The organism is Sulfitobacter noctilucae (genome assembly GCF_000622365.1).
GTDB lineage: Bacteria > Pseudomonadota > Alphaproteobacteria > Rhodobacterales > Rhodobacteraceae > Sulfitobacter > Sulfitobacter noctilucae.
Genome location: NZ_JASC01000013.1, coordinates 111,582 through 166,372 on the forward strand (window position 1 = coordinate 111,582; position 54,791 = coordinate 166,372).

A 54,791-nucleotide genomic window follows, 5' to 3' on the forward strand; every position below is an offset into this window, starting at 1 on the left:
GCCAACACCAAACAAATTGCCCCCGACCCGCGCATCACCGAGATATTCACCCCGGCGCATGTCATGACCAGACGTAGATTATCGCGGCCCGTGGGAAAAATTGATCGCCCGATCCACAACTTTTTCTCGCTCGCCGCGCCGACGGCAACCAGCGCCTTGGTAGCAGAGGCAAAACGTCGGCTTATCAAACGTGCATTGGCTGATCATGCGGACCGGCACCTTCCGATTCTTGCGACAGCGTCGGCTCATACCGCAGGCGGGCGCGGCGGTTCGGATCACTATCTTCACATTCCAAAGGGAGAAGTTTTGCGCCGGCATTTGGCGGGTCTCAGCCCCTATGCCAACCAGATCTGCGCCCTTCGGATTACCGGCGCAGAACTGCGCGATTGGCTGGAGAATGCTGCGTCGATCTATTGCGCCCTATCGCCCGACAAGCCTAACCAACCTTTGCTGGAAACCAGACGCCCGTCGTTCGACTTTGATACAATCTTCGGCGTGGACTATACCATTGACCCCACGCGCCCCGAGGGTCAGCGTATCACCTCACTTGCGTACAATGGCACGGCTGTTGCCTCTGATCAGCGTTTCATTTTGGTGACAAAGCAGTTTCGGCTTACGGGGGGCGGTGGCGGGACGGTCTTTCCCCCTAACCGCATGCTCTTAAAAAGCGACGTGCCCCTGTCCGATGCACTGGCCGCGGTCATCGAAGCTGACGCAGGACTGCCGGACAGGTTCGAAATACCATGGCGTTTCTCCGTGCCGCAACCTTTGCAGGTCCGCTTCCAGACCTCTCCATCCGCATTGAGTTTTCTGGACGAGATCGCTCACTTGCAGCCGGAATTTACGGGAACGGACGGGGATGGCTTTGCCCATTTGACACTCAAACTCCATGACTTGCACCCGCTCTGATCCGGTCCTATATGGAGGGTGAGAGGTTGGTGCGGGCGAGCGCCTCGCCAACCTGGTCAGAGCCGGAAGGCAGCAGCCACAACGAGTCCCGCTTGGGTCGTTATCAATCTCTCACCCAAGCGCTTTTGCGAAGCAAAAGCGCGGTGGCCCGGCAGGGGCATCCACGGGATGCGCCCGAGAGGGCAAAGCCCCCAACATGCCCCATTCCCCACAAGTCACGTTACCCACAAGTAATTTAACCTATTGTTAAACAACAACAGTATCCCCCTAGGGCGTCTAGAGTTGCTGCGCGGCAAACGTGTCGCATTCACCCACAGCGCCCGTTTCGAATCCGCGTGCAAACCAACGCTCGCGCTGTGCTGATGTGCCATGCGTGAAGGTATGCGGCTGCGGAACACGGCCGGCCTGCTGTTGCAGATAATCATCTCCGATCTTTCGCGCAGCATTCAGCGCCTCTTCCAGATCACCCTTTTCCATCAACCCTCGCACGTTTGTGGCCCAGATGCCCGACAGGCAATCGGCCATCAACTCCAACCGTACCGTCAGAGCGTTTGCCTCTACCGTGCTGGATTGCTGACGCGCGGCATTGACCTTGGGCAAAATACCAAGCTGGTTCTGCACATGATGCGCAACTTCATGTGCAATCACATAGGCGGCAGCAAAATCGCCTCCTGCGCCCATGCGCTGACTCAGCATGTTGAAGAACTGCGTATCAAGGTATGCTTTGTTGTCAGCGGGACAGTAGAACGGGCCACTAGCGCCCGAGGCACCGCCGCAAGAGCTTTGTGTTACACCGCTGAAGACGACCAACTGCGGCGGCACATACGCGCGGCCCAACTGCTCCTGGAATATCTTGCTCCAGACGTCTTCTGTCGTGGCCAGCACCTGTGCCGAAAATTGCGTCGCACCACTGTCTTCTGCACTGACAGGCGCGCTTTGCTGGGTTTGCGGCGCACCACTTCCCTGCAACAGCGGCGAGACGTCAATACCGGTAAAATATCCAATCGCCAGAACGGCCAGAACACCAACCAAACCAAAGCCACCAGCCTTTCCCGCACGACGCCCACTTCCGCGCCGCACTTCCACATTCCGGCTCCGTCTGATTCCCTTAAGCCGCATGACAGCCCCCTTTGCATAATTTCGCCTATTGTCAGGCCAACCCGCACGCCACACAATAGTTCAATGAGTAGTAGCAATGAATTGGCAAAAGACCGTACCGACTGGGCCGAGGATCGCACGATACTGGCGAACGAACGGACTTTTGCCGGGTGGATGCGAACCGGCATGGCCGCTGTCGCGCTTGCCGTTGGGTTAAGGGCCGTGTTCGGTGAATTCGACCCCACATGGGTCGCAAAATCTATCGCCACAATCTTTATCGTACTGGCGGTTTATATCTTCTGGGCCGCACAAGACGCCGCCTGTATGACGCTCGGCCGCCTCACAGATAATGAAGCACATGCACAGCCTCGCAACCGGATGCGCATCCTGTCGGTGGTCTTTGCCTTTGGCGCTGTGGCAGTCGGCGGCATCCTCTGGGCGCTATAGGGCAGGTTTACGCGCCCCGCCGCTACGCATACCCTTAGACATCTCATCCGAATCCCCGCTGGAGACCGCATGTCCGACACCCCCGCCTACCGCGTCCTTGCCCGCAAATACCGGCCTGAAACCTTTGCCGATCTGGTGGGGCAGGATGCCATGGTGCGCACGCTGAAAAATGCGTTCGAAGCAGACCGCATCGCGCAGGCCTTTGTCATGACCGGCATTCGTGGCACGGGCAAAACCACCACGGCGCGGATCATTGCCAAAGGCATGAACTGTATCGGTCCGGATGGCACGGGCGGGCCCACAACAGAACCTTGCGGCGCGTGCGAACACTGTGTGGCGATCATGGAAGGCCGCCATGTCGACGTGATGGAGATGGACGCCGCCTCCAACACCGGTGTCGCCAACATCCGCGAAATCATCGATTCGGTGCATTACCGCGCGGCATCGGCCCGCTACAAAGTCTATATCATCGACGAAGTGCACATGCTGTCGACCGGTGCCTTCAACGCACTCCTGAAAACGCTGGAAGAGCCGCCCGAGCACGTCAAATTCATCTTCGCCACCACCGAAATCCGCAAGGTTCCTGTGACGGTCCTGTCGCGTTGCCAGCGCTTTGATCTGCGCCGGATCGAGCCCGAGGTGATGATCGCGCTGATGCGCAAGATCGCCAGTGCCGAAGGGGCCGAGATTGCCGAGGACGCGCTGGCGCTGATCACCCGCGCTGCCGAAGGGTCGGCGCGCGACGCCACATCCTTGCTGGATCAGGCGATCAGCCACGGCGCAGGCGAAACCACCGCCGATCAGGTCCGTGCCATGCTGGGGCTGGCAGATCGCGGCCGCGTCCTTGACCTTTTTGACATGATCCTGCGCGGCGATGCCGCCGGTGCGCTGACCGAACTTTCCGGCCAATACGCAGACGGTGCCGACCCGATGGCGGTGCTGCGCGATCTGGCCGAGATCACCCACTGGGTGTCGGTGGTCAAGATCACACCAGATGCCGCCGAAGACCCCACCATATCGCCCGAAGAACGCAGCCGCGGGTTGGAAATGGCCGAAAACCTGCCGATGCGGGTGCTGACCCGCTTGTGGCAGATGCTACTCAAGGCGCTGGACGAAGTTGCCGCGGCTCCCAACGCAATGATGGCCGCCGAGATGGCGATCATCCGCCTGACCCATGTGGCTGACCTGCCCAGCCCCGAAGAACTGGTGCGCAAGCTGAACAACACGACGCCGCCACCTGCGGCTGCATCCCCCTCCGGCGGTGGGTCTTCGGCAGGCCCATCCGGCGGCGCGCAGGCTGTGCAACAGGCGCAAAGCCGCATGGCAAGCGCACCGCAGCAGAACGGGCAGGCCACCGCCCTTGCGCAAGACCCCGACGCTGCCCTGGCGCGCTTTCCCACATTCGAGCATGTGGTCGAACTGATCCGCGCAAACCGCGATGTGAAGCTGCTGGTCGAGGTGGAGACCACCCTGCGCCTTGCCGCCTATCAGCCCGGTCGCATCGAATTCGTGCCCACCGAAAACGCCCCGCGCGATCTGGCACAGCGCCTCGGTCACCGGCTGCAAGGCTGGACCGGCAACCGCTGGGCTGTCACGGTGGTGAACGAAGGCGGGGCGAAAACCATCGCCGAGATTACCGATGCCAAGGCCATCGCACTGGAACAAGAGGCGCGGGATCACCCGCTGATGCAAGCCGTCCTCGCACAATTCCCCAAAGCGCGGATCACCGCAATTCGTACGCCCGAAGACATCGCCGCACAGGCAGTGGAAGAGGCGCTGCCGGAAGTGGAGGACGAATGGGATCCCTTCGAAGAGGAGTGATCCTCGCCACCATTCTGCCCGGCGCTGCCATGGCCGAGGTCTGCGACAAGGTCCGCCCCCTTTGGGGCGGTCCCGCACCCGCCACGCTCTGGGACGAATTCATCGGCTTGGCCGGTACACCCGTGTCCTTGGTTCTGATCCTCGCCTCCGCCCTCGCCTTTCGCTTTCGCAGTCAATGGGGAGGCCTCGCGGTTGTGGTGGGCTGGACGCTCTGGGTATCGATGGTCGCGTTTTACGGCGGCCATGACAGCATCCGCCAACAGGCTATATCCGAAGGATGCATCGGCTCACCCGCCTTGTTCATCGGCGCGGTGGCTGCAATATGTATCGCAATGATTATCTACACCACACCCCGGCAAGACCGGATGTCGTAAACACGAATAAGGAGAGAGCAATGCTCAAAGGACTAGGTGCGCTTGGCGATATGGCCGGCATGATGAAGAAAGCCCAGGAAATGCAGGGCAAGATGGCCCAGATGCAAGAGGAAATGGCCAATATCACGGTTGAAGGCGAAAGCGGTGCCGGACTGGTCAAAGCGACCTGCACCGCCAAGGGCGAATTGAAAGGTCTCGACATTGATCCGTCGATTTTCAACGGCGATGACAAGGAAGTCGTCGAAGACCTCATCCTTGCGGCAATCAAGGATGCACAGGCCAAGGCGACGGAACGCGCACAGGAAGAAATGTCAAAGCTGACCGAAGGCATGGGCCTGCCTGCGGACATGAAGCTGCCCTTCTGAATGCGTCTGCCACTTCAAAAGGCCACGGCGTGAGTTCGACCCGCGAGATCGACGCACTGATCGAGATGATGGCAAAGCTGCCGGGGCTTGGCCCCCGGTCGGCCCGCCGCGCGGTGCTGCATATGATCCGCAAGCGGGCACTATTGCTGACACCGCTTGCCGATCTGATGCAGACGGTCGCGGCCACCGCACGCGAATGCCTGAATTGCGGCAATGTCGGCACCACTGACGTCTGCGACATATGCACCTCTGAAAAACGCGCCAATGGCGAGCTTTGCGTGGTCGAGGATGTGGCAGACCTTTGGGCGATGGAACGGTCCGCGGTGTTTAAAGGTCGCTATCATGTGCTTGGTGGCACGTTGTCGGCGCTCGACGCCATTGGTCCGCAAGAGTTACGCATCCCGCGCCTGATGGATCGGATCAGCACAGAAAACGTCACCGAAGTGATCCTTGCGCTGAACGCAACCATTGATGGCCAGACAACAGCCCATTACATCGCCGATCAGCTGGACGGACAGGTCCGCCTGACATCACTGGCCCAAGGCGTGCCGATCGGCGGAGAGCTGGATTATCTGGACGACGGTACCATCACCGCCGCCATGCGGGCGCGCAAAGCGCTTTAATTTCACTTTGCTGTCTACAAATTAAGTGGCCGCCTGCTCCTCCCAAAGCAGACGGCCTGATCCCCCGCGACGCCAGCCGTTCACTTACGGTCGCATCCAGCGGCGGAATGGTATGCACGTTCAAGGATCTGTAGAGTTTTCCGGAAATCCGGCAACCGCGGTCTGTCTTCCGACTTCATCTCCCGGATCAATTGGCAGTTGAACTATGCGGCCATTTTATAGCATCCGTGATTTATCGCAAGAGACAGATCACGCCTGCGGCACGCCGTCACTCATCTTCCCAATCGCTGCCAATCGGCTCACGGTCGCGCTTGCGCTCTTCCACGATCATGCGCCGTGTCTCCATCTTTTCTTCTGCATCCGCCTCGCCGGGGTCCACCGCATTATCGTTTTCCCCTCCAAGAGCCAAAACGAACCACATCGGAAAATGATCTGATCCGACCTTGCCCAAACGGGTCATTTTAATCAGCCGGAAAGCCGGATCATGAAAAAGATGATCCAGCGGCCAGCGCATCCACGGCATCGTCGCGCTGAACGTGTTGTAAAAACCGCGCCCTACGCGCGGATCCAGCAAGCCGGACAAGCGCTGAAACCGCCGGGTGGTCGTGGACCAGGCCACATCGTTCAAATCCCCCGTGACGATCGACGGCAAGGGGTCCTTGGATGCTTCCAGCCCGATGATGGCAATTTCGCTGTCCCGTCCTTTGGTGTCATGATGTATCGTCGGCGGTTCGGGATGCACAACGTAAAGCCGGAATGCCTTGCCCGAGCGCAGGCGCACCTCGGTCCGGATAGAGGGCACATCCTGCACGATCAATTCGCGCACTTCCGGCCCGATCAAGCGCAACTTTGACATCACGCAGATGCCATAGCCATTGTCCTTGGGCACGTCGATCCAGTGATCGAACATGCCGCCCAAGTCGGCTTTCAGCGCGGCGATCCAATCGTCATCCACTTCGATGGCCATGACAATATCCGGCCCATTGCGTCGCACCATCTGGGTCAACGCGTCGTAGTTTCGGTTGGATTTTTTCACATTCACCGCAAGCATACTGACGTGTTTGTCACTATCTTCAGCCAATGCGCCGGAGGCACGGGTCGATTGCCGCGGCCACACAGGCGTGAACTTTACGATATATATCAATTGCATGCCGGCGAGCAGGGCAAATACCAAACCGCCAAAGCCCCAGAGCCAATCAGGACGTGCGAAATACGCCAGTCCCGCGAGACCCACCGACATCGCGAAAAACTGCTCCTTGGGAAAATCGAGGCTTCGGATAAAACCAACGGGCATTTTCGTGATCGGCAATACAGATGCGATGGTAAGCAGGACCACCATGGTCCAAAGCAGCACATCAAGAAATACGCTCATGGGGTAGGCTTTCCTTTATTCAGGGCCTTAACGCGCAAAAGGGGCGCAGGGTTCACCCCCACACCCCTTTTAACAATGAGTAAACCGCGCCACTCCCGGCGCAGCCTCATGTGATCAGGACGATTTATCATCCTCGTCATTTTCCTTTTCGCCGTCGGGCAAGGAAAAGAAACTGTCCGCGTCAGAATAATCGCTGGTGTCTTTCTCATCCTCTTCGACCATTTCATCGCCTGCAAGCGTGAAAGTCTCCAGACCTTCGATGGCCGTGGGAATTTTGGGCTCAGCCTCCATGCCGAGGCTCTGCTCTGTGCTGACCAACTTGCGGCGCTCATCATCGCTCATCACGTCACCGGCAGCTGCCTTTTTGGCGGCGGCTTTTTGCACGGCAGCGTCCAGTTCGGATTGTTTGCACAGGCCAAGGGCAACTGGGTCAATAGGCTGGATATTCGCGATGTTCCAATGCGTCCGCTCACGGATCGCCTGAATCGTTGGCTTGGTTGTACCCACCAGTTTGCCAATCTGACCATCGGTCAGTTCAGGGTGGAATTTCACCAGCCACAGAATGGATGCAGGCCGGTCCTGCCGCTTGCTGAGCGGCGTATAGCGTGGCCCGCGCCGTTTCTCTTCGCCCTGCGCAGCGGCGTTAAATTTCAGCTCCAGCTTATGCAGCGGGCTGTCTTGCGCTGCATCAATATCGGCCTGCGTCAGCTGGTTGTTGGCAATCGGGTCAAACCCTTTGACGCCCTGCGCGACATCACCATCAGCAATGCCCTGGACTTCCAACTCGTGCATGCCGACAAAATCGGCGATCTGCTTGAAACTGATGGTCGTATTATCGACCAGCCAAACCGCAGTCGCTTTGGCCATAATCGGTTTTGCCATGTTGATCTCTCCTTCAGAACACAACTTTCCCGTCGCCTGAAAAGGGCTGTCTCGGCGGGCCGAAACGGTTTCCATTGTCGGGGAACTTATCGGCCTTATACTGATGCAGAAATGATAAGGAAAGACCCAATGCGCAGGCTCTTCGGAGGCCTTACGGCCGCACTCATCGCCCTGTCCAGCACGTTGCATGCCGAAGGCGACCGCCCGGGCACCTTCGACTATTATGTTCTGGCGCTGAGCTGGTCGCCCAACTGGTGTCTGCGCGAAGGTGATGCCCGCAACTCACCGCAGTGCGATACGGGCACCGGCCACGGCTGGATCATGCACGGCCTCTGGCCTCAGTTTCACCGCGGATATCCATCCTTTTGCCAAACAGCCAAGCGCCCTCCGTCTCGCGGCATGACGGCGCAAATGGCCGATATCATGGGCACCAGCGGGCTGGCCTGGCATCAATGGAAAAAACACGGCACCTGCACAGGACTGTCCGCCACGGACTATTACACTCTGTCGCGCGAAGCCTACGCCCGTGTTGTGCGGCCGGAGATCTTCCGGCAATTGAAGCGTTCAGTCAATCTGCCAGCATCGGTCATCGAGGAAGCTTTTCTAAAGGCCAATCCGTCGATGGAAGCCGACGGCGTGACCATCACCTGCAACAACCGCCAGATACAAGAGGCGCGCATTTGCCTATCCAAAACACTGGAGCCGGTTCCCTGCGGGCAAGATGTTGTACGGGATTGCAGCCTCAAAGACGCGATTTTCAGCCCGATACGCTGAACTCGGACACTTGCACGGGTGGAAAGTGCGGACGGTATATAAGGCCAAAAAGAGAAAGGTCTTATTAACCAAAATCGGGTTTACTTTGTGAGCGGAGCAGGCTGCGGAGCCTATGTTCCGTGCCAAGGAGAGAGAGCCTTTGCGTTCTCGAAGGAAGAGAGGAGATACCAGGTATCCCCTCTCTTTTTGGCCTTATATACCGTCCGCACCATCAACCCGCTCAGGCCTCAGATGCTTCAGCGTTCCCGCCGCTACGGTCGAACAACAAGACGTGTCGCAGGCTTGCCTGCGTCCTTTGGATCAGCCGCCGATGCGCAAGACGATCTTGCCGATGTGGCCGCTGCTTTCCATACGCGTATGGGCATCTGCCGCGTCTTCCATCGCATATTCGCTATCCATAACCGGCGCGATCCGTCCGGCATCCAGCAAGGGCCAAACCGCTTCGCGCAATTCCTGGGCGATGCGGGCCTTTGCTAGATCGCTTTGCGGGCGCAAGGTGGACCCGGTCATCGTCAGCCGCCGGGTCATCAGCGTTGCGAAATTCACCTCTACCTTCGGGCCTTGAAGGAAAGCGATCTGCACCAGTCGGCCGTCTTCCGCGAGGGTCTGAATGTTCCGGGGGATATAGGCCCCCCCCACCATATCGAGGATCAGGTCCGCGCCGCCTTCGGCTTGCAGCACATCGACAAAATCCGAATCGCGGTAGTTGATTGCCGCTTCCGCCCCCAAATCAACGCAGGCCGCGCATTTGGCATCTGTGCCAGCCGTCACGAACACCCGTGCGCCGAACGCATGGCCCAATTGGATCGCGGTTGTTCCGATACCGGACGAACCGCCGTGCACCAAAAACCGCTCGCCTGCTTTCAAACCGCCACGCATGAAGACGTTGGACCAGACGGTAAAGAACGTCTCGGGCAGGCAGGCGGCTTCTTTCATACCCATGCCCTCTGGCACGGGCAAACAATGAGCCGCTGGTGTGGCGACATATTCAGCATAGCCACCGCCCGGCAGCAACGCACAGACCTTGTCACCCACGGCCAGATCAGACACGCCATCGCCAATCGCGACAACCTCGCCCGAAGCCTCAAGACCCGGCAGATCGCTCGCTGTCGGAGGCGGCGCATACATGCCCGCACGCTGGAGCGCATCCGGCCGGTTCACCCCGGCAAAGGCCACCTTGATCACCACCTGTCCGTGCTTTGGCTGTGGCATCGGCCGTTCGGTCAGCTGCAGCACATCCGGACCGCCCGCTTTGGTGATTTCAACAGCTTTCATCGTCTCGCTCATTTTTTTCTCCCATTCGTTATTGCCGTCAGCATAGGTTTCTGGCGCAGCGGATGCACCTTATCCGTCAGCTCTGTCGCGACAGCACGCTGCCGGGGCGCGCGCGCAAAAGACCGGCTGTGATCAATGCTGTCAGAACAACTTTGATCAAGTCACCGGGAATATAAACACCCAGAATGCCGATTGTTTCGAGCAACCCGCGTTGCAACACCAGCATAAAGCCGGCGATGCCAAAAATATAAAGCACGATAATACCACCGACGGCCGCCGCAACAGCTGCCGCAACCCCCACAGGCAAACGGCGCGTTTGCTCCATGATGTAGCCGGTGGTAAAGGCTGCGATAGGAAAGCCCACGATAAAGCCAACGGTCGGGGAGGCAAAAGCGCCCAAACCACCGCGCCCGCCAGCCAAGAGCGGCAGGCCCAGCGCGACAAGCACCACGAACAGCAATGCCGCCAGCCCGCCACGCGTAGCGCCCAGAACCGTACCGCAAAGCATGACACCAAGGCTTTGCGCCGAGATCGGCACGCCAGAGGCCAGCATAAGTGTTGGCATCAGGCCAAGCGCTGCGATCAGTGCAGCGAAGACAGCGATAAGGGCGATTTGGCGTTCCATGGGTCTTCCTTTAATTTTCTCTGGCCGCAGGAGTAGGCGAAGGATCGCGAGGCTTCAACGGCTAACCGTGAAGCGGGTCCCCTAAATGCCGCCGCGCGCGCGCAGGGCTTCGGCCACATGTTCGGCGTCGTCGATGGCGACCACTGCGAAGGGGATCAACACCCGCCAACCCGGCCGCCGCGCAGACCGGGCGTGCCATGCGAGCGTCAAAAGCCGCCCTTTTTCTGCAAGCACCGGGGCAAAACGGATCATCAGTGCTGCGGCCAGTTCGGCCCTGCGCACCGGAAAGCCAAGCCGCGCCAACGGTGCAAGCATCCAGCGCATCACCCCCATCATATCGCTCAGGCGGGTGGTCATTGTCACCAGATTGGCCAGCGCCACTGCCGACAGCATCCGCAACACAAGCGCAAGGCCACCCGCGAGATCCCCGATGACCGCATGCCAGACAATAATAAGCAGAACGAAAGGCCACAGAACCCGCAACCGCGCAGCTCCCGCCTTGGCAAACTGCACCCCCGGCAAGGCATAAAGCACCACCACTCCGCAAAGGATCAATGCTTGCAAGCCCAAAGACTGAACGGCGAAAAGCACAAGCGTCGCCCCGCACAGCAATGCAAGCTTGCGTCCGGCAGGCCAGTGGTGTGCCGCCGTTTCAACCGGCGAGGTGAGAGAGATCATCGCCGTCCCCGATCTGTGCCATCTGCGCTTCAAACGCTGCAAGCACCGGTTGGGCAGCACCATCTTGCACAACGGCACCGGCCTCAAGCCAGATCACCCGCTCATATTCTCGCAGCATCGCGGGGTCATGGGTGATCATCACCAAGGTCACCTCAAGCCCGTCCAGAATACGCTGCAACTGCCGCGTGGTCGGAATATCCAGCCCGGCAAAAGGTTCGTCCAGCACGATCACCGCGGGTGCCATCGCCAGCACCGACATCAGACAGACCAACTGCCGCTGGCCTTGTGACAACTGGTGGATCGCGGCCTTGGCCCAATGGGCCTTGCCAAACCGTACAAGAATGCCTTGCACCCCCGCAGCAACCTGCGCTTTGCCCTGCCCCATCTGCGTCAGGCCAAAGGCGATCTCTTCTTCCACGGTGGGAAATATGATCTGGTGATCCGGGTTCTGGAAAAGAATACCGACACTGCCCAAGGCTTTTTTGCGGTCTTTCGCCACATCCACGCCTGCGATGTGCACCTTGCCCGTGTCCGGTGCGATCAAACCGGACAGCAACCGCGCCATTGTGGTTTTTCCCGACCCGTTCCGCCCGACGATGCCGATACGCCGCGCGTCCGCCTGTAGGGAAAGCGGACCAAGCACCTGCTTGCCATCGGGGGCAAAGCTGACATCATTCAGTGCGATCAAAGGGGGAGGCGAGATGGTCATGCATCATCAGTCATTTGCGGCGATGATTGCTGACTAACAGGTCACCCCCCGATGTAAAGACGCGGGGGGTGGACGGCATCAAGTAGCAGACTAACTCCTCTCTATGCTTTTATTCGCTCTGTCCTTCATCGCCAATGTGTTGATTACGTTCATGCTGGCCTCTGCCATATCGCGCAATCATCCCGGCATGACAGAAGTCTACGGTCCGGACACTCCGGCGCGACGCATTCTGGCATGCGTTTACGCGGCCATTGGATTGGTCAGCCTATATGGTCTGGTACAGATGGGGCTGGGCAATACTGACATCGCCCGCGCCATTGGCTTTACGCTGTTTCCGCTGCAAATTCTGTACAAACTCGCAACGGCACCCGCTCTTTGGACCATGCATCCCGTTGTGCTTGCCAACCTGGGCGTCTCGGCTTTGCTCGCCCTCACCCTGATGCTGGCCCTTTAATCCCGCGGTGCGGTCCACGATCCGGGGAAATCCGTTTTGGGGAACCGTGTGGGGGCCTTGATCTTGCTTGCCAGCCAGTTTGGCCCGGCCATCAGCTTGCTCAGGGCCGGGTTGTCCCTGACCTGCGCCTTTAGCTTTTCGATTTGCATCACGTTATCGATGCGCCTGTCCAGAAAAGCCCAAGTCGCTGCATGGTCTTCACTGTTGTCGCCCAACCAATAGAGAACAGTGGCAGAATAGACCCCGCTAAGCGTGGCGCGCTTGGTGTACCAATTGACGTCATCCGAGGTGTCGCCCAGAGCCTGCCATATCTCGTCAGCCGTACCCCAGATCAGCTTGGCCCCGTCCGGTGCATATTGCGGCAGCGCAAAAAGCGTCGTGCCGCGCCGGACGGCTTCCTTGTCACCCGCCACCTCAAGCCGCAGGCGCACGGCCCGTGCGATCCGGTCACGAAACCGCATCTCTTTCAGGTCTTCAGCCTTGAGCGCAGCCAGCATCTGCGCATCGCCCCTTTTATGATAGGCCACCGCCAGATCGACCGCACCGCGCGGGCATATCGCACGCGCAACGGTCGGCTCTACATCGCTGTCGCGGATGGCCGCATTGAACGTCGCTTCCGACCACCCGTCGAAGGGAACGTTCAGCAAGGCGGCATCAAGTAACTGCGCTTTGGGATCAGACATATTTTGCTCCTGTCGCTACTGTCGAGAGACTCGACAAACTATTCTAACCTTGATATAGGCCGATTTCCTGCAAATCATTGCAACTTTATCCAGAAAGGTGGTGACAACCACATGCAGGTTAGTGTTCGCGACAACAATGTCGATCAGGCCCTTCGGGCTCTGAAGAAAAAGCTCCAGCGCGAAGGCGTTTTCCGTGAAATGAAGCTCAAGCAACATTTCGAGAAGCCGTCCGAGAAAAAAGCGCGCGAGAAAGCAGAAGCGATCCGCCGTGCCCGCAAACTGGCGCGTAAGAAATTGCAGCGCGAAGGCATGATGTAAATCATCCTTTGTGATTGCCGAGACTCAGAACCCCCGCTCCGTCAGGTTGCGGGGGTTTTTCTTTTCTACCATCCATCACAGAGCAGCACGACCATCTGCACATCACAAGCAGTCGGGGTTTAAGCCGCCTTGTGTCTGGCATCAAATCTCCCTGCATAAGGGGTGTGCTGCGGCTTGCGGTGTTGCCCCTACATCCCCGCGATTGAACCAACCCTGCCATCAGGGCAGGCCCCCGCCCGTCCTAAACCGGCAAGGCTGTTGTCTTGCATACTGTCCGCAGGGCAAAGCTTGATTGCATCCCCTGCACACCGGGCAAACGCGCCAGATACTGCCTGTGAATGCGCGCAAAGTCCTCGGTATCTTGCGCCACGACTTTGAGCAGATAGTCCGCCGACCCGGCCATCAGATGACATTCCAGCACATCAGGGATACGCGCCACCGACCGCTCGAAGGCATCCAGTACCTCATCCGCCTGACCGCTCAGTGTGATCTCCACAAAAACTGTTGTGGGCACCCCCAGCTTGCGCGGGTCAACGAGTGCCACATAGCCCCCGATATAGCCGTCCTTCTCCATCCGTTGTACACGGCGGTGGCAGGCCGAGGGCGACAGATGCACATCATCGGACAGTTCCGCATTGGACAGCCTTCCGTTGCGTTGCAGCGCACGTAGTATGCGGCGATCGATTTCATCCAAGCTCATCTGTGCACTCCTATCGCGCCTGCACCAATCTTTGAGCGATATTATTGCGTCAGGCGGGGTCAACACCAATAAAATTCGTCCCGCTTTGCAGGTCAAACGCTTTATGCATCTGCCAAACGTCAACCCAAGGACAACACCATGAAAATAGGCTGCCCAAAAGAGATCAAACCACAGGAATTTCGCGTAGGCGTCACACCCAGCGCGGCACTTGAGGCCGTGAACGCGGGTCATCAGGTGATTATTGAACGGAATGCAGGCATTGGTGCCGGCTTTGACGATGCGCAATATACCGCAGCGGGCGCGACAATCATCGACACCGCCGAAGAAGTCTTTGCCAGCGCGGACATGATCGTCAAGGTCAAGGAACCCCAGCCCGGCGAGCGCAAGATGTTGCGCGAGGGGCAAGTGCTGTTCACCTATCTGCACCTTGCGCCTGACCCCGACCAAACCCGCGACCTGATGCAAAGCGGCTGTACCGCAATTGCCTACGAAACCGTGACCGACCGCATGGGCGGCCTTCCACTGCTGGCCCCCATGTCCGAAGTTGCAGGCCGTTTAGCCCCGCAAGTCGGCGCATGGACCTTGCAAAAAGCGAACGGCGGGCGCGGTGTGCTGATGGGTGGCGTGCCGGGCGTTGGGCCTGCGACTGTGATGGTCATCGGTGGTGGGGTTGTCGGCACCCATGCTGCCCGAATCGCTGCCGGTATGGGCGCAGATGTCACCGTACTTGACCGTTCCTTGCCACGGATGCGCTATCTTGATGACATCTACGGCGGCGTGTTCAAAACTCGTTATGCCTCTGCCGCGAACACCATCGAACTGGCCCGCGAGGCGGATATGATCATCGGTGCCGTTCTGATCCCCGGCGCTGCGGCTCCCAAACTTATCAGCCGCGCGCAGTTAAGCGAACTTAAACCCGGCGCAGTGCTGGTGGACGTCGCCATTGACCAAGGCGGCTGTTTCGAGACGTCTAAAGCCACCACCCATCAGAACCCGATCTATGAAGTGGACGGGATCATGCACTATTGCGTGGCCAATATGCCGGGCGCGGTCGCACGCACGTCAACCATCGCGCTGGGCAACGCCACCATGCCCTTTATGCTCGATCTGGCGAACAAAGGCTGGCGGCAGGCTTGCACAGATGATGCCCATTTGCTGAACGGGCTAAATGTTCATGCAGGTCAAGTGACGTATGACGCCGTCGGCAAGGCGCTTGGCATAGATGTGCTTGCCCCCGAGCAGGCTCTCAAGGCCTGATCCTGAAATGCCGGTGTCGCGCGACCGTGCGGCACCCGATCAGATCACCAGCGCGGCCGACGGCTTGGCCTTATGCTCCGGCTCTACATGGATGGTGACGGTGCAATGGTCGATCCCGTCGCGCAGCGCGGCTTCCACCCGGTCACAGATCACATGCGCGTCGAACACGGTCATGTCCTCCGGCACCACCAGATGAAATTCGATGAACGTCGCCGCTCCAGCATGACGCGCCCTCAGATCATGCGCCTCGATGGCCCCTTTCGCGCTATCCAGCACCAGTGCCCTCATCTTCTCCAGATCCATCTCCGGCACCGATTCGTCCATCAGCCCGCCTACCGATCCGCGAATGACGATCCAGCCGGACCACAACACGTTGACCGCGACCATCGCCGCCAACACCGGATCAAGCCAGAGCCAGCCCGTCAGCACTGCCGCCGCTACGCCGATGGTCACGCCGACCGATGACACCACATCCGACATCAGATGCCGCCCGTCCGCGGCCAAGGCAGGTGACGTATGTTCACGCCCGGCCCGCAGCAGGACAAAGGCCCAGACGCCGTTGATGATCGACGCAATCAGGTTGATCGCCAGCCCCGCAAACGGAGCATCCAGTGGCTGCGGGTTCAGCAGTCCCAGAACCGAGGACCGCATGATCAGCACCGCCGCCAGAACAATCAGAACCCCTTCCAGCACAGCGCTGACATATTCCGCCTTGTGATGCCCGAAGGGGTGTTTGTCGTCCGCAGGGCGGTGCGCCACCCGCAGCGCAACCAACGCAGCCGTAGCCGTCGCCACGTTGACAATGCTTTCCAGCGCATCGGAAAACAGCGCGATTGATCCCGTGACCCACCAGGCTAGCGTTTTTATCGCCAGAACCGTCAGGCCGACGCCGATGCTGGCTTTTGCGATGCGCAGTGCGCTGGTCATGCGGTGGATCCTCGCGTCAGGCGGGGGTCTAGAACGAAAAAAGGCGGGAATAAACCCCGCCTTTCCCCTCGTTTATCTGCTCGATTATTTTTTGAGAGAATCGCGGATTTCCAACAGTACGTCCAGCTCGGATGGGCCAGTCTCCACTTCGGGTGCCACTTCGTCCGGCTTTTCCGCAGCTGCCTTGAGACGGTTCACGAATTTCACCAGCATGAACACGACAAAGGCGATGATCAGGAAGTTGATACAGGCGGTGATAAAGGCTCCGTAAGCAAAGATCGCCGCCCCGCTCTCGCGTGCAGGCTCAAGCCCGACACCAGCAGGCACATCGCCCGACAAAACCAAATACATAGAGGTGAAATCAACACCACCCAGAACCAGACCAATCAGTGGGTTGATCAGGTCACCGACCAGCGACGTCACGATCGCTGTAAACGCCGCACCGATGATGATACCCACAGCAAGGTCCATCACATTGCCCTTGGCAATAAAATCCTTAAATTCTTGAATCATTCTTCTGTCCCTTTGGTTGCGCGTCCAGCTACCATTTTTTTGCGCCAGATCGTCGATGCTAAGCAATTAACACATCGCGACGCATGGTGAAGACTGTTTTTAGGGGGAAAGGAGTCTAAGTTCCGTCATATAACGCAGTAGGAGCAGCAGATGGCCGACTTATCCGCATTCCCGATCACCAACCGGTGGCCCGCGCAGAATTCCGATGTTCTGCAACTCTATTCCTTTCCAACGCCCAATGGCGTGAAGGTATCTATCGCCTTGGAAGAGATGGGCATTCCCTATGAGGCGCACAAAGTCACCCTGTCGGATGCAGATGTGAAAAGCCCGGAATTCCTGTCGCTGAACCCCAACAACAAGATTCCCGCGATCATTGACCCCAATGGGCCGGACGATGCGCCCCTTGGCCTGTTCGAATCCGGTGCGATCCTGATCTATCTCGCTGAGAAATCAGGCAAGTTCATCGGAAGCACCGCGAGCGAGAAAGCCCAGATCATCCAGTGGCTGATGTTCCAGATGGGGGGCTTGGGCCCGATGTTTGGCCAGCTTGGGTTTTTCTACAAATTCGCCGGCTCAAACTGGGAAGACAAGCGCCCGCAAGAACGCTATATCGCCGAGGCCAAGCGGCTTCTGGCCGTGCTGAACCTTGAACTGGCGGGCAAAGACTGGGTCGCGGGGGAATATTCGATCGCGGATATGGCCATCGCCCCCTGGCTTCGCTCGCTCGATTTCTACGGTGCCAAAGAGGCGGTCGGTTGGGAAGACAACCGCAATTTGGTGGACTATCTGGAGCGTTTCACCGCCCGTCCTGCGGTGCAGACCGGTCTGGTCACCCCACCGCGCGACTAAGGCGCACCCTAGCCCGGCAAACTGCCCGTCAAAACATAGCGCAGAATCTGCACCACCTGTGCAGGCTCTGACGCGACGGCCAGCGCGGCGGCATCCACTTCTTTCAGCGCATGGGCATGATCGGGGCCGTGCAGGATGATCAACGACTTGCCAAGGGCCGCCGCATAGCCCGCATCAAAAGCGGCGTTCCACTGTTTGTATTGGTCGCCAAATCGTACGACGACCACATCCGCATCCTCAATCCCCTTGCGTGTGCGGATCGCATTCATCTGCGCCCCTTTGCGGTCATGCCAGAACTTGTCCGGTTCGGCCCCAAGGATGGTCACACCACAATCATCGCTTGCCGCATGATCGGTAACGGGGCTGTTGAACGACACGTCCAACCCTTTGGCCCCTTCCACAATCTGTTCGCGCCAATCGGTATGAATTTCTCCCGACAGATAAACCTTAAGCATGTTCAAACCCTTCTTTTCTATCATCGTCCCGGCACATAGCCCGCTAAACCCGCCGCGCCACGACATAGCGTGACATCGCCGGATAATTGCCCGCCTCGACAATCTCGAATCCCGCCTCGGTGATCATTCGGTCCACATCGGCGTTCGTCAGGCAATGCACCAACGGGGCCTTCCCGATAAGCTGCATCACCGGAATGATGGCGCGGATGGCAAAGCGTTTCAGGCCGATGGACGGCTCCGCTAGACAAGGCGTTTTCGAGATGAAATATCCACCGGGGGCAAGCTGCTTGTGTATCGCGGCAAACAGCGTCTTGGGGTCATCCGTCAGATGGAAGATATTAAACCCCATCACCACATCGAAAGGCGCATCAAGAGCCACAGCTTCCTCGGCCGACATGACCTGAAACGTGGCATTCTCGGACCGTTGATCCGCTGCCTTGTCCTTAGCGATTTCGATCATCGCGGGCGATACATCCGTGCCGGTGATCGACTGCACATTTGCAGCCAGCGCCAAAGCCGTCGATCCGGTCCCGCAGCCGATCTCGAGCACACGGTCTGATGCGTTCAAAAAACTACGCGTGCGGCCCAGCGTGTATTCATAGGCTTCCGTATTACGGATCTTCGCCTGAGCGTATTTCGCAGCGTGCTTGTCCCAGAAACCGGCGGCATCAATCATGGATCGTCTCCTTCTTGTGCCACCGGTGCGGCCCCTATCCCCGCAGGGTACCGCCAGTCGCTTTGGTCACTTTCTCAACCACCTTGGCCCCGACAGCCTCGATGTCCTTGTCTTTCAGCGTCTCGCCCACGGGCTGCATCCGGACTGTAATCGCAAGGGATTTCTTGCCCTCGCCAAGGCTGCCACCGATGAATTCGTCAAAGATGCACACATCTTCGATCAGCGCCTTGTCCGCACCCATCGCGGCATTGACCAGCGTCAGCGCCTCGACCTGTGCATCAACAACAAAGGCGAAGTCCCGCTCGACCGCTTGCAAATCGCTGATCTTGAGTGCCGGGCGTGTGGCCCCCGACTTGCGTGGCAAAGGCACCGCATCCGGCCAGAGGGAAAAAGCCATCGCTGGCCCTTTCACGTCCATCGCCGCAAGGATTTTCGGGTGCACTTCACCGAAAATGCCCAGCACCTTTTTCGGCCCCAGACAGATTTTGCCATGCCGCCCCGGATGCCAGCCGTCATCCGCATCGCGCAGGATCTGTACCTTGGCAGGTGCGCCCATTGCGGCCAACACGGCTTCGGCGTCGGCCTTGACGTCATAGACATCGACCGCACGCGACGCGCCGTGCACGTCTTTTGGCCCCGTCCGTCCAGTCAACAATCCACTGACCAGCGTCTGCTGCTCGCCCGGTTCACCACCGCTAAAGGCCGGTCCGACCTCGAACAGCGCCATATCGGCAAAGCCCCGCGCCTGATTGCGCGCCGCTGCTTGCAACAGACCGGGCAAGAGCGCGGGCCGCATATGGCTCATCTCGGCGCTGATGGGGTTTTCCAACCGGGTCGCATCGGTGCCACCGCCAAACAGCGCCGCAGAAGCCTGATCAATGAAACTGTAGGTCACACATTCGTTGTAGCCCAGCGCCGCAACTGCACGCCGCGCTGCTGTGATCCGCCGCTGCGCTGGCGACAGGATGGGCCGTGGCACCCCCGTCGTCAAACGAGGCAACGGCACGCCTTCCAGCTTGGTCAGCGATGCAATCCGCGCGACTTCCTCCACGAGATCGGCGCTGCCCTGCACATCGGGCCGCCAGCTTGGCACATGGGCCATATCGCCTTCGATGGTGAAGCCAAGCGCCGTCAGCGTCTCGCGCTGGGTGTCCGCCGGGATACTCATGCCCACCAGTGACTGCACTCGATCCGTATCGAGCTTGTAAGCGCGGGATGTGTCCGGAATCGCGCCCGCAACCACCACTTCTGACGCTTCACCGCCCGCATGGTCCAAAATCATCCGCGTGGCATGTTCGATCCCGTGCGGCGTCCACGCCGGATCAATGCCTCGCTCGAACCGGTACCGCGCATCCGAATTGATCTTGAGCGCGCGGCCCGTATAGGCCGTGCGCACCGGATCGAAATAGGCCGCCTCGACAAACACATTCGTCGTTTCCGCCGTACAGCCGGAGGCAAGCCCGCCCATAACACCCGCGATGCTCTCGACACCATTGGCATCTGAGATCAGCGTCATGCCTTCGTCAAACGTATACTCTTTATCATCCAGCGCCATCAGCGTCTCACCACCTTTGGCGCGGTGGATGCGCAGGGCATCGCCCGCAACCTTGTCCGCGTCAAAAACGTGCAAAGGGCGGTTGCGGTCATAGGTGAAGAAGTTCGTTACATCGACAAGGAAGGAAATCGGCCGCAACCCGATGGCCCGCAACGCATCCTGCAACCACGCAGGTGACGGCCCGTTCTTCACGCCCTTGATGACGCGTCCGTAGAACACCGGGCACTGCTCCAGCGTATCATCGTCAATGCTCACCGAAATCGGACATGAGAATGTGCCCTGAACCGGCTCGACATCCCGCGCTTTCAGCGTGCCCAGCCCCCGTGCGGCCAGATCACGCGCAATGCCGCGCACGCCCAGCGCATCGGGGCGGTTCGGTGTGATCGCAATCTCGATCACCGGATCGACCTTTGCCGGATCATTTGCAGCGAGCCAATCGACAAAGGACTGCCCCACCTCGCCCGACGGCAACTCAATGATCCCGTCATGCTCTTCCGACAGCTCCATCTCGCGCTCGGAGGCCATCATACCAAAACTCTCGACACCACGAATTTTGCCTACGCCGATGGTCGTATCGATCCCCGGGACATAGACGCCCGGCTTCGCAACAACCACGGTGATGCCCGCCCGCGCATTGGGCGCACCACAGATGATCTGCATCACGCCCTCATCCGTCTCGACCTGACAGACGTTCAGACGGTCCGCATCGGGATGTTTCTCCGCAGACTTCACATAGCCAATGGTAAAATCGCGCAGCTTCGCCCCGCGATCCTCAACCCCTTCGACCTCAAGGCCAAGATCGGTCAGCGTCTCGCAAATCTCCTCGACAGAGGCCTGCGTGTCCAAATGGTCTTTGAGCCAAGACAGCGTGAATTTCATGGGTCATCCCTCGTGCATATGCTTGAGGGCTTCGGTATCGCCAAATGCGCTGGGTTTCAACGTGATTTGCCGCGCGGGTCGCGGGTCGCCCAGCGGACAATTCAAGCAACCCTGCGGTAGACCGACCCGTCGGGACTACCGATCCCGCTTGGCAAGCGTTTGATACTCTTTCATCCGGTACAGCCGGATTTCGCGCCACAGCTTCAGTGTTGGTTTGAGGGCAAACAAAATGGACCCCACGAGGAACAACCAAGTGCCGAAGGTGACCCACTGATCGAAAAAGAACATGATGGAGCCGATGATGAACAGCGTTGCTGCTCCAAAGTCAGCGAGGGTGTGCAGCAGTTCAAAGACAGCAAAAAGCTGTTTGGCCTCTTCGGTCGATTGCCGTGTCTCGTGTCGGAACAGCTGCATCAAGCGACCGCCGCTACCTACTCAACCCACCGTGCAAATTCGGCTGATCCAAACTCGCGAACCCATAATGCCGCAACCAGCGCAGATCACTATCAAAGAACGCCCGCAAATCCGGCACGCCGTATTTCAGCATCGCGATCCGGTCGATCCCCATGCCGAAAGCAAACCCCTGCCAGACATCCGGGTCGATCCCGCCCGCCGCCAGCACCTTGGGGTGCACCATGCCGGAGCCGAGGACTTCCATCCAGCCGTCGCCTTCACCGATCCGCAACTGCCCGTCGACCCATGAACACTGGATATCGACCTCTGCCGACGGCTCCGTGAACGGGAAGTGGGAGGCGCGGAAGCGGGTTTTGATCCCGTCAATCTCGAAGAACGCGCTGAAAAACTCCTCAAGCGTCCACTTCAGGTTCGCCATGGAGATGTCTTTGTCGATCGCCAGCCCCTCGACCTGATGGAACATCGGCGTATGCGTCTGGTCATAGTCAGCGCGGTACACCCCACCCGGACAGATGATGCGCAGCGGCGCGCCCTCTTTCTCCATCGTGCGGATCTGCACCGGCGATGTATGGGTGCGTAGCACATGCGGCGGGCGGTCGTCGCCTTCCGCGCGCGCCATGTAAAACGTGTCCATCTCGGCACGCGCGGGGTGGTGGCCGGGGATGTTCAACGCGTCAAAGTTGTACCAGTCGGTATCAATTCGCGGCCCTTCGGCAACGGAAAACCCCATCTCAGCAAAGATTGCGGTCAATTCTTCTGTGACCTGAGACACCGGATGGATCGAGCCCACCCGCTGCGCGCGCACGGGCAGCGTCACGTCCAGCCATTCGGACCGCAAACGCTCGTCCAAGGCCGCGTCACCCAGGGCCGCTTTCTTGGCCGCCAGCGCCGAGTTGATCTCGTCTTTCAGCGCGTTCAGCGCGGGCCCGGCGACCTGCCGTTCCTCGGGTGTCATCTTGCCCAACTCGCGCATTTTCAGCGCGACTTCACCCTTTTTGCCAACGGCAGCCAACCGGATGTCTTCCAACACCGACTCGTCACCGGCATCTGCAATCTGGCTCAGGTATTTTTGCTTGAGATCGTCCATCGGGCACCTTCGAAATACGTCTGACCTCTGCTACTTGGCACCCCTTTGAAATGCAACCCACCCCCCTTGTGCGATTTCGCTGCCGCGACATGCCGGATTCTGCGGAAAAAGTCGGTTTCCCTAGGCCTCGAGGGTTGGCGTCCTACCATATTGAGTAGTACGCTGCATCCCACCCGCAATATTTCGCGGGCCCATCAAGGAGCCGCCATGCCACCAGTGATGTATTCACATCGCCTAAAGACCGTCTTGCAGCACAGCATGCGCGAATTGGGGCTGACCTTATCCATGACGGACGAGAATAGCGCGCTGTCGCTGGGCGAGAACGAAGCGATGATCGGGGAAACCGCAGCGCTGATGGGCATCAACGTACAGATCGAACTGACCGACAGCGGGACGTTCGTGACATTCTATTCCTGAGCCAAGGATCGGAGGGGCATCATGCGCCGAGCGGACAAATCCCAGCACGCCGAGATCAACCGTTTACGCGGAGTGGGTCTGTCTTTGGCACAGGCCAACCGCGTTGCGCAAAATAGGCGGGGCGGTAACGGGCCGCTGGTTCTGGCCACGGGCGTCGGCATGGCGCTGACCGGTGCGATTGCTGTTTTCGCACTTGGGTTGTCCACACCCCAAACCATACCGGCTCAAACAGCTAAGATTGCGCAGAGCGGGCAGACCGCGATGCTCAATATAGAGTCGGACGTCCCCCATGCACTGCCTCAGACGCTCGCCACACCTCCCTCACCAGACGCCTTCGCTGTGATAGAAACTGACGCATTGGCCCCCGAAGAAGCGACCAGGGTGCGCGATGCACTCCTTGCTGCGCGCGGGGACGTCGATATGACTTCGAGCGCGGATACCGTGACCCGCAATCAGCCTGCCCTGCTTGCGCAGCAGCAGGATTGTGTTGCGGAACTGGATGCATTCCTTGGTCCGCGCTTCGTGCAATTCAATCTGGGCCAGACCCGCATTTCATCCGACAATGCAGTGTTGCTGGAAGAGGTCAGCGCACGGATCATCGGATGCAAGCAGGCCTATGTGATGATCGCGGGGCATGCTGATGCGGTCGGGGATGACTTGACGAACCTTGCGCTCAGCTGGGAACGGGCCGACCGTACGCTGGCGCATTTAGTTGAGCTGGGTGTCGACCTCGCCGCAATCGAAGCGGTTGGATACGGCGCGCGCGCGCCTGTATCACAAGGGTCAGACGAAGATCTGGGCACCGACCGCCGCGTCGATTTCCGCGTGATGACACGGCGGGAGCCGCGCGAATGAACATCACCCAGTTGCAGATCCTGATTGTGGCATTGGCGATGCTAGCTGCGGGAGCCTTGGGCTGGGTGTTCGGTCGCCAGCGCATGCAGCAGGAAACCGATATGCAGATGCCGATGATGGCCGCTGAAATCAGCAAGATGCGCCGTCGCGCCAGCGGGGCAAAAGCGCGCGAAGAAGCTGCTGAAAACCGCCTTTCAACAGAGCGTCGCAGACTGCGCCGCCGTGCCTGAGGCGCGCACAGCGCCCTCGGGTAGTCAGGTTTGGTCGATGGTCACACGCGGGGCCAATTCAACCGACAGATCCTGCAACACGTCCAGCAGGCTTTCCACGTTGATCGTTTCGGGGTTCACATCATCGGTCGCAAAATAGCGCAAATAGATCTGCCGCGTCCGGTCATCCATTCGCTGATGCAAACCCATCGACCATGTCGGAAACATCCGCTCGCGCACGTCGGAGCATGACAGAAGAATGATATTGCTGTGCCGGCTGTCCCGCGCAATCCTGTGATAGAGCGCTGAAACCTCGACCCGACCACCTTCGAGAACCTGCAGAAAATGGTCACCGTTATAATGCAGCAGGCCCGATACATTCAGTCGCCCGTTGTTGCGTTGGCATGTCTCGATCAGATGATCCACATCCAGCGCTTCGGACGGATTTCGTTGGCTGTAATAGACGAGGCGCGTCAAGTTCATGTGTTCTACTGGCCAATATCTACTACATCTGGTTTGAGGCAGTATCGACAGCAGATCAAGGCAAAAGGCCATCGCAATAGGCGCAGAAGAGGTGCTTTTCGCCAGCGCTTGCCCGAAGATGCCCATGCTGTCAGAGCGATAGAAACTGCCCCGCGACAGCGCGCCCTTCCTGAGCCATGCAAAGGCATCGCGAGGGCCGTGATGCTGTCGCGCCGCCACATTGCATAAAACGAAAAAAGCCGCCCCCGGAGGAGCGGCTTTTCCAAATCTCTGACATCTGTCGCTTACGCGGCCAGCGCGTCCTGTGCTGTCTTCACGATCGCACCGAATGCTTCGGGCTCGTGCACTGCCAGATCGGCCAGAACCTTACGGTCCACTTCAATGCCGGCAAGGTTCAGACCATTGATGAAACGGCTGTATGTCAGCGCCTCGTCATGCGAGCGAACCGCAGCGTTGATCCGCTGGATCCACAGAGCGCGGAAGTTGCGCTTGCGATTCTTGCGGTCACGGGTTGCGTACTGGTTGGCCTTGTCGACCGCCTGTGTGGCGACCTTAAAGACGTTTTTACGACGACCGTAATAACCTTTGGCGGCTTTGACGATTTTCTTGTGACGGGCGTGGGTGACTGTCCCACCTTTTACTCGGGCCATGCTAGGTCTCCTCTATCAGCGATCGTAGGGCATGAAGCCCTTGATGATCTTTGCATCTGGCTCAGACAGTGCTGTCGTGCCGCGTGCGTTACGGATGAACTTTTTGGTCCGTTTGATCATGCCATGCTGTTTACCAGCCTGACCCGCGATGACCTTGCCGGTCGCCGAGATCTTGAAGCGCTTTTTGGCGCTCGATTTCGTCTTCATCTTGGGCATTTCCATCTCCGTATACTTGAGTTCGGTTTACGCACGACTCGGCATGCCACTTTGGCCGGCCGCGCGGGGTTGAGTGCTGGCGTATAGGGTGATGATCCTGCTTTGGCAAGAGCGTTTGGCCCATGCGAGCATACTGCCTTGCATCAGCGGCGAACCTAACCGACGCTAGCCTTCTATGCCCGGACTAAGGACACGATTTTTATAATGGATGCAACGCTGAAGAAACACATTATCGCGCTGGAACGGCAGGTGTGGAACGCGCTGGTTTCCGGCGACAAGGCGGCGGATCACGCGCTTTTAGCTGATGATTTTCTGGGCGTCTATGGCGATGGCTTTGCTGGTAAATCCGATCATACCGGACAGTTGGAGACCGGTCCGACGGTAATGGACTATAACCTTGCCGACTTCAGACTGCGCCCGTTGGGCGAGGACCATGTGCTGCTAAGCTATCGCGCCACGTTCAGGCGGTGCGGCGCTTCGGCCAGTGAAGTGATGTTTGTTTCGTCCGTCTGGCAGTGGCAAAACAGCACTTGGGTCAATATCTTTAGTCAGGATACCGCCCGGATCTAGGGCATATACCGCGCCACAACCGATACAAAGACATCCGGCACCTGATCAAGCGCGTAGCCGCCGGACTTGGTTTGCACCGCGTAGAGGATGAGCCCCCCACCAATTAAAACAGTCAATGCCGATGCACGCGGCGCACGCCTGTCTGACAGGGCGGACAGAATTGAGGGCACCGAAAATGCCGCAATGACCAGTCCAAGACTTAGCGCCAGATCAGGATCCATTTTTGCTCTCCGCCACAACTCAAAGGATACTACTCCGGATCAGCGGCATAAATCAAACGTTCGTCGCAAGGGGCCACACGCAAGATATTGGTGCTACCTGGCACGTTGAAAGGCACACCAGCCGTGACCACAACATGATCCCTTTCTTCGGCAAAGCCTTCGCCCCGCGCCGCACGCACCGCCGACACAACCGCCTGCTTAAAGCGATCGACGCTGCCGGTTATCACGCAATTCACCCCCCAGCTTAGGGCCAGCCGACGCGCCGTGCCGACAAGCGGCGTCATCGCAATGACAGGCACCCGTGGGCGCTCACGCGCCGTCAATAGAGCGGTGGTGCCACTTTGCGTGAAACAACAGATCGCCTTGATGTCCGTCGTTTCGGCAATCTCGCGCGCGGCGGAAACGATGCCATCGGCCACAGTCATGCGATCCGCATTGCGGGAGGCTTCGATGATCTCGGTATAGGTTGGGTCCAGCTCGACCTCCTGCGCCACGTTATCCATTGTCGTGACCGCTTCGATGGGAAAGCTGCCCGCCGCGGATTCAGCACTGAGCATCACCGCATCGGCGCCCTCATAGATCGCTGTCGCCACGTCCGACACTTCGGCACGGGTGGGCATCGGGCTTTCGATCATCGACTCAAGCATCTGTGTGGCCACGATCACCGGCTTGGCGGCTGCACGACACTTGCGCACCAGACGCTTTTGAATGGGCGGCACATTCTGTACCGGCAGCTCCACCCCCAAATCGCCGCGTGCGACCATGATTCCATCGCTGACCGCCAAAATATCGTCGAACCGGTCCACTGCTGACGGCTTTTCGATTTTGGACAACAGCGCGGCACGGCCCATGGCCAGTTCGCGCGCTTCGGTCACATCTTCGGGCCGCTGCACAAAACTCAGCGCCAACCAATCGACACCCAGATTGCAAACAAACTCCAAATCGGCGCGATCCTTTTCGGACAGCGCGGCCAGCGGCAGCACCACGTCAGGCACGTTCACGCCCTTGCGATTCGAAATCACCCCGCCAATGACGACCTCGCAATCGGCAAAGTCGGGACCGCAGGCCAGCACCCTCAGCCGGATCTTGCCATCATTGACCAACAAGCTGGCACCCGGTTTCAGTGCGGCGAAAATCTCCGGGTGCGGCAGGCAAACGCGGCTCGCGTCCCCTTCGGCCTCATCCAGATCAAGCCGGAATTTTGCGCCCACGACCAATTGCTCACTATCGCCGGAAAAGACACCCACGCGCAGCTTGGGCCCCTGTAGATCCGCCAGAATGCCGATGGTGCTGTTCAGGTTCTGCTCCACCTCGCGGATGATGCGGTGCTTTTCACTGATCTCGGCATGGCTGCCGTGGCTCATGTTCAGACGAAACACATCGGCCCCGGCCTTGTGCAACGCCTCGATCATCTCGTAGCTGTCCGAAGCAGGCCCCAAGGTGGCCACGATTTTTACATTGCGCAGGCGTCTCATGCTTTGTTTCCCCTATCCGTCGGTCGAGCATATCGGCTTATGTTAGCGATAACATGAACTCGTTACTGCTATATCACACGCAGATGCCTGTCAAAGATTTCACATTTATGAAGGCCCGGCCAGACTTGATTGCGCAGCGATCCGCTTGACAGCCCGCCTTGGCAGATCCAGCTTTGAACCAAAGGAGATATCCATGCCCACTCAACAAGAAGTCGAACTGCAGGCCGCCGCCTTTCGCCGGTTGCAACAGCACCTGATGCAGGACCGGACCGATGTGCAAAACATCGACATGATGAACCTTGCCGGCTTTTGCCGGAACTGCCTGTCACGCTGGTACCAGGAAGCGGCCAACGAGCGGGGCATCGAGATGGGCAAGGAAGAAGCACGCGAACTGTTCTATGGCATGACGATGGAAGAGTGGAAGTCGACCTACCAGACAGAGGCCAAACCCGACCAGCAGGAGGCCTTCAAGACCGCCTTTGCCGAGAACGTTTCAAAAGAATAACGCCTCAACCCAAGCTGGTAATACCTAACAATCGCCCCATTCCGCGACCGGAGATGCCACATTCCACGGGCAACTCTAAAGCGTTAACCAAATCGCAGGGGCTAGTCACATGCTCGAACTCATCTTGTTTCCCGCCCTTCTGGGCGTAGGTTTTGCTGTCGATTACATCGCATCCGAGAACGACAAGGATGATGAGGACGAACCGCTGTTGGTCACGCTTGACGAAGGGACAGCAGAGTTCGTCGGCACCGAGGCCAAGGAACATGTGACCGGGAATGCGCTCGACAACCATGTAGAGGGCGGTGAAGGCAACGACCTGATTGGCGGTCTGGAGGGCGCGGATACGCTCGACGGTGGCGCAGGCGAGGACCGGCTATTTGGCGGCGCGGGCGATGATGTGGCGCAGGGCGGTACGGGTGACGACAAGATTTTTCTGGGCGATGGTGCTGACAGGCTGATCTATGCAGATGGCAGCGATGCGGGCGATGATTTCATACGTGGGGGCGATCACGGCGACACGCTGATCGACACGCGCGGCAGCAACCAAATTCACGGTGATCTCGGGGCCGACCTGATTTCAACCGTTGACGGGCTTGGCCCCGATGGCAGCATCGCCACCCCCGAAAAAGCAGGCAGTGCCGACACGATCCACGCGGGATTTGGCAACGATACGCTTATCGGGGACAGCGGTGATCTGATGACCGGTGGTGAAGGCGAAGATAGTTTCATCGTGGCCACTGCGCTGCAAAACGAAGATGCGCCAGCGGTGCTTGCCGATTTTGATCTTCGCGACGATATGCTCTCGGTGGTTTTTCTTGGTAAACCGCCTGCGGACCCGACGATATCCTTCAGCTTTGACGAAGAATCCGGGCTGATCTATGCCTCGGTCGAGGGGCAGAACATCGCGACAATCAGCGGGTTGGAGGACTGGGATATCCCCTTCATCACAACCTTCACCACGACACTGCCAGAGCTTCTTGCCACCGCGGCATAGGCTGTCCCCGAAGGGACAGATGCCAAATTCCAAGCGGCATCAGCGCCTTAGGGCCCTGTTAACTAAGCATTAATCATCGAAAAGACAGCGTTACACGGCCGCCTTGCGCATTTCATCCAGATAAATCTCGCGCAGGCGCGGGGCCACGCGACCCGGTGTTCCATCGCCCAGCGCGACGCCGTCAATCTCGACCACCGGCATGACGAAAGCGCTGGCCGACGTGGTGAATGCCTCATCCGCTTTCTTGGCCTCGTCGATGGTAAAGTTGCGTTCCTCAACCTCCATCTGCGCCTCGCGGGCAAAGCGCAGAACGGCAGCGCGGGTGATGCCGTGCAGGATGTCATTGCTCAGGGCGCGGGTGATGATCTTGTTGCCCTTCACGATGTAGGCGTTGTTGGACGTGCCCTCGGTGACGAAACCATCCTCGATCATCCAGGCATCATCGCAGCCTGCTTTTTTGGCCATCATCTTGCCCATCGAAGGGTACAAAAGCTGTACCGTCTTGATATCGCGACGACCCCAGCGGATGTCTTCGATGCTGATGATCTTTGCACCTTTCTTGGCCGCCGGGCTGTCGGCCAGACCGGGCTTGTTTTGGGTGAACATTACGATCGTCGGTTCAGTGGTTTCCGGATCAGGAAAAGCGAAATCACGGTCGCCGTCAGACCCGCGCGTGATCTGCAAATAGATCAATCCCTCGTCGATCTCGTTCACCCGGACCAGCTCGCGGTGAACTTCCAGCAAGTCTTCCTTCGAGATCGGATTGCGCATGTCCAACTCGCCCAGCGACCGGGCGAGACGCACGGCATGGCCATCGAAGTCCACCAGCTTGCCGCCCAGCACGGACGTCACCTCATAGACGCCATCCGCCATCAGGAAACCCCTGTCAAAGATCGACACCCGTGCTTCGGTTTCGGACAGATAGTCACCGTTCACATATACGGTTCGGGTCATGGGGCAGGCCTTTCTGGTCGGGCGAGCGTTTCAAAGTCCGCCGCACTCAATCGGTTCTGGGACAAAAGGTGGCTTAGAACAAGTGCCACCGATGCCGCATCGGCGCGGGCATCATGGGCGGCACCAGGTGCTTCAAGGTCGAAGTACGCGCAGATCGTATTGCTGCGCAACTTCAACACATCTTCCAGCGCTTCACCCGCTGTCAGCAGCAAGGGCACGGCGTTGCGAAAACGGGGGGCGGGGATCGGGCTTAACAAACCCTGAACAAACAGCGAGGTAGAGAAGGTCAGCACATCATCGGTGCCCCAGCTCAGCAGTGGGCCGCCCTGAGAGAATGCGTCGAGTGCCGTGAGCGCCTCGACAATCGGCATGCCATCTTGCGCGAGTGTCGCGTCGTCGATGCCGGTCAACCGCGTCAGCAAAGGGTCAACAGAAACGATATGGCCGTCACGGTCTTGCGGGATCACAAACCACCCTTCTGCCTTCGACACCGTGAATGGTGCCGTCAGCGACAGGCGCACCGCACCGATCTGGACACAAAGCGGATCAGGATCGTGTGGCCCACACCAGAACCGCATCGGTGCGCCAGGGGCGGTCAGGAATTCGCAATCATAGACTGTGACACTGTCCATGCTTAGCCCCACAACGCTGCGACAGGCGGATGAACTCCGTCATTGTCAAAGACCAGAGCGGGATCACGGTCTTCGCCCAGCAAGAGCGGGCCGTCCAGATCAACGACCTTTGCGCCCTGGGCCACCAGTGTCGCAGGTGCCATGGCAAGCGATGATCCGACCATGCACCCCACCATCACATCATAGCCTTCAGCCATTGCAGCATCGCGCAGACGCAATGCCTCGGTCAGGCCGCCGGTTTTGTCGAGCTTGATATTGACCACGTCATACTTGCCCTTGAGCTTGGGCAAGGTGCTGCAATCATGCGCAGATTCGTCGGCACAGACCGGCACGGAGCGGGCCATTCCGATGAGCGCTTCATCCTCGCCCGCGGGCAGCGGCTGTTCGACCAGAGCCACCCCAAGGCGTACCAGATGCGGGGCAAGATCGACATAGACCTCGGCCGACCAACCTTCGTTGGCATCGACGATGATGGTGGACTTCGGGGCACCTGCACGGACGGCTTCCAGACGCGGCATGTCGTCGGGCGTGCCAAGTTTTATCTTGAGCAAAGGCCGGAAAGCATGCTTCGCTGCCTGTGCCTGCATCTTTTCAGGCGTATCGAGGGACAGGGTATAGGCCGTGATTTCGGGTTTGGGCGCGGGCAGGCCCGCCAGTTCCCAAACGCGCTTGCCCTCGGTTTTCGCCTCGACGTCCCAAAGCGCACAGTCGACAGCGTTACGCGCGGCACCAGCGGGCAGCAGATCGTAAAGTGCGGCACGGGTCAGCGTGCCGCTTAGCCCTTCAATCTGGGCAGTGACCGATTCGAGCGTTTCGTCATACCGCGCGTAAGGCACACATTCGCCCCATCCAGTCACACCGTTCTGGCTGACCCGAACGGTCAGGACCTTCGCCTCGGTCCGCGACCCGCGGCTGATGGTAAAGACTTCGGCCAGTTTGAACCGGTCCGGTGTGACTGTGATCTGCATATCTGTCCCTTTGTTCGGCTCTAAAGCCTTACAATGCTGCGAGCGCTTCGGCCAGTTTATCAGCACCCTGGCGGTAGGGATCGCAGGTCGGCAGGCCGGTTTCGGCTTCGACCTTTGCCAGATAGGCTTCGGCCTCTGCGTCATTCAGGTGCTGCGTATTGACCGAAACGCCCACGACCTGACAGGCCGGATTGGGCACGCGGGCCAACGTCAGCGCCATGTCACTGACCGCCTGGATTGTGGGAAGGGCATAATCGGGCAAGCCGCGCATATGGGCGCGCGTGGGTTCATGGCAGATGATTAGCGCATCGGGCTGGCCGCCGTGGATCAACGCCATCGTCACACCGGAATAGCTGACGTGGAACAGGCTGCCCTGCCCTTCGATGATGTCCCAATGATCATCATCGTTGTCGGGTGTCAGATATTCCACAGCGCCCGCCATGAAATCAGCAATCACCGCATCGAGAGGCACACCGTTGCCGGTGATCAGGATGCCGGTCTGTCCGGTGGCGCGAAAAGTGCTTTTCATACCCCGCTTGCGCATCGCCTCGTCCAGCGCCAGCGCGGTATACATCTTGCCAACGGAACAATCGGTGCCCACGGCAAGCACCCTTTTGCCGCTGCGTTTGACGCCGTTTGCGATGGGGTATTGCACGTTGGGCACGCGCACATCGTGCAGGGTGCTGCCGCTGACCTGGCTGGCCGCGACCAGATCACCTTCGTTTGCCAAAAGGTTGTGCAGGCCGGATGCCAGGTCAAAGCCCATCATCAACGCTTCGGTCAGCACTTCTTTCCACGCCTGAGAGATCACACCCCCCCGGTTCGCCACACCGATGACAAGCGTACGGGCCCCTGCTTCCTTGGCTTCGGCCAAAGTAAGATCGGTCAGACCAACGTCTGCCTTGCAGCCGGGCATACGGAATTGACCTACGGCATTGTCGGGCCGCCAATCCTTGATGCCCTGCGCGACCTTGGCCGAGAGTTGATCTGGCGCATCGCCCAGAAACAAAAGATAAGGGGTCTCAATCATAGTCATGGCTCCATTGGTCAGGTTTGGAGTATGTTGGCCAGATTCGGGCGCATGTCGATTGCGATTTAGAGTGCAGACGCGGAAGCTGTGCAGAATATTTGCAGTGTACTGAAGATTTGCGCAAAATTCTTGCGACAGCGGTAAGGCCCCGATGCTGCGCCTGCGAAACGACGCTTGCGGTCTGGAGCGCAATTTAATACCTGCTTCACATCAATCTACCGCAACAATGTTTCGCCAAGGATCAAGCTTATGTCATTCCGCATTCAGCCCGCTGCCCCTGCACGCCCCAACCGCTGCCAGCTTTTCGGCCCCGGTTCGCGCCCGGCAATTTTCGAGAAGATGGCAGCATCAGACGCAGATGTGATAAATCTGGACCTTGAGGATTCAGTTGCGCCTTCGGACAAGGACAGCGCCCGCGCCAACGTGATCGAGGCCATCGGCAATGTGGACTGGGGCAAAAAGACCCTGTCCGTGCGGATCAACGGTCTGGACAGCCCCTATTGGTATAGAGATATCGTCGATCTGCTGGAGCAATCTAGCGAGCGGCTGGACCAGATCATGATTCCCAAGGTCGGCAGTGCCGCGGACGTCTATGCCGTTGATGCATTGGTGACCTCCATCGAAGCCGCCAAGGGGCGGAGCAAGAAGATCGCCTTTGAAGTAATCATCGAATCCGCCGCCGGTATTTCCCACGTGGAAGAAATCGCAGCCTCCTCGCCGCGGCTTGAGGCGATGAGCCTTGGCGCGGCAGATTTTGCAGCCTCCATGGGGATGCAGACCACGGGGATCGGCGGCACGCAGGCGAACTATTATATGCATCACGAAGGGGCGAACTACTGGTCCGATCCATGGCACTGGGCACAGTCGGCCATCGTGGCGGCCTGCCGCACGCATGGGGTGTTGCCGGTGGATGGGCCGTTTGGTGACTTTTCAGACGACGAGGGTTTCCGTGCGCAGGCGCGGCGGTCGGCGACTTTGGGCATGGTCGGCAAATGGGCGATCCACCCCAAGCAGATCGCCCTGTCGAACGAGGTCTTCACCCCGTCAGAGGAAGCCGTGTCCGAGGCGCGGGAGATTCTGGCCGCGATGGAAGAAGCCAAGGCCAAAGGCGAAGGGGCAACCGTTTACAAAGGACGGTTGGTTGATATTGCCAGCATCAAGCAGGCCGAGGTGATCGTACGCCAGTCAGAAATGATCGCGGGTTAGGACCGGATCGCAAAAGCGATACGGTGCAATTTCATTTATATGTCGGATCGCTGAAGCGATCCGACCGGCCGGGGGCTTTGCCCCCGGACCCCCACGGGATATAAGGCCAAAAAGAGAAAGAGGGCAGCAGCTGGTCCAAGTGCTCTTTGACGGTCCGGTGCGAACGTATCCTGCCGACCCTTTGCCTTTGTCTTTCTGTACTTGCCAAGTATTTGCCTTGAACCTTGAAGCCCTGCCTGCGCTCGCGCTGTTTGCGTTTGTCAGTTCCGCCACGCCGGGGCCGAATAACCTGATGCTCATGGCATCGGGGGCGAACTACGGATTTCGCAGCACGGTGCCGCATATGCTGGGGATCTCCCTGGGTTTTATGGTCATGCTGATCCTGACAGGGTTGGGGCTGGCACAGATCTTTGTTGCCTATCCGTTGAGCTACCTTGTTCTCAAGATCGTCAGCGTCGCCTATCTGCTTTATCTCGCATGGAAGATCGCCACTGCTGCCCCGATCCGCGCGCAGACCGCCACAGGACAGCCGATGACCTTTCTGCAGGCGGCGGCATTTCAGTGGGTCAACCCCAAGGCCTGGGCAATGGCGCTGACTGCAATCACTGTTTATGTCGCTGACAGCGGAGTGGGGATGCTGATTGCCGGCGGGCTGACCTTTGCCATTGTGAACCTGCCGTCTGTGACGATCTGGACTGTCCTCGGCCAGCAGATGGCGCGGCTGTTGACCAACCCCACGCGATTGCGCCTGTTCAACTGGACGATGGCCGCCCTTTTGATTGCCTCGCTCTATCCGCTATTGCAGATGGGCTAGGCTTTGTTGCAATGGCCTGCAACAGCAGCCATATAAGGTGCAACGACGGAGAAATATCATGTCCCAATACCTCGATTTTGAAAAACCGCTCGCAGAGATTGAAGGCAAGGCCGAAGAGCTGCGCGCGCTGGCCCGCGCAAACGAGGACATGGATGTCAGCGAAGAGGCCCGCGCGCTGGATGAAAAAGCCGCCAAGATGCTGGACGACCTCTATGCCTCGCTGACGCCCTGGCGCAAGTGCCAGGTCGCGCGGCATCCCAATCGGCCGCATTGTCAGGATTATATCAACGCGCTTTTCACCGAATACACGCCGCTGGCCGGAGACCGGAATTTCGCCGACGATCTGGCTGTGATGGGCGGATTGGCGCGGTTTAACGACCAGCCTGTCGTGGTGATCGGTCAGGAAAAGGGCAACGACACCAAATCGCGGATCGAGCGGAATTTCGGTATGGCGCGGCCCGAAGGGTATCGCAAAGCGGTGCGCCTGATGGAACTGGCTTCAAAGTTCAGTCTGCCAGTTATCACGCTGGTCGACACGCCCGGTGCCTATCCTGGCAAGGGGGCGGAGGAACGCGGCCAATCAGAGGCGATTGCACGCTCCACCGAAAAGTGCCTGCAAATCGGCGTGCCCTTGGTCAGCGTCATCATCGGCGAGGGTGGATCAGGCGGAGCTGTCGCCTTTGCCACCGCCAACCGTGTCGCGATGCTGGAGCATTCGGTCTATTCGGTGATCACGCCCGAAGGCTGTGCGTCAATCCTGTGGAAGGATTCCGAAAAGATGCGCGAAGCCGCGGAAGCCATGCGGCTGACGGCGGATGACTTGCGCAAACTGGGTGTGACCGACCGGATCATTCCCGAACCCAAAGGCGGCGCACATCGCAACGCCGAAGCGGCAATTGCATCGGTACGCACTGCGATCACCGAAATGCTGAAAGAGCTGGACGGCAAGGACGGCAAGGCGCTTGTCGCCGATCGCCGCGAGAAATATCTTGGCATGGGATCTAAGGGGCTCGCGGCCTAACCCGCCAGTTTCATGCGGAACCGGGGGCCGGGCGGCGGCAAAACTTCAAATCCCAATTGTGCATAGAGAGCGGCAGCCGGGTGGTTGTCGGGATGTGTGCCAACAGTCATATAGCGGCCCTTCATTAATTGTGTGGTCGCGAGGCTGGCGGCGATAAGGTCTTGTCCGATACCTTTACCCCGTGCATCCGACATCACAAACAGGTGGTGCAAATCCATTCCCCGCACGCCAAATTGCATCTGCGCCAGCGGGCACAGCGCGGCGTAGCCAACGGCTGCCTCAGGTGTCGCAGCGATTAAAACGGTAAACCAAGGATGTGGACCGAGACAATCGCGTGCGAGGTCTTGCTCTGTCACCGTAGCGCTGTCCCCGTGATGCGCGGCGAGCGCATGGGTCATGGCAAGGAGCTTTGGCAAGTCTTGGGATGTAACGGGTCTGATGGTAACGTCTGGCATGTGGATCCTTTGGCAGAGCACACCACAAAACGACGAAACCGCGCATGTGGCGGCTTTTCTGGTATCAATTAAATGGAAAAACCGCGCTTAGGATGCGCGGCGATAGCAGATAGTATGTTGGTTCATCTTCATGAGGTAAACAAAACCATCATCACCATGGTCCTGTCAACCCGCCAGCATTCGCAGGCCTTGGGTTACATCCGATCTTACAGCAAGACGCAGGCCTGGCTCGTCCCCGGCCTTGAGTGCAGCGATGATCAGGCGATGAAACTGGGGCGGTTCTGTCCGGCGCAGGCGGCCATAGAGCGCGCGCATGCTGGGCCCCATCTGCAGCCAGACGGTCTCTGCCATAGCCAACATCGCCGGGGCCTGCGCCCGTAGGTACAGCGTGCGGTGAAATTCCAGATTGGTCCGCAAATAGGCGACGGCATCGCGTTGTTGTACGGCATCTGCGATTGCCCCATTGATCGTCTGCATCCGATCAATCAACGCCATATGTGCGCGCGGCAAGGCGCGACTTGCCAATTCGACTTCGATCAAAGCCCTAAGCGCTGCAAGTTCTTCGATCCTTTCGTTGCTGAGCTCTGGCGTGGTAATCCGGCCGGAGGTGGACATCGTCAGCGCCCCCTCGGCGGCAAGCCTGCGCACCGCTTCGCGGGCCGGGGTCATTGACACGTCGTATTCTGCGCCGATGCCCCGCAGGGTCAATGCATGCCCGGGGGCCAGATCACCGTACATGATGCGCCCGCGCAAGTGCCGGTAAACACGGTCATGCGCGAGAGATGTGGCATCGGAAGGGCGGGCGGTCAGGGACATGCGCCCTTGTGATCACAGGCCCCGCCTGCGTCAAGCTATTCCTCTTTCAGCGGATCATGGCCCCAGTTCATCAGCGAATACCGCCAGTCGGATTCTTCTACATTATCATCCGGTCCACCCTGCGACAGATGGCGCTTCACGTAGCCGACTACCGTGGCCATATGATCCCATTGATCGTCGGTCAAATCATCCTTGTTCGTGCGTTTGATCTTTACGATGCGACGGCCCGATTTATGCCCCGTCGATTCGCCGCTGTCGCTGTCCCCCACGGACTTCGACTCTTCTGTCTCCAACCAGTCTTCAAGCTCTTGCGGGGCCATATTGACCAAATCGCCCCATTCATCCCAGATTTCCTCGTGTGATTTGGATGATGACATTTGCGGTACTCCTGTCTGTATGTTTAGCCATCCAACGCCAAAAAGGTCGGAATGGTTCATATCGGTTGACGCTTTGCCCCGGGGGTGATCCCTTGGCGGAAACGTAAAGAATGGGGCGATCATGCTGAATCCTTGGGCAATCCTGATGCTGGCGGGTTTGTTTGAAATAGTCTGGGCTGCGTCGATGAAGGCCTCCGACGGGTTCACCCGCATTGGGCCAAGCATCTTGACCGGCATTACGGCCTTTATCAGCTTTTGGCTGCTTGCGATGGCGATGAAAGACCTGCCCTTGGGCACTGCTTATGCGGTCTGGGTGGGGATTGGGGCCGTGGGTGCGGCGCTGCTGGGCATTATGGTGTTCGGAGATGCCGCAACACCCCTACGCATTGGCGGGATTGTTCTGATTACAGCGGGGATTGTTGCCCTGAAACTGGCTTAGAACTTATAGCGGTGCAAACTGTTGCCTTCGGTCCGTAACCAACCGCGCGGCTCTTTGTAAGGGCCGTAAATCCGCTCCACGCCGGCCCAGAAGGCGGGCGAATGGTTCATCTCGGCCAGATGCGCGACCTCATGGGCCGCGACATAATGCAGCACCTCGGGCGGGGTCATGATCAGGCGCCATGAAAACATCAGCGCCCCGTCACTGGTGCAAGAGCCCCAGCGCGAGCGGGTGTCGCGCAGGGTGATGCGGTTGTAGGGGCGCCCGAGTGCTGCCGCATAATCATCGCAGGCGCCTGCCAGCCGGTCGCGCGCGATTTCCTTGAGGTAGGCACCCAGCTTGGCCCCCACGCGGTCCTCACGCCCGGGCACCGCGATTTCATCCTGTCCGATCTGCACCGAACGCCCCGTGCCCCGCACCACCCGCAACAGCTTGCCACCAACGGGCACGTCACTGCCCAATCCGACAGATTCGTCTTGCCCCCGTGCGGCAAGATGATCGCGAATCCACTGCTCTTTGGAGCGAGCAAAGGCCAGCGCCTCGCGTTCGGCCAACCGTTTGGGCAGGGTCAGCGTGACGCGGCCATCAAGCTGCGAAATGCGCAACGTAATCCGCCGCGCACGGGCGGAACGGCGCATGACCAACGGGATCGGGGGAGTGCCAGGCAGGACAGTATCGCTCAAGTGAAAGCTCGCATGGGTCGGTGGGACGGCTAAAGCCTTTGACTATCCCCCTTTCATATGGCACTTGGCCTGAATCATCTACAACCAAACGCAATTTACCAAAGAGGGGATTTCATGCCCAAAGAAGAATGGGGAACCAAGCGCCTGTGCCCCACAACGGGCAAGCGGTTCTATGACCTGAACAAAGATCCCATCGTCAGCCCCTATACGGGCGAAGTGCTTGAGATCGACGCGTCCAAGTCGCGGATGATCGCGGCGGATGCCGAGGATGCAGCGACAGCCAAGGCCAAGAAGGACGAAGTCGAGGAAGATGTGGTACTCGACGATGATGATGACGATATCGATGTGGATCTCGACGACGATATTCTGGACGACGACGACGATGATGATGATACGGTCCCGCTGGACGACATCGCAGACGTCGCATCCGAAGACGACGACACCTGATTGACGCTTCGGGCGGGACAGGGTGGATTTTCCGCTTGATCCCGCCCGCACATGGCACTAATCACGCGCCACGACCCAAGGCTTCGGCCTGATTGGGGCATTAGCTCAGCTGGGAGAGCGCCTGCATGGCATGCAGGAGGTCAGCGGTTCGATCCCGCTATGCTCCACCATTTTCCTTTCCGTAGAATCTGGTGAGACGTCGCGCCCCTGCTGAGGGGCTGACTGACGCGCATCCGCTGCGCGGCTACGCTGAGACAGCGGTTCGATCCCGCTATGCTCTACCATTTTCCTTCCGTTTGAATTTGGTGAGACACCGTGGCCCTGCGGCGGGGCTGACTGGAGCGCATCCGCTGCGCGGCTACTCTGAGACAGAGTGCGACGAACACATTTTTTAGGCGACCGAAAAGTCGGCGCTTAAGCAAATTAGGTCGCCGATATTCACCTCACATCAGTTTTTTACCTCAGAAATGGAATTTTGGTCTAGTCTGCCTCGTAAAGGGCTGCAGGAGACTGACGTTGGATTTTTCAGCATTCAGGGATGGAGAGCGTGATGGCTGGTCTTCACGCGCTGAGATTTATGAAGATGCAACAGCGCGGGCTACGCTTCAATCAATCCCGACGCTGCTGAGCCACGCAAGGTTATTTCCAGACACACGGGTTCTCGATGCCGGCTGCGGACCGGGGTATGTCGCCGCAGCAGCAAAGCTGTTGGGCGCAGAAGCCGAAGGTATTGATTTCTCCAAAGGTATGGTTGAGCAGGCAATCGCCCGGTTCCCCGCCATCCAGTTCGCGGTCGCCGACGTTGAGAATTTGCCGATGGCAGACGGCGTATTCGATGCGGTCCTAAGCAACTTCGTTCTGTTTCATGTGACCGACCCGCAACTTGCGATGGCTGAGGCCCGACGCGTTCTGAAAACCGGCGGCAGGTTTGTCTTCAGCCAGTGGCTCGGGCCGGATCGATCAGAATGCTACAAGTTGTTGTTCGACATTATCGCGCGCCATGCCGACATGTCCCGCGCCGATCCGGCCCCGGATCCCTATGTTTTGTCCAACGCTGATCAGGTCTTCAAGATGATGGCAGAGGCCGGCTTCAAAGACACAAAGTCTGAGATTGTCGAGAATATCCTCCATGCACCGGGGCCAAGCTTTTTTGACTTCTTCATGAGCGTTGGCGTTCGTGTGCCCCTGATTCTCGACAGGCAAGACGCCGAAGTACGAGACATCATTCGACAAGAAGTGGACGAAGCGGCTGCACGATACTTGGTGGATGACTGCTATAGAATTCCGATGCCAAGCATCGTGTTCTCCGGGGTCGCAGGATAGACGGGTGGATTTCAAATGCGGTTCTTCAACACCAACTGAGGGCTGCAGGACAGCCTACCGCACCGCAAGTTTCAAAAAGCGGAGCAACATCACCCTATCCCTTTGCAAGAAACCCACTAAGTAATCAAACATGACGCCCTTCACTCTTTCCCGCCTCGCGGAGCTAACCTCCCTGCCCGTCGACACGATTATCGACGTGCGCTCGCCTGCGGAGTTTGCCGAAGATCACGTGCCCGGTGCGATCAACCTGCCGGTTTTGAACGATGCCGAACGTGCGGAAATTGGCACGATCTATGCCAAAGACAGTCCTTTCAAAGCGCGCAAGATTGGCGGTGCTCTGGTTGCGCGCAATACCGCGCAGCATCTTCAAACTGCGCTGGCGGATAAGGATGGCGGATGGCAGCCGCTGGTCTATTGCTGGCGCGGCGGTCAGCGTTCTCGCGCATTTGCAACGGTTCTCGATCAGGTCGGATGGCGGGTGCGCTTGCTGAAAGGCGGCTACCAAAGCTACCGCCGCGCCGTGGTCAACACGCTCTATGACACCAGTTTGCCACATCGTTTGACCTTGATCGAGGGCGGCACGGGGACGGCGAAAACCGCGCTGCTCCATCAGCTTGCGGCACAGGGCGCGCAGGTGCTTGACCTTGAAGGGCTGGCCGAACACCGCGGGTCGCTGTTTGGCGCGACAGCCACAGCGCAGCCTGCACAAAAGATGTTCGAAAGTCGTATCGCGGAAGTGCTTGCCACATTAGATCCAACGCAATTAACCTTTGTCGAAGCAGAAAGCAGCAAGATCGGCGGACGTGTGGTGCCGCCCGCACTTTGGGCCGCGATGGGCAAGGCACCTCGCTTGGTGATCAAGGCACCGCTGCAGGCCCGCAGCCGGTTTTTGTGCAGCGCCTATGCCGATCTGACGCGGGATACTGACCTTTTAATAGCCCGGATCGACCAGTTGCGCCCTTATCATGCGGCCTGCCGGATTGCCGAATGGCAATCGCAAGCGCGGGCCGGCGACTGGCAGACTTTGGCTGCCGGGCTGATCGCGGACCACTACGACCCGCGCTATGCCAAATCCGTGGGTGCACATGTGCAAACGGCGGAACATCTGGACCTGAGCGATCTGGACGACGCCACGCTGACCCGCGCCGCACAAGACATCCTATCCCGGTTCAGCTAAGCGTTATCCGCCCCGTGCCCGTTCTGAGACGGCCGATGACATGTCCCTCGCAGCCCTGTGCCCCAAGCTTTTCCAACACCTTTGCACGAGCACCTTCAGGGATTGCCGCCAAGAGCCCGCCAGCGGTTTGCGGGTCGTAAAGCAGCGGTTCGTCACCGCGTTCAACTCTTGCATCCGCGCGGTTAGACGGCATCAGGCTTGACGACACCCCGTTTTGCGACAGCTCCCGCGCTCCTGCATAAATCGGGATCTTGTCCACCCAAATTTCGGCATCAAGAGACGAAGCGGTGCAAATTGCCTGCACATGGCCTGCCATCCCGAACCCGGTGACATCGGTCATCGCATGAGCGACCTCTGCCAGAACCGCAGCCTCTTTGGCCTGTGGTTGCCCCATGATGGCCAGTGCCGCGGCAACGTCGCGCCCGTCTGCTGCACCTGTCATGTCAGCCGCAAGGATCACCCCGGATCCAATAGGGCGCGTCAGGATCAACAGATCACCGCTCTGTGCGCCATCCACCGTTAGCGGACGGCTATCGCGGGTGCCGGTCACCGTGAAGCCGATGGTCAGCTCAGCCCCCATCGTGGTGTGCCCACCAACCAATTGCGCGCCCGCCGCAGTGACCACCTCTCGCGCGACTTGCGTAATCTCGGCCAGGGTGCGGGCCTGCAAATCCGCCGACATCTGTGGCAACACCAGCGAGATTAGCGCCACCTGCGGCTGTGCCCCCATCGCCCAGATATCGCCCAGCGCATGGACCGCCGCAATGCGCGTCATTTGCGCCGGATCGTCGATCACGGCCCGCAGATGGTCGGTGCTGATCACTTGAAACCCGCCACCCGGCAGGCGCAAGACCGCCGCATCATCCCCCGCGCCTGTGACTACATCACCACCCGGCATGTCCAATCCATCAATTGCACCTGACAACACCCCGCGGCCCACCTTGGCACCACATCCGCCACACAACGGTTTGGCCGCCAACATCTCGGACAAACCACCGGCAAGCACACCCTCCGGCTGTGGCGTGGTCATCGGCTTCAGATCGCTCAGCCGGTCCAAAAAGGCACGGTCAATCCTGTCCTTCCATCGCCACATCAGCGGCCCAGACAGGGTCAGACCGAATTTTTCGCCCATCGCCGATTTGCCGCCAAGCGAGATCAGCTTGAGATAGCTCTTCTGCGGCTGCCATGTCTTGCGTTTGCCCCCGCTCAAAGCCGCACGCAAATTGTGATGCAGAATCGGAGCCGCACGGACCGCAAAGACACCTGCCTTGGGTCGGGGCGCATGGGACAGGAACGCACAATCCCCGACAGCAAAAAGCGCATCATCGCCAGCAACACCCAGATCGGCACCGACCTCGATGAACCCGTCGCGCTGGGGCAGATCTGTTGCCGCTATCCAGCGATGTGCAAAGGCCCCCGCCGCCCCTACAGTCAACGCCGCTGCCACATTTTCCTGCGCTTCAATCACGACATGACCGGCGCAAATTTCCAGCACGCGGGCATTCGTACGCAGATCAATGCCCAAACCGGACATTGCCTCCAGTATGCGCCGACGCGCCCTTTCCCCGACGCCAGAAATTTGCGGCCCTGCTTCGATCACCGTAATCACGGGGCGAATGCCTTCCTGCGTCAAAGCAAAAGCCATCGCCATCGCCAATTCGCATCCCGCAACGCCGCCGCCAATGACGGCCACTGTTCCTTCCACCGCACCCTGCGCCGCTTTTTCACGAAAACCGCGCCACTGCGCAGCATAGATATCCAGCGGCTTTGCGCCAATGGCATGTTCGGCAAACCCCGGTAGGTCCATCTCTGCCGTGATGCCCACGTCAATAGAAGCAACGTCATAGGCAACCGGCCCGCGTGCGGCCATCAAAACTTCGCGACGCGCGCGGTCAAATCCGACTGCCTTGTCCAATATCAGCCGCGCCCCGGCATGACGGCACAGTCGGACCAGATCAATCTCCAGATCATCCCGGCCGTAATGTCCCGCCACATGCCCAGGCAGCATACCGGTATAGGGCGCTGTCGGGCCGGGATTGATCACTGTCAGCCGTGCACCCGGCATCGGGTTCATCCCCCAAGCCTTCAAAACCAATGCATGTGCATGACCACCACCAACAAGCACCAGGTCACGGGTATAAGGGACAGCATTCAACACAGGTTTCTTTCTCTTTTTGGCCTTATATCCCGCAGAGCGCGAGACAGCGTCTCGCCCATTTTTCCTACGGAAAAATAATAAAATCGAATGCGGGCATGCCCGCGCATTTTCCTAACAGCTATCCCGATCAGAACACTAATGAAAATCACGCGACTTGGGGATGACACGCACATCTCGCGGATGCTTGCCCCCGCCAACCTGACTGGGCAGCGGATGTGTGACCTCATCCCCCCTTGAATAGGTCGCCGGCACCTTTTCGTGTGACAGATCATTCAACCGCTCGGTCCGGTTTTTCAAACGGTCCGCCACCACATGAATAACCCGCCCGTCGCTTTGCACCCGACCGTGCACCACCAGCAAACGCGCCGACATGATGATCGCGCGCCACGTCTCGAACAACTTGGGCCAGATCACAAGGTTCGCCACGCCGCCCTCGTCCTCCAGCGTGATAAAGCACACACCTTTTGCCGACCCCGGTTTCTGCCGCACCAGAACAAGTCCCGCCAAGGACACCCGTTGCCCGTGCCACATCCCCGGCAAATCCTCGGTACAGGCAAACCCTTGCTTGCGCAGGCTGGGCCGGAAAAAGCTCATCGGATGGGCCTTCAGTGACAAGCGCAGCGTCTGATAGTCGGCCACCACATGCTCCGCTTGCGGCATCGCTGGCAGCGCGACCACCGGCTCTGCCCCCTCATCGCCTGCTTCTGCGTGCTCGAATATCGGCAAAGCAGGCGCATCCTTTAGCCCCTGCGCCTGCCAAAGCGCCTGTCTGCGATCTACGCCCATGTTCCGCATCGCATCCGCCGCCGCCAAGCGCCGCACGGTGCCCCGGTCCAGCTTGGCCCGTTCTTTCAAATCCGCGACATCACGAAACGGTTCATCCCGCGCTGCGACAATGCGGTGACCGGCTTCGGCCCGCATCCCGTCCACCTGTCGCAATCCCAAACGCAGCGCAAAACCGTCCTTGCAGGGCTCAAGCGTGCAGTCCCACTCCGAGAAATCAACATCTACTCCGCGCACCTCGACCCCGTGTTCACGCGCATCCCGCACGATCTGCGCAGGCGCATAGAATCCCATCGGCTGTGAATTCAGCAAGGCACAGGCGAACGCCGCCGGATAATGGCACTTCATCCAGGATGACACATAAACCAGCTTGGCAAAGCTTGCCGCATGGCTTTCGGGGAACCCGTATTCTCCGAACCCCTTGATCTGGTCAAAACAGCGCTGGGCAAACTCGGCATCATACCCGCGCTCGGTCATCCGACCGACCATCTTTTGCTGCAACAACTCGATCGTCCCCCGCGACCGGAACGTCGCCATCGCCTTGCGCAACTCATTCGCTTCCTTGGGCGAAAACCGCGCGGCATCAATCGCGATCTTCATTGCCTGTTCCTGAAAGATCGGCACACCCAGCGTCCGACCCAGAATGCGCAACAACTCGTCCTGCGGGTATTCCGGTCCGGGAGCGGGATATGCCACCCCCTCGATGCCCTGACGGCGACGCAGGAACGGATGCACCATATCGCCCTGAATGGGGCCTGGTCGTACAATCGCCACCTCGATCACCAGATCATAAAAAGTCCGCGGCCGCAGCTTGGGTAGCATCGCCATCTGCGCCCGGCTCTCGACTTGAAACACGCCAAGGCTGTCGCCTGCGCACAGCATGTCATAGGTTTCGGGGTCCTCATTCGGAACGCCCGCCAAATCATAATCGTGCCCGTAATGTGCCCGCAGCAAATCAAAACACTTGGCAATACAGGTCAGCATCCCCAGCGCCAGAATATCCACCTTGAAGATGCCCAGTGCGTCGATATCGTCCTTATCCCACTCGATGAAAGACCGTTCCGGCATGGCACCATTGCCAATCGGCACCATCTCCGTCAGGGGCCGTTCCGTTAAAATAAATCCACCCACATGCTGGCTCAGATGCCGGGGCATCCCCGTCATTTCTCGCGCCAGATGGATCACCTTGCGTAGATAGGGATCATTCAGGTCCATACCGGCATCCTTGACGCGACTGTCACCATATTGCCCCTCGAAACTGCCCCAAACAGTGCTGGCAAGCTTACTGGTCACATCCTCGGACAGCCCCATCGCCTTGCCCACCTCGCGGATGGCCGAACGCGGGCGATAATGTATGACCGTCGCACAAAGTCCGGCTCTTTCGCGCCCGTATTTGGCGTACATATACTGGATGACCTCCTCGCGGCGCTCGTGCTCGAAATCCACATCAATATCGGGCGGCTCATCACGCTCCTCGCTCAGGAACCGCTCGAACAATACATCGTGTTCCTCAGGGTCCACCGCAGTGATGCCCAAACAAAAGCACACTGCCGAATTCGCCGCCGACCCGCGCCCCTGACACAGGATCGGCGGTGTCGCCTCCTCGCGGGCAAAACGAACAATGTCGTTGATGGTCAGGAAATAACGTGCGATTTTTTTGGAACGGATCAGCGCGAATTCCTTCTCGATGATCGCCCTGATCTTCTCCGACACCCCGGCTGGATAGCGCCGCGTCGCCCCTTCCCAGGTCAAACGCTCCAATTCCTCCTGCGCTGTACGCCCTTCTGCCTCGATCTCGTGGGGGTACTCATACTGCAGGTCATCCAGTGAGAAGGCACAGGCATCCGCCACCTCACGCGTCGCCCGGATTGCATGTGGCCAGGCACTGAACAAGCGACACATCTCGGCCGAGGATTTCAGATACCGCTCGGCATTCGGTTCCAATAGAAAACCCGCCGTCTCGATGGTCTTGCTTTCACGAATGCAGGTCATCACATCCTGCAAAGGCCTGCGCTGCGGCACATGATAAAGCACATCATTCGTAGCCAATATCCCAAGCCCGTGTGCGCGGGCCATGCGGTCCAACCGGCCGATCCGCGCCACATCATCCCCGCGGTACAGATAGGCCGCCCCGATATGCCGCATCCCCGGCAGCGCGCGCAGCAACCGCGGCAACCCCGCCTCAAAAATCTCCAGCTTCTCAGGCGGCATCGCGATCAGCTGCAATCCCTCCGCATGGGCGCACAACATCTCGAGCGTCAGATGGGTCTCGCCCTTCTCCTGCCAGCCGCCATCCACATCCGCCATTTTGCCCTTGCTTAACAAAACCGACAATCGCGCATAGCCCGCCTGATCCACCGGATAGGCCAGCATCTGAGTCCCACACATCAACACCAGCCGGCAGCCGATCAAAGGCCGCACCTTGGCTTTTTTGGCTTCCGTATGCACCCGCACCACGCCGGCTAGCGTATTGTGATCCGCGATACCAATCGCGTCATAGCCCAGCGCATTGGCCGTCGCCATCAGATCCACCGCATCAGAAGAAGCCCTCAGAAACGAAAAACAACTGGCCAAGCCCAACTCTACAAAGGGGCCGGGCGGATGCCATTTGAACGGATCTTCCTCATCCAGCGTACGGCGTTTATGTCCCTCCTGTTGCGGCATGGGGTATCGGCCTTTTCTCCATGACATCCACCCGATCCAAACGCTGATGCCCCGGATGGTATTTGGAAAAGGGTGAATGAAAGAACGCCATGCCCCAATTCACCCTTTCAAAAATACCAAGGCACAGCGCCAGTTTCGGAATCTTCCTTACGACAAAGCGCCCAAATGGGAGGGCGGGCGAGACGTCGTCGCAGACGCGTGCCGTCCTGGCCTCACGCGAAAACACCCTGAACGAACCAACCCGGATCACCACCGCGCCCGTCGCCCAATATCCCTTGGCGGAACAGCCAAAAGCGACGTCCGTCCCGCACCTCGACCTTGTAATAATCCCGCAGCCGCGTGCCCGGCCTGTCGCGCCACCATTCGGGCGCGATCCGCTCCGGTCCCTCGTGCCGCGTGGTCAGATATGACACACGGCGCCAGCGAAACCGCGCAGGCGGACCTTCCGGCACCGCATAAAGCACCGCGATTTCCTCGGGCGGCTCCAGCAGACGCAGGGGGCGTTCCCGCAATAGAACCGGCGCGTCCTGTCCATCCGCCACCAGGGCTGGCACCCGCTGCTCCATCCGTTCGGGTTTATGGCTTTGCACCCAGGCCGACCATGTCACCTTTTCCGGCCCCAGTTTTGCCGTCAGCCGGTCCAGCAGTGCCGCCACATCGCGGCCCGCATCGCGCCGTCCGTCCAGCGGATCCTGATGCAGTGCGAGCGGCTCGACCCGCAGCGCCTCAAGCGTCAGCAGATCAAAACCGAAACCCGGATCAATCCCTTCCAGCTTGCCGCCCATCAGCCGCACCAAATGCGCCACATCGCGACTGGCAGAGGCCAGTGCCACATCGCGCGAACGCCATTCGCCATCCACCCGGTATATGGTCAACCGCAAGCGCCGCGCGCCAAGTTCGGCCTTTGCCATCTGGCGACACAAGTCTGCGGCCAATCCTTCCAGATGCGGCACCGGGTCAATCACCGGCTCGGCCAGCCGCACCCGCGCCATCCAGCGCTGCGCGTCTTCGGGCGCGTTCAGCGGATCGCCTGCCCGCCCCAGCGCACGGTCCAGCAACACCAGCGGGTTAACCTCTGCGGCCAGCCGGTCGAACCGCCGCATCAGCGCAACCCGCGGCACTTCCATCAAACGTCCAACCGTCTTCAGCCCCAGCCGTTGCAACAAACGCACCGTATCTTCTTCGATCCGAAGCGCCGCCACGGGCAGCGGAGCCAGCGCAACTTCCACGTCCTCGGCTTCGCAGATCACACCACCACCGCCGAACCGCGCCAGCATCTGCGCCGCACCGCGTGTGGGCGCGATCGCCAGCCGCGTCGACAACCCCTGCATCTTGAACCGCGTGCCGATGTCGCGCAGCATCTGTGCCTCGCCACCAAAAAGATGCGCCGCACCACTCACGTCCAGCGCGATACCGTCGAGCCCGTCCCGCACCGTCCAGGGGCACCAGCGCCGTGCCCAAAGCGCCAGACGGTCCAGCAGCGCGGTATCGCCGGCGGTATCCGCTTGCTCTACATGCAAATCAGGGTGGATCGCCTGCACGTCAACCACGCGCGCGCCCACCAGCACATCACGCTGTGCCGCCTCTGCGTTCATGGCATGGACCACCGGCCCATGGCTGCCTTCGCGCGCCAGCACCACTGGCACCTCATCGTCCGGCAAAGTGCGCTGCTGCGCCGTGATCCTGCGCCAGCGGTCCATCGCCAGATCGGGAAAGCAGACGGAGATGATCCTTGCCCCCTGCGGTTGCGGGTTCATGGCGGGCCTCCCATGTACCGGGCGCACGCCCCCGCGCGCGAAACAGCTCTGCCTCCCACACGGGCGCACCGGGGGCGGCGGCGTTCCAAGGGTGCACATCCGAGGGCAGCGAAGAGACGCGCCAACGTTCCCGCGCCGCACTCAGCGCCCCATGATCGCCTGACCGGATCAGCCAGACCGGCACGCCCGCCTGCTCGGACCGCAGCGCCAGCCGCTTGGTCGCAGTAAAGCTCAGCACTTCGGGGGCGCCATGTATTTCGCCCACCACCGCAGAAAGCCCGCCACAGGCTGCTCCTTCCTCCATGGCCCACAACACATCGCGCGGATGGCTGACCTCTACCTGCAACACATGCCCTTTGAATCCGAACTGCCGCACTGCAGGCCCGTAAAGCCGCCCGTTTTCGCGCCGCGACATCCGGTCGGACACCCAAAGCACGGGTGCCGCGCTGTCGGGCAGGCACGACAGCACAAAGCCAGTGCCCCCCGCATCGAAGGGCGCACCTGCCAGCACATCGCGCAGCACCGCATCGCCCGCATCGGGTGCGGGCACATCCTGCACCAGAGGTTTGGCGGACAAAGAGACCACCTTGCCAAGCGCGGGACCGGTGCCAAGAGGAGAATCGGGTGACATGCATCTCTCCATTGTTCATGTTTTGTTCTTTTTGTGAAGATAGCGCGGCACAGTCCGCACTTCCAGATATTTATTCAGGTTTCACGAAGGATCGAAAGGCAGCAGACAGACCTATCGCGCGGTTTGACGGCCCATACGTTTGTCCAGCAAGTCACGGTTGTGATCGATCAATTTGTCCAACACGCTGTCCAGCATCCGCACCTCTTCGGCTGTCAGCGTCGCCAGCACCCGCTCATTGCTCTTGAGCACTTTTTCGAATACCGGCTCATAAAGCGCCTCACCTTTTTCGGTTAGTTCCAACACATGAGCGCGGCCATCCTCGGTGTCCGGCCTGTCCTGAACCAATCCTTTGGTCAGCAGGGTTTTCACCACCCGGCTCGTTTGGCTTTTGTCCATCACCAGCAGGTCCGCGATATCGCCCGCCCGTGTTGGTGCCCGTGCCTTGACCAGAGCCAGCAAACGCCATTCATTCAGGCTCAAATCGAACAAACGTTCCGACCAATGTTGACCTGCACGCTCTCCGATCGCGACCAGTAATTTGAAACGAAAGGTGATGACGTCTTCGATGCTTTTTGCAAAGGGATGTTTACGGGGGCCTTCGGAATCTTCCGCCGACTTATCCAAAGCGCCACTCATACCATTCCCCAAAACAACCCCGCGTGAATGGAAGAGATCCATCATATACATCTATTGCTTACCACAGCGGCATATTTCAGGCAAACGAAGCCCGGAGAAAAAAGATGTACATTCCGCCGCGAACCCCTTACCGACGGCGCAAATGCATGCCGGGCCTTCCCCGGCCCCTTGCCCATATCCGGCGAGACCTCCCAGAACAGGACACACCCCGTGATCAAAACAATCGCAGATGCGCTTGAAGCCCAAGGCTATGAAACACTGACCGCCGTACAGCAGGCCGTAACCGAAACGGCGCTGGATGACGCAGATTTGCTGGTATCAGCACAGACCGGATCGGGTAAAACCGTTGCTTTCGGTCTTGCCATCGCGCCCACATTGCTGGGCGACGATACCCATTTCGGCCCCGCCGGATCACCGCTGGCACTGGTCATTGCTCCTACCCGCGAACTAGCCATGCAGGTCAGCCGCGAGCTCACGTGGCTATACGGCAAGGCAGGGGCCATCGTTACCACATGCGTGGGCGGCATGGACCAGCGCACCGAACGCCGCGCCCTGGACCGGGGCGCGCATGTTGTTGTCGCCACGCCGGGCCGCCTGTGTGACCACATCAAACGCAACAATATCGACCTGAGCGAGCTACAAGCTGTGGTGCTGGACGAAGCGGATGAGATGCTGGATCTGGGCTTTCGCGACGAGTTGGAATTCATCCTGTCCGAAGCCCCCGAAGACCGTCGCACGCTGCTGTTTTCCGCCACCGTTCCTGCGGCCATCGCCAAACTGGCGAAGTCTTATCAACGTGACGCCCAGCGGATCGAGACCATTGGCGAAGCGAAACAGCACGCCGACATCGAATACCGTGCGCTCAACGTGCACCCGCGCGATACCGAAAACGCGATCATCAACGTACTGCGGTTCTACGAGGCGAAGAACGCCATCGTGTTCTGCAACACCCGCGCCGCTGTCGCCCGTCTGACCACGAAATTCACCAATCGGGGATTCTCGGTCGTGGCCCTGTCGGGCGAGCTGAGCCAGCAGGAGCGCACCAACGCCCTGCAAGCCCTGCGCGATGGCCGGGCGCGGGTCTGCATCGCGACGGACGTGGCCGCACGCGGCATTGACTTGCCCAACCTCGAACTGGTGATCCATGCTGATCTGCCGTCGAACTCCGACACATTGCTGCACCGCTCGGGCCGCACCGGCCGCGCCGGGCGAAAGGGTGTTTCGGCCCTGATTGTCCCGCCGAAGTTCCGCACGAAAGCGAACCGCCTTTTGGGCGGTGCCAAGCTTAAGGTCGAATGGGCCAGTGCGCCGTCGGCCGAAGAGGTCAATGCCGCTGACGAAGAACGCCTGCTGTCCGATCCCGCGTGGAGCAATCCGGCACCGGATGATGCAGCCAGCTTTGTTACATCGCTGACCGAGAAATTTACGTCAGAACAGCTGGCCACGGCTTTCGTGAACCTCTACCGCGCCCGTGCGTCGGCCCCCGAAGATCTGACCGATCCGGGCAACAAAGATGCCGCGCCACGTTCTTCCTTCGGGCCATCCGTATGGTTTTCAGTCTCCATTGGCCGCACGCAAGGAGCAGAGCCGCGTAGCCTGCTGCCCATGCTGTGCCGGTTGGGCGACATCACCAAGGATGACATCGGCGCGATCCGCATCCAGCAAGACCACAGCTTTGTCGAAATTCTCGAAACTTCGGCGCAGAAATTCACCAACGCTCTTGGCCCGGACATGAAGGTCGAGGATGGAGCGGTCGTCACCAAACTTGACAAGGCACCGGACCTGCCGCGCAACAACCCCAACCGCGGCCCCCGCCCCGACCGTGGCCCCAAACCACAGCGCGGCCCGAAACCGGACCGCGCCCCGCGTAAGCAGGCCTATGATCCTGATGCGGCACCCGCCCCACGCAAACCGCGCCCGGCAGCAGAGCCAAGCGGCGAAGTGCGCGCCGAGAAACCGAAGTTCGACAAGCCGGCGTATAAAAAATCCGAAAAGCCCAAGGGCGAGCGCCCGCCAAAGTCGCACAAGACCGAACGCTCTCCGATGAAGCCCGGTGCCACACCCAAGCCAAAGTCGAATAGTGAGCCATCCGGCAAACCAAAGGCCAAAGCTGTTTGGAAAAAGGACGGTCCGAAAACGGACGCGCCCCGCGCCAAGCCCAAGGGCAAACCTTTCAAGGCGCGTGAGGAAACCGGCGGCGGGGCCAAGACTTACAAACGCGCTTCCGACCCATCCAAGCGCTTCACGCCACCGAACAAGATCGGCAAGCAAGGCGGCAAGCCGAAAAACAAGGGTGGGGCAACAACGCCACGCCGCGACAAGTAAGGGACGGAAACGGAAACTTATAAAGTTTCCGGCCGTTTTCTTTTAATGAAAACGACGTTGCACTGGGGTGCTCGCCCCGGGGCTCCGCCCGCAAAGGGTACAAAGGCTCCGCTGGAGCCTTTGCCTGAGCCAAGCTCAGGACTACCCTTTGCCCTTCCACGGCACCAGAAACTTCTCCGCCGCCCGCATCAGCATATCGATGCCGAAACCGATCACGCCGATCAGAATGATGCCCATGATCACGATGTCGGTGTTCTGGAACTTGGACGCGGTCATAATCATCATGCCTGCCCCCTGCTCTGCTGCGACCAATTCGGCGGCCACAACAGTGCCCCAACAAACGCCCATCGCGACCCGTGCCCCTGTGAAAATCTCGGGCAGGGAATTGGGGATGATCACATAGCGCATGATCTGCCATTTGCTGGCCCCCAGTGAATAGGCTGCATGCACTTTGGAAATCTTGACCCCCGACACACCCGACCGCGCCGCAATCGCCATAATCCACAGTGCTGCAAGGAACAACAGGATGATCTTGCCCGCCTCTCCGATGCCCGCCCAAATGATGACAAGCGGGATCAAAGCCAGCGGCGGCACAGGCCGCATGAATTCGACGATGGGGTCGAACCAGCCGCGAAACCAATTGCTGAGGCCCATGGCATAGCCCAGCGGAATACCCACGAGGGCGCCTAGCAAAAAGCCGACAACAACCCGGAACAGGGAATAACCCAGATGCTCCCATAGGGTGAAATTGCGGAACCCTTCCGAGGCGATCTGCAAGGTGCGTGTCCAGACCTCTTCGGGTGCGGGTAGATAAAGCGGCTCCATCTGCCAGCCTTTTGACGGCGCGAAATTCGGAGTGCCCTTGTCGGACAACGTGACCGAGCCGTTGGCAGTTTTCACCGTTTCGCCGGGCGCAATTTTCTTGCCGTTGATGGCAATCACACGGGCACCGTCGGCCTTCGAGATCTCATCGTTGCGCGAGACATTGACCAAGCCTGTGCGCCACTGCGCGATCGCTACTGAATCGTTTTTGGCAAAGCCGTCACCGGGGTCTACCCCTGGCGCATCTGCGGGTGTCTCGCGTGGAAACACTAGCACAGTCACCGTTGCATCATCGGGTGCCTGCCCTTCCGCCTGCGCGGTATAGGTAAATTCGGTCGTGCCCAGAAATGGCCCCGGCGCATGCAGGAATTCCGGCAGCAGTTTCGAGCCGGTAAATACCCCCCACATCAGAAAGATCGTCAGGATCGAGATGATGCCCGCCGCGCGGTTGGGCCGCACGGCGCTTTCATCGCCAAAGGTTACGGTCTTGAGAGACGTATAATCCTTAGCCGCCACGCCACTGACCACCTTTGTCACAAGGAAAAACGCAACCACAAAGATCGCGACATACATCAACAGAGGGATCATGCCGCGTCCTCCTTGGTGCCCATAATCTCTTCTTCCATGTCCCAGATCATGTTCAGGATCTCTTCACGACGAGGGCCGAATTCGGGGTGTTTCTTCACCTCGCGCAGATCGGCATTCACGCCAAGCTCTGCAAAGGGCAGCCTGTATTCTTTGTGAATCCGCCCCGGGCGCGGGGCCATGACGATCAGGCGTTCGCCCAGCAGCAGTGCTTCCTCGACCGAGTGGGTGATCAGGATGATCGTCTTGCCGGTCTCCTTCCACAACTTCAGCACCAGCGATTGCATCTTTTCGCGGGTCAGCGCATCCAGCGCGCCAAGCGGTTCGTCCATCAAGATTACATCCGGATCATTGGCCAGGCAGCGGGCCAATGCCACGCGCTGCTGCATCCCGCCGGAGAGTTCGTAAACGGCTTTCTCTTTGAAGTCCTGCAAACCCACCACATCCAGCAGATGGTTCACGATCTCTTTCTTGTTGTTCTTCGGCATGCCCTTCATCGAGGGGCCAAAGCCGACATTCTCGCGCACGGACATCCATTCAAACAGCGCGCCTTGCTGAAACACCATGCCGCGTTCGGCATCCGGTCCGGTGATCTGGTGGCCATTCAACGTCATCACCCCGGATGTGGGTGCCAAAAAGCCTGCCACGATATTCAGCAATGTCGTTTTACCACAGCCCGAAGGGCCCAGCACGCTGAGCAGTTCGCCCGCTTTCAGATCAATGGAAACATCCTGCAACGCCTGTACCGCGCCACCGTCCGGCAGATCAAAGCGC

At 59.3% G+C, this 54,791-nt stretch carries 61 protein-coding genes, 1 tRNA gene and 1 other RNA gene (2 of these 63 cut by a window edge); 27 read left to right on the forward strand and 36 right to left on the reverse strand.

The genetic code is table 11. From position 1 onward, the window contains the following. On the forward strand, positions 1-909 hold the 3' portion of the coding sequence (locus Z945_RS19510) for a 5'-nucleotidase C-terminal domain-containing protein (protein ID WP_025051435.1). It extends 963 nt beyond the left edge of the window; only the last 909 of its 1,872 coding nucleotides appear in the window; the start codon falls outside the window, past its left edge; its stop codon occupies positions 907-909. A 19-nt stretch (positions 910-928) separates the two neighbouring features. Then, positions 929-1,026: signal recognition particle sRNA small type (gene ffs / locus Z945_RS20305), an RNA gene on the forward strand. A 159-nt stretch (positions 1,027-1,185) separates the two neighbouring features. On the opposite strand, the gene ypfJ is transcribed toward ffs, so the two are convergent. Next, on the reverse strand, positions 1,186-2,028 hold the full coding sequence (gene ypfJ / locus Z945_RS0107265; protein WP_025051436.1) for a KPN_02809 family neutral zinc metallopeptidase: 843 nt from the start codon (positions 2,026-2,028) through the stop codon (positions 1,186-1,188). Between the two features lie 63 nt (positions 2,029-2,091). Here ypfJ and Z945_RS0107270 point away from each other — a divergent pair, with 63 nt between their 5' ends. The 5 genes from Z945_RS0107270 (at position 2,092) to recR (ending at position 5,637) form a co-directional block, all read left to right on the forward strand. Beyond that, complete coding sequence (locus Z945_RS0107270; protein ID WP_025051437.1) at positions 2,092-2,454, forward strand: DUF202 domain-containing protein; 363 nt, start codon at positions 2,092-2,094, stop codon at positions 2,452-2,454. Between the two features lie 69 nt (positions 2,455-2,523). Beyond that, complete coding sequence (locus Z945_RS0107275; RefSeq protein ID WP_025051438.1) at positions 2,524-4,275, forward strand: DNA polymerase III subunit gamma/tau; 1,752 nt, start codon at positions 2,524-2,526, stop codon at positions 4,273-4,275. Further along, entirely contained in the window at positions 4,251-4,649 is a 399-nt protein-coding gene (locus tag Z945_RS19515; protein ID WP_174412330.1) for a hypothetical protein, read from the forward strand. The genes Z945_RS0107275 and Z945_RS19515 overlap by 25 nt, the downstream gene beginning before the upstream one ends. A 20-nt stretch (positions 4,650-4,669) precedes the next feature. Continuing rightward, complete coding sequence (locus Z945_RS0107285) at positions 4,670-5,014, forward strand: YbaB/EbfC family nucleoid-associated protein (RefSeq protein WP_025051440.1); 345 nt, start codon at positions 4,670-4,672, stop codon at positions 5,012-5,014. 29 nt (positions 5,015-5,043) lie between these two features. After that, positions 5,044-5,637, forward strand: coding sequence for a recombination mediator RecR (gene recR / locus Z945_RS0107290; RefSeq protein ID WP_025051441.1), 594 nt, complete (start codon positions 5,044-5,046; stop codon positions 5,635-5,637). 268 nt (positions 5,638-5,905) lie between these two features. Here the strand turns inward: recR and Z945_RS0107295 are convergent, their stop codons facing one another. Continuing rightward, a complete protein-coding gene (locus Z945_RS0107295) occupies positions 5,906-7,009 on the reverse strand; it encodes an endonuclease/exonuclease/phosphatase family protein (RefSeq protein WP_025051442.1) in 1,104 nt (367 codons plus the stop codon). Between the two features lie 114 nt (positions 7,010-7,123). Beyond that, positions 7,124-7,891 carry a DUF1013 domain-containing protein gene (locus Z945_RS0107300; RefSeq protein WP_025051443.1) on the reverse strand — a complete coding sequence of 256 codons (768 nt, stop codon included), beginning with the start codon at positions 7,889-7,891 and terminating at the stop codon, positions 7,124-7,126. A gap of 129 nt (positions 7,892-8,020) precedes the next feature. On the opposite strand from Z945_RS0107300, the gene Z945_RS0107305 reads away from it, so the two are divergent. After that, complete coding sequence (locus Z945_RS0107305; protein WP_025051444.1) at positions 8,021-8,665, forward strand: ribonuclease T2 family protein; 645 nt, start codon at positions 8,021-8,023, stop codon at positions 8,663-8,665. A gap of 300 nt (positions 8,666-8,965) precedes the next feature. Here Z945_RS0107305 and Z945_RS0107310 read toward each other — a convergent pair whose 3' ends face one another. The 4 genes from Z945_RS0107310 to Z945_RS0107325 all read right to left on the reverse strand — a co-directional run bounded on the left by Z945_RS0107310 (position 8,966) and on the right by Z945_RS0107325 (position 11,952). Then, entirely contained in the window at positions 8,966-9,952 is a 987-nt protein-coding gene (locus Z945_RS0107310) for an NAD(P)H-quinone oxidoreductase (RefSeq protein WP_025051445.1), read from the reverse strand. Positions 9,953-10,016: 64 nt separating this feature from the next. After that, positions 10,017-10,565 carry a biotin transporter BioY gene (locus Z945_RS0107315; protein WP_025051446.1) on the reverse strand — a complete coding sequence of 183 codons (549 nt, stop codon included), beginning with the start codon at positions 10,563-10,565 and terminating at the stop codon, positions 10,017-10,019. 81 nt (positions 10,566-10,646) lie between these two features. Continuing rightward, entirely contained in the window at positions 10,647-11,243 is a 597-nt protein-coding gene (locus tag Z945_RS0107320) for an energy-coupling factor transporter transmembrane component T family protein (protein WP_025051447.1), read from the reverse strand. After that, positions 11,218-11,952: an energy-coupling factor ABC transporter ATP-binding protein gene (locus Z945_RS0107325; protein ID WP_037970770.1), complete on the reverse strand. Its 735-nt coding sequence runs from the start codon at positions 11,950-11,952 to the stop codon at positions 11,218-11,220. Before Z945_RS0107325 ends, Z945_RS0107320 begins: the two co-directional genes overlap by 26 nt. A 103-nt stretch (positions 11,953-12,055) precedes the next feature. On the opposite strand from Z945_RS0107325, the gene Z945_RS19520 reads away from it, so the two are divergent. After that, complete coding sequence (locus Z945_RS19520; protein ID WP_025051449.1) at positions 12,056-12,406, forward strand: hypothetical protein; 351 nt, start codon at positions 12,056-12,058, stop codon at positions 12,404-12,406. On the opposite strand, the gene Z945_RS0107335 is transcribed toward Z945_RS19520, so the two are convergent. Further along, positions 12,403-13,089 carry a COQ9 family protein gene (locus Z945_RS0107335; RefSeq protein ID WP_025051450.1) on the reverse strand — a complete coding sequence of 229 codons (687 nt, stop codon included), beginning with the start codon at positions 13,087-13,089 and terminating at the stop codon, positions 12,403-12,405. The two genes, Z945_RS19520 and Z945_RS0107335, sit on opposite strands and share 4 nt — an antisense overlap. A 111-nt stretch (positions 13,090-13,200) precedes the next feature. On the opposite strand from Z945_RS0107335, the gene rpsU reads away from it, so the two are divergent. Next, positions 13,201-13,407 (forward strand): 30S ribosomal protein S21, encoded by a 207-nt coding sequence (gene rpsU, locus Z945_RS0107340; RefSeq protein WP_025051451.1) that lies wholly within the window; start codon positions 13,201-13,203, stop codon positions 13,405-13,407. 241 nt (positions 13,408-13,648) lie between these two features. On the opposite strand, the gene Z945_RS0107345 is transcribed toward rpsU, so the two are convergent. Continuing rightward, complete coding sequence (locus tag Z945_RS0107345; RefSeq protein ID WP_025051452.1) at positions 13,649-14,107, reverse strand: Lrp/AsnC family transcriptional regulator; 459 nt, start codon at positions 14,105-14,107, stop codon at positions 13,649-13,651. A gap of 138 nt (positions 14,108-14,245) precedes the next feature. Between Z945_RS0107345 and ald the strand changes: the two genes are divergently transcribed. Next, on the forward strand, positions 14,246-15,364 hold the full coding sequence (ald, locus tag Z945_RS0107350) for an alanine dehydrogenase (protein WP_025051453.1): 1,119 nt from the start codon (positions 14,246-14,248) through the stop codon (positions 15,362-15,364). Between the two features lie 39 nt (positions 15,365-15,403). On the opposite strand, the gene Z945_RS0107355 is transcribed toward ald, so the two are convergent. Together Z945_RS0107355 and mscL are read right to left on the reverse strand one after the other, a co-directional pair. Continuing rightward, positions 15,404-16,291 (reverse strand): cation diffusion facilitator family transporter, encoded by an 888-nt coding sequence (locus Z945_RS0107355; protein WP_025051454.1) that lies wholly within the window; start codon positions 16,289-16,291, stop codon positions 15,404-15,406. Between the two features lie 84 nt (positions 16,292-16,375). Next, complete coding sequence (mscL, locus tag Z945_RS0107360) at positions 16,376-16,804, reverse strand: large conductance mechanosensitive channel protein MscL (protein WP_025051455.1); 429 nt, start codon at positions 16,802-16,804, stop codon at positions 16,376-16,378. Between the two features lie 150 nt (positions 16,805-16,954). Between mscL and Z945_RS0107365 the strand changes: the two genes are divergently transcribed. Further along, positions 16,955-17,653 carry a glutathione S-transferase family protein gene (locus Z945_RS0107365; protein ID WP_025051456.1) on the forward strand — a complete coding sequence of 233 codons (699 nt, stop codon included), beginning with the start codon at positions 16,955-16,957 and terminating at the stop codon, positions 17,651-17,653. Between the two features lie 8 nt (positions 17,654-17,661). Here the strand turns inward: Z945_RS0107365 and Z945_RS0107370 are convergent, their stop codons facing one another. From Z945_RS0107370 to pheS, 5 genes are all read right to left on the reverse strand, one after another. Then, on the reverse strand, positions 17,662-18,108 hold the full coding sequence (locus Z945_RS0107370) for a YtoQ family protein (RefSeq protein WP_025051457.1): 447 nt from the start codon (positions 18,106-18,108) through the stop codon (positions 17,662-17,664). 43 nt (positions 18,109-18,151) lie between these two features. Continuing rightward, on the reverse strand, positions 18,152-18,784 hold the full coding sequence (locus Z945_RS0107375; protein WP_025051458.1) for a class I SAM-dependent methyltransferase: 633 nt from the start codon (positions 18,782-18,784) through the stop codon (positions 18,152-18,154). Between the two features lie 34 nt (positions 18,785-18,818). Beyond that, positions 18,819-21,218 (reverse strand): phenylalanine--tRNA ligase subunit beta, encoded by a 2,400-nt coding sequence (gene pheT, locus Z945_RS0107380; RefSeq protein ID WP_025051459.1) that lies wholly within the window; start codon positions 21,216-21,218, stop codon positions 18,819-18,821. A gap of 135 nt (positions 21,219-21,353) precedes the next feature. Continuing rightward, positions 21,354-21,632, reverse strand: coding sequence for a YrhK family protein (locus Z945_RS0107385; protein WP_025051460.1), 279 nt, complete (start codon positions 21,630-21,632; stop codon positions 21,354-21,356). A gap of 13 nt (positions 21,633-21,645) precedes the next feature. Then, positions 21,646-22,719, reverse strand: coding sequence for a phenylalanine--tRNA ligase subunit alpha (gene pheS / locus Z945_RS0107390; RefSeq protein WP_025051461.1), 1,074 nt, complete (start codon positions 22,717-22,719; stop codon positions 21,646-21,648). Positions 22,720-22,926: 207 nt separating this feature from the next. Here pheS and Z945_RS0107395 point away from each other — a divergent pair, with 207 nt between their 5' ends. Genes Z945_RS0107395 through Z945_RS0107405 form a run of 3 tightly spaced genes read left to right on the forward strand, consistent with a single transcriptional unit; the run spans position 22,927 to position 24,221 of the window. Further along, entirely contained in the window at positions 22,927-23,136 is a 210-nt protein-coding gene (locus Z945_RS0107395; RefSeq protein ID WP_152541090.1) for a hypothetical protein, read from the forward strand. A 21-nt stretch (positions 23,137-23,157) separates the two neighbouring features. After that, the gene (locus tag Z945_RS0107400; RefSeq protein ID WP_025051463.1) at positions 23,158-23,991 is read left to right on the forward strand and encodes an OmpA family protein; all 834 of its coding nucleotides are present in this window, start codon (positions 23,158-23,160) and stop codon (positions 23,989-23,991) included. Continuing rightward, positions 23,988-24,221, forward strand: coding sequence for a hypothetical protein (locus Z945_RS0107405; RefSeq protein ID WP_025051464.1), 234 nt, complete (start codon positions 23,988-23,990; stop codon positions 24,219-24,221). The genes Z945_RS0107400 and Z945_RS0107405 overlap by 4 nt, the downstream gene beginning before the upstream one ends. Positions 24,222-24,245: 24 nt before the next feature. On the opposite strand, the gene Z945_RS19525 is transcribed toward Z945_RS0107405, so the two are convergent. The 3 genes from Z945_RS19525 to rpmI form a co-directional block, all read right to left on the reverse strand. Then, entirely contained in the window at positions 24,246-24,683 is a 438-nt protein-coding gene (locus tag Z945_RS19525) for a BLUF domain-containing protein (RefSeq protein WP_025051465.1), read from the reverse strand. Positions 24,684-24,967: 284 nt separating this feature from the next. Continuing rightward, the gene (gene rplT, locus Z945_RS0107415; protein WP_025051466.1) at positions 24,968-25,333 is read right to left on the reverse strand and encodes a 50S ribosomal protein L20; all 366 of its coding nucleotides are present in this window, start codon (positions 25,331-25,333) and stop codon (positions 24,968-24,970) included. Positions 25,334-25,348: 15 nt separating this feature from the next. Continuing rightward, positions 25,349-25,549, reverse strand: a complete 201-nt coding sequence (rpmI, locus tag Z945_RS0107420; RefSeq protein ID WP_025051467.1) for a 50S ribosomal protein L35 — start codon at positions 25,547-25,549, stop codon at positions 25,349-25,351. A gap of 204 nt (positions 25,550-25,753) precedes the next feature. On the opposite strand from rpmI, the gene Z945_RS0107425 reads away from it, so the two are divergent. Continuing rightward, a complete protein-coding gene (locus Z945_RS0107425; protein WP_025051468.1) occupies positions 25,754-26,119 on the forward strand; it encodes a nuclear transport factor 2 family protein in 366 nt (121 codons plus the stop codon). On the opposite strand, the gene Z945_RS0107430 is transcribed toward Z945_RS0107425, so the two are convergent. Next, positions 26,116-26,340, reverse strand: coding sequence for a hypothetical protein (locus Z945_RS0107430; protein WP_025051469.1), 225 nt, complete (start codon positions 26,338-26,340; stop codon positions 26,116-26,118). The two genes, Z945_RS0107425 and Z945_RS0107430, sit on opposite strands and share 4 nt — an antisense overlap. A 29-nt stretch (positions 26,341-26,369) precedes the next feature. Next, positions 26,370-27,815 carry a pyruvate kinase gene (pyk, locus tag Z945_RS0107435; protein WP_025051470.1) on the reverse strand — a complete coding sequence of 482 codons (1,446 nt, stop codon included), beginning with the start codon at positions 27,813-27,815 and terminating at the stop codon, positions 26,370-26,372. Positions 27,816-28,008: 193 nt separating this feature from the next. Here pyk and Z945_RS0107440 point away from each other — a divergent pair, with 193 nt between their 5' ends. Both Z945_RS0107440 and Z945_RS0107445 read left to right on the forward strand, forming a co-directional pair. After that, the gene (locus tag Z945_RS0107440) at positions 28,009-28,320 is read left to right on the forward strand and encodes a DUF1244 domain-containing protein (RefSeq protein WP_025051471.1); all 312 of its coding nucleotides are present in this window, start codon (positions 28,009-28,011) and stop codon (positions 28,318-28,320) included. 109 nt (positions 28,321-28,429) lie between these two features. Further along, the gene (locus tag Z945_RS0107445; protein WP_025051472.1) at positions 28,430-29,314 is read left to right on the forward strand and encodes a calcium-binding protein; all 885 of its coding nucleotides are present in this window, start codon (positions 28,430-28,432) and stop codon (positions 29,312-29,314) included. A gap of 90 nt (positions 29,315-29,404) precedes the next feature. On the opposite strand, the gene Z945_RS0107450 is transcribed toward Z945_RS0107445, so the two are convergent. The 4 genes from Z945_RS0107450 to dgcN are packed head-to-tail and all read right to left on the reverse strand — an operon-like array spanning position 29,405 to position 32,898. After that, positions 29,405-30,268, reverse strand: coding sequence for a D-amino-acid transaminase (locus Z945_RS0107450; RefSeq protein ID WP_025051473.1), 864 nt, complete (start codon positions 30,266-30,268; stop codon positions 29,405-29,407). Continuing rightward, entirely contained in the window at positions 30,265-30,900 is a 636-nt protein-coding gene (locus Z945_RS0107455; protein ID WP_025051474.1) for a hypothetical protein, read from the reverse strand. The genes Z945_RS0107450 and Z945_RS0107455 overlap by 4 nt, the downstream gene beginning before the upstream one ends. Before the next feature lie 2 nt (positions 30,901-30,902). Then, the gene (dgcA, locus tag Z945_RS0107460; RefSeq protein WP_025051475.1) at positions 30,903-31,868 is read right to left on the reverse strand and encodes an N-acetyl-D-Glu racemase DgcA; all 966 of its coding nucleotides are present in this window, start codon (positions 31,866-31,868) and stop codon (positions 30,903-30,905) included. 28 nt (positions 31,869-31,896) lie between these two features. Beyond that, entirely contained in the window at positions 31,897-32,898 is a 1,002-nt protein-coding gene (gene dgcN / locus Z945_RS0107465) for an N-acetyltransferase DgcN (RefSeq protein WP_025051476.1), read from the reverse strand. Positions 32,899-33,147: 249 nt separating this feature from the next. On the opposite strand from dgcN, the gene Z945_RS0107470 reads away from it, so the two are divergent. From Z945_RS0107470 to Z945_RS0107480, 3 genes are all read left to right on the forward strand, one after another. Next, on the forward strand, positions 33,148-34,104 hold the full coding sequence (locus Z945_RS0107470; RefSeq protein WP_025051477.1) for an L-malyl-CoA/beta-methylmalyl-CoA lyase: 957 nt from the start codon (positions 33,148-33,150) through the stop codon (positions 34,102-34,104). Between the two features lie 217 nt (positions 34,105-34,321). Continuing rightward, positions 34,322-34,918, forward strand: a complete 597-nt coding sequence (locus Z945_RS0107475) for a LysE family translocator (protein WP_037970867.1) — start codon at positions 34,322-34,324, stop codon at positions 34,916-34,918. Positions 34,919-34,976: 58 nt separating this feature from the next. Then, complete coding sequence (locus Z945_RS0107480; RefSeq protein ID WP_025051479.1) at positions 34,977-35,939, forward strand: acetyl-CoA carboxylase carboxyltransferase subunit alpha; 963 nt, start codon at positions 34,977-34,979, stop codon at positions 35,937-35,939. Here the strand turns inward: Z945_RS0107480 and Z945_RS19530 are convergent. The 3 genes from Z945_RS19530 to Z945_RS0107495 form a co-directional block, all read right to left on the reverse strand. After that, positions 35,936-36,394, reverse strand: a complete 459-nt coding sequence (locus Z945_RS19530; RefSeq protein ID WP_025051480.1) for a GNAT family N-acetyltransferase — start codon at positions 36,392-36,394, stop codon at positions 35,936-35,938. The two genes, Z945_RS0107480 and Z945_RS19530, sit on opposite strands and share 4 nt — an antisense overlap. Positions 36,395-36,559: 165 nt before the next feature. Continuing rightward, positions 36,560-37,210, reverse strand: a complete 651-nt coding sequence (locus tag Z945_RS0107490) for a GntR family transcriptional regulator (RefSeq protein ID WP_025051481.1) — start codon at positions 37,208-37,210, stop codon at positions 36,560-36,562. Between the two features lie 35 nt (positions 37,211-37,245). After that, the gene (locus tag Z945_RS0107495) at positions 37,246-37,587 is read right to left on the reverse strand and encodes a DUF3140 domain-containing protein (RefSeq protein WP_025051482.1); all 342 of its coding nucleotides are present in this window, start codon (positions 37,585-37,587) and stop codon (positions 37,246-37,248) included. 121 nt (positions 37,588-37,708) lie between these two features. Here Z945_RS0107495 and Z945_RS0107500 point away from each other — a divergent pair, with 121 nt between their 5' ends. Next, positions 37,709-38,026: a DMT family transporter gene (locus Z945_RS0107500; protein WP_037970774.1), complete on the forward strand. Its 318-nt coding sequence runs from the start codon at positions 37,709-37,711 to the stop codon at positions 38,024-38,026. On the opposite strand, the gene Z945_RS0107505 is transcribed toward Z945_RS0107500, so the two are convergent. Continuing rightward, positions 38,023-38,709: a M48 family metallopeptidase gene (locus Z945_RS0107505; protein WP_025051484.1), complete on the reverse strand. Its 687-nt coding sequence runs from the start codon at positions 38,707-38,709 to the stop codon at positions 38,023-38,025. The genes Z945_RS0107500 and Z945_RS0107505 overlap by 4 nt on opposite strands. A gap of 114 nt (positions 38,710-38,823) precedes the next feature. Here Z945_RS0107505 and Z945_RS0107510 point away from each other — a divergent pair, with 114 nt between their 5' ends. From Z945_RS0107510 to mnmH, 4 genes are all read left to right on the forward strand, one after another. Further along, entirely contained in the window at positions 38,824-39,156 is a 333-nt protein-coding gene (locus Z945_RS0107510) for a TIGR02300 family protein (protein ID WP_025051485.1), read from the forward strand. 94 nt (positions 39,157-39,250) lie between these two features. Continuing rightward, positions 39,251-39,326 (forward strand) — tRNA-Ala (locus Z945_RS0107515). A 346-nt stretch (positions 39,327-39,672) separates the two neighbouring features. Next, the gene (locus tag Z945_RS20050; protein WP_025051486.1) at positions 39,673-40,479 is read left to right on the forward strand and encodes a class I SAM-dependent methyltransferase; all 807 of its coding nucleotides are present in this window, start codon (positions 39,673-39,675) and stop codon (positions 40,477-40,479) included. A gap of 130 nt (positions 40,480-40,609) precedes the next feature. Continuing rightward, entirely contained in the window at positions 40,610-41,656 is a 1,047-nt protein-coding gene (gene mnmH / locus Z945_RS0107525) for a tRNA 2-selenouridine(34) synthase MnmH (protein WP_025051487.1), read from the forward strand. Here mnmH and selD read toward each other — a convergent pair. From selD to Z945_RS0107550, 5 genes are all read right to left on the reverse strand, one after another. Beyond that, positions 41,649-43,814 (reverse strand): selenide, water dikinase SelD, encoded by a 2,166-nt coding sequence (gene selD, locus Z945_RS0107530; protein ID WP_025051488.1) that lies wholly within the window; start codon positions 43,812-43,814, stop codon positions 41,649-41,651. The genes mnmH and selD overlap by 8 nt on opposite strands. A 135-nt stretch (positions 43,815-43,949) precedes the next feature. Further along, complete coding sequence (locus tag Z945_RS0107535) at positions 43,950-47,261, reverse strand: error-prone DNA polymerase (protein WP_025051489.1); 3,312 nt, start codon at positions 47,259-47,261, stop codon at positions 43,950-43,952. Positions 47,262-47,473: 212 nt separating this feature from the next. Continuing rightward, a complete protein-coding gene (locus tag Z945_RS0107540; protein WP_241434478.1) occupies positions 47,474-49,018 on the reverse strand; it encodes a Y-family DNA polymerase in 1,545 nt (514 codons plus the stop codon). Beyond that, positions 48,909-49,649: an ImuA family protein gene (locus tag Z945_RS0107545; RefSeq protein WP_037970776.1), complete on the reverse strand. Its 741-nt coding sequence runs from the start codon at positions 49,647-49,649 to the stop codon at positions 48,909-48,911. Before Z945_RS0107545 ends, Z945_RS0107540 begins: the two co-directional genes overlap by 110 nt. Before the next feature lie 111 nt (positions 49,650-49,760). Continuing rightward, positions 49,761-50,330: a MarR family winged helix-turn-helix transcriptional regulator gene (locus tag Z945_RS0107550; protein WP_161634084.1), complete on the reverse strand. Its 570-nt coding sequence runs from the start codon at positions 50,328-50,330 to the stop codon at positions 49,761-49,763. A gap of 165 nt (positions 50,331-50,495) precedes the next feature. Here Z945_RS0107550 and Z945_RS0107555 point away from each other — a divergent pair, with 165 nt between their 5' ends. After that, entirely contained in the window at positions 50,496-52,610 is a 2,115-nt protein-coding gene (locus Z945_RS0107555) for a DEAD/DEAH box helicase (RefSeq protein WP_025051493.1), read from the forward strand. A 141-nt stretch (positions 52,611-52,751) separates the two neighbouring features. On the opposite strand, the gene Z945_RS0107560 is transcribed toward Z945_RS0107555, so the two are convergent. Then, positions 52,752-54,020, reverse strand: a complete 1,269-nt coding sequence (locus Z945_RS0107560) for an ABC transporter permease (RefSeq protein WP_025051494.1) — start codon at positions 54,018-54,020, stop codon at positions 52,752-52,754. Next, a protein-coding gene (locus Z945_RS0107565; protein ID WP_025051495.1) for a taurine ABC transporter ATP-binding protein crosses the window boundary here: on the reverse strand, positions 54,017-54,791 show its 3' portion. 32 nt of this gene lie beyond the right edge of the window; 775 of the gene's 807 nt are visible here — the last part of the coding sequence; its start codon lies beyond the right edge, outside the window; it ends in the stop codon at positions 54,017-54,019. The genes Z945_RS0107560 and Z945_RS0107565 overlap by 4 nt, the downstream gene beginning before the upstream one ends.

Coding starts and splice junctions, on each gene's coding strand:
- Z945_RS0107455 (WP_025051474.1), bottom strand. CDS start 30,900: ATGGACAGTGTCACAGTCTATGATTGCGAATTCCTGACCGCCCCTGGC.
- Z945_RS0107500 (WP_037970774.1), top strand. CDS start 37,709: ATGCTGAATCCTTGGGCAATCCTGATGCTGGCGGGTTTGTTTGAAATA.
- Z945_RS0107375 (WP_025051458.1), bottom strand. CDS start 18,784: ATGATTGATGCCGCCGGTTTCTGGGACAAGCACGCTGCGAAATACGCT.
- Z945_RS0107395 (WP_152541090.1), top strand. CDS start 22,927: ATGCCACCAGTGATGTATTCACATCGCCTAAAGACCGTCTTGCAGCAC.
- mnmH (WP_025051487.1), top strand. CDS start 40,610: ATGACGCCCTTCACTCTTTCCCGCCTCGCGGAGCTAACCTCCCTGCCC.
- Z945_RS0107335 (WP_025051450.1), bottom strand. CDS start 13,089: ATGTCTGATCCCAAAGCGCAGTTACTTGATGCCGCCTTGCTGAACGTT.
- rpsU (WP_025051451.1), top strand. CDS start 13,201: ATGCAGGTTAGTGTTCGCGACAACAATGTCGATCAGGCCCTTCGGGCT.
- Z945_RS0107495 (WP_025051482.1), bottom strand. CDS start 37,587: ATGTCATCATCCAAATCACACGAGGAAATCTGGGATGAATGGGGCGAT.
- Z945_RS0107315 (WP_025051446.1), bottom strand. CDS start 10,565: ATGGAACGCCAAATCGCCCTTATCGCTGTCTTCGCTGCACTGATCGCA.
- Z945_RS0107310 (WP_025051445.1), bottom strand. CDS start 9,952: ATGAGCGAGACGATGAAAGCTGTTGAAATCACCAAAGCGGGCGGTCCG.
- Z945_RS0107305 (WP_025051444.1), top strand. CDS start 8,021: ATGCGCAGGCTCTTCGGAGGCCTTACGGCCGCACTCATCGCCCTGTCC.
- dgcN (WP_025051476.1), bottom strand. CDS start 32,898: ATGATTGAGACCCCTTATCTTTTGTTTCTGGGCGATGCGCCAGATCAA.
- ald (WP_025051453.1), top strand. CDS start 14,246: ATGAAAATAGGCTGCCCAAAAGAGATCAAACCACAGGAATTTCGCGTA.
- dgcA (WP_025051475.1), bottom strand. CDS start 31,868: ATGCAGATCACAGTCACACCGGACCGGTTCAAACTGGCCGAAGTCTTT.
- Z945_RS0107550 (WP_161634084.1), bottom strand. CDS start 50,330: ATGATGGATCTCTTCCATTCACGCGGGGTTGTTTTGGGGAATGGTATG.
- rpmI (WP_025051467.1), bottom strand. CDS start 25,549: ATGCCCAAGATGAAGACGAAATCGAGCGCCAAAAAGCGCTTCAAGATC.
- mscL (WP_025051455.1), bottom strand. CDS start 16,804: ATGATTCAAGAATTTAAGGATTTTATTGCCAAGGGCAATGTGATGGAC.
- Z945_RS0107480 (WP_025051479.1), top strand. CDS start 34,977: ATGTCCCAATACCTCGATTTTGAAAAACCGCTCGCAGAGATTGAAGGC.
- pheS (WP_025051461.1), bottom strand. CDS start 22,719: ATGGACGATCTCAAGCAAAAATACCTGAGCCAGATTGCAGATGCCGGT.
- Z945_RS0107355 (WP_025051454.1), bottom strand. CDS start 16,291: ATGACCAGCGCACTGCGCATCGCAAAAGCCAGCATCGGCGTCGGCCTG.
- pheT (WP_025051459.1), bottom strand. CDS start 21,218: ATGAAATTCACGCTGTCTTGGCTCAAAGACCATTTGGACACGCAGGCC.
- Z945_RS19525 (WP_025051465.1), bottom strand. CDS start 24,683: ATGAACTTGACGCGCCTCGTCTATTACAGCCAACGAAATCCGTCCGAA.
- Z945_RS0107545 (WP_037970776.1), bottom strand. CDS start 49,649: ATGTCACCCGATTCTCCTCTTGGCACCGGTCCCGCGCTTGGCAAGGTG.
- Z945_RS0107385 (WP_025051460.1), bottom strand. CDS start 21,632: ATGCAGCTGTTCCGACACGAGACACGGCAATCGACCGAAGAGGCCAAA.
- Z945_RS0107440 (WP_025051471.1), top strand. CDS start 28,009: ATGCCCACTCAACAAGAAGTCGAACTGCAGGCCGCCGCCTTTCGCCGG.
- Z945_RS19515 (WP_174412330.1), top strand. CDS start 4,251: ATGGGATCCCTTCGAAGAGGAGTGATCCTCGCCACCATTCTGCCCGGC.
- Z945_RS0107295 (WP_025051442.1), bottom strand. CDS start 7,009: ATGAGCGTATTTCTTGATGTGCTGCTTTGGACCATGGTGGTCCTGCTT.
- Z945_RS0107370 (WP_025051457.1), bottom strand. CDS start 18,108: ATGCTTAAGGTTTATCTGTCGGGAGAAATTCATACCGATTGGCGCGAA.
- pyk (WP_025051470.1), bottom strand. CDS start 27,815: ATGAGACGCCTGCGCAATGTAAAAATCGTGGCCACCTTGGGGCCTGCT.
- ypfJ (WP_025051436.1), bottom strand. CDS start 2,028: ATGCGGCTTAAGGGAATCAGACGGAGCCGGAATGTGGAAGTGCGGCGC.
- Z945_RS0107430 (WP_025051469.1), bottom strand. CDS start 26,340: ATGGATCCTGATCTGGCGCTAAGTCTTGGACTGGTCATTGCGGCATTT.
- Z945_RS0107285 (WP_025051440.1), top strand. CDS start 4,670: ATGCTCAAAGGACTAGGTGCGCTTGGCGATATGGCCGGCATGATGAAG.
- Z945_RS0107560 (WP_025051494.1), bottom strand. CDS start 54,020: ATGATCCCTCTGTTGATGTATGTCGCGATCTTTGTGGTTGCGTTTTTC.
- Z945_RS0107445 (WP_025051472.1), top strand. CDS start 28,430: ATGCTCGAACTCATCTTGTTTCCCGCCCTTCTGGGCGTAGGTTTTGCT.
- Z945_RS0107345 (WP_025051452.1), bottom strand. CDS start 14,107: ATGAGCTTGGATGAAATCGATCGCCGCATACTACGTGCGCTGCAACGC.
- Z945_RS0107300 (WP_025051443.1), bottom strand. CDS start 7,891: ATGGCAAAACCGATTATGGCCAAAGCGACTGCGGTTTGGCTGGTCGAT.
- Z945_RS0107320 (WP_025051447.1), bottom strand. CDS start 11,243: ATGATCTCTCTCACCTCGCCGGTTGAAACGGCGGCACACCACTGGCCT.
- Z945_RS0107325 (WP_037970770.1), bottom strand. CDS start 11,952: ATGACCATCTCGCCTCCCCCTTTGATCGCACTGAATGATGTCAGCTTT.
- Z945_RS0107540 (WP_241434478.1), bottom strand. CDS start 49,018: ATGAACCCGCAACCGCAGGGGGCAAGGATCATCTCCGTCTGCTTTCCC.
- Z945_RS0107365 (WP_025051456.1), top strand. CDS start 16,955: ATGGCCGACTTATCCGCATTCCCGATCACCAACCGGTGGCCCGCGCAG.
- Z945_RS0107270 (WP_025051437.1), top strand. CDS start 2,092: ATGAGTAGTAGCAATGAATTGGCAAAAGACCGTACCGACTGGGCCGAG.
- Z945_RS0107400 (WP_025051463.1), top strand. CDS start 23,158: ATGCGCCGAGCGGACAAATCCCAGCACGCCGAGATCAACCGTTTACGC.
- Z945_RS0107470 (WP_025051477.1), top strand. CDS start 33,148: ATGTCATTCCGCATTCAGCCCGCTGCCCCTGCACGCCCCAACCGCTGC.
- Z945_RS0107275 (WP_025051438.1), top strand. CDS start 2,524: ATGTCCGACACCCCCGCCTACCGCGTCCTTGCCCGCAAATACCGGCCT.
- Z945_RS0107450 (WP_025051473.1), bottom strand. CDS start 30,268: ATGACCCGAACCGTATATGTGAACGGTGACTATCTGTCCGAAACCGAA.
- Z945_RS0107510 (WP_025051485.1), top strand. CDS start 38,824: ATGCCCAAAGAAGAATGGGGAACCAAGCGCCTGTGCCCCACAACGGGC.
- Z945_RS0107535 (WP_025051489.1), bottom strand. CDS start 47,261: ATGCCGCAACAGGAGGGACATAAACGCCGTACGCTGGATGAGGAAGAT.
- Z945_RS0107490 (WP_025051481.1), bottom strand. CDS start 37,210: ATGTCCCTGACCGCCCGCCCTTCCGATGCCACATCTCTCGCGCATGAC.
- Z945_RS19530 (WP_025051480.1), bottom strand. CDS start 36,394: ATGCCAGACGTTACCATCAGACCCGTTACATCCCAAGACTTGCCAAAG.
- Z945_RS0107425 (WP_025051468.1), top strand. CDS start 25,754: ATGGATGCAACGCTGAAGAAACACATTATCGCGCTGGAACGGCAGGTG.
- rplT (WP_025051466.1), bottom strand. CDS start 25,333: ATGGCCCGAGTAAAAGGTGGGACAGTCACCCACGCCCGTCACAAGAAA.
- Z945_RS0107405 (WP_025051464.1), top strand. CDS start 23,988: ATGAACATCACCCAGTTGCAGATCCTGATTGTGGCATTGGCGATGCTA.
- Z945_RS19520 (WP_025051449.1), top strand. CDS start 12,056: ATGCTTTTATTCGCTCTGTCCTTCATCGCCAATGTGTTGATTACGTTC.